General features: G+C 49.8%; 48 protein-coding genes. 31 read left to right on the forward strand and 17 right to left on the reverse strand.

Annotated elements, in window-relative coordinates; translation table 11 throughout:
- Positions 1 to 69 precede the first annotated feature (69 nt).
- The 4 genes from J2Y43_RS27790 to J2Y43_RS27805 all read left to right on the forward strand — a co-directional run bounded on the left by J2Y43_RS27790 (position 70) and on the right by J2Y43_RS27805 (position 3,993).
- A complete protein-coding gene (locus tag J2Y43_RS27790) occupies positions 70 to 651 on the forward strand; it encodes a Crp/Fnr family transcriptional regulator (protein WP_309989113.1) in 582 nt (193 codons plus the stop codon).
- Positions 652 to 741: 90 nt separating this feature from the next.
- On the forward strand, positions 742 to 1,410 hold the full coding sequence (locus tag J2Y43_RS27795) for a hypothetical protein (RefSeq protein ID WP_309989110.1): 669 nt from the start codon (positions 742 to 744) through the stop codon (positions 1,408 to 1,410).
- A 172-nt stretch (positions 1,411 to 1,582) separates the two neighbouring features.
- On the forward strand, positions 1,583 to 2,536 hold the full coding sequence (locus J2Y43_RS27800; RefSeq protein WP_309989107.1) for a hypothetical protein: 954 nt from the start codon (positions 1,583 to 1,585) through the stop codon (positions 2,534 to 2,536).
- A gap of 116 nt (positions 2,537 to 2,652) precedes the next feature.
- Positions 2,653 to 3,993, forward strand: a complete 1,341-nt coding sequence (locus J2Y43_RS27805; RefSeq protein WP_309989105.1) for a C10 family peptidase — start codon at positions 2,653 to 2,655, stop codon at positions 3,991 to 3,993.
- 43 nt (positions 3,994 to 4,036) lie between these two features.
- On the opposite strand, the gene J2Y43_RS27810 is transcribed toward J2Y43_RS27805, so the two are convergent.
- A complete protein-coding gene (locus J2Y43_RS27810; protein ID WP_309989103.1) occupies positions 4,037 to 4,516 on the reverse strand; it encodes a hypothetical protein in 480 nt (159 codons plus the stop codon).
- Positions 4,517 to 4,651: 135 nt separating this feature from the next.
- Between J2Y43_RS27810 and J2Y43_RS27815 the strand changes: the two genes are divergently transcribed.
- The 5 genes from J2Y43_RS27815 to J2Y43_RS27835 all read left to right on the forward strand — a co-directional run bounded on the left by J2Y43_RS27815 (position 4,652) and on the right by J2Y43_RS27835 (position 11,289).
- Positions 4,652 to 5,887 carry a nucleoside recognition domain-containing protein gene (locus J2Y43_RS27815; RefSeq protein ID WP_309989100.1) on the forward strand — a complete coding sequence of 412 codons (1,236 nt, stop codon included), beginning with the start codon at positions 4,652 to 4,654 and terminating at the stop codon, positions 5,885 to 5,887.
- A 116-nt stretch (positions 5,888 to 6,003) separates the two neighbouring features.
- On the forward strand, positions 6,004 to 7,488 hold the full coding sequence (locus J2Y43_RS27820; RefSeq protein ID WP_309989097.1) for a TolC family protein: 1,485 nt from the start codon (positions 6,004 to 6,006) through the stop codon (positions 7,486 to 7,488).
- A gap of 49 nt (positions 7,489 to 7,537) precedes the next feature.
- On the forward strand, positions 7,538 to 8,971 hold the full coding sequence (locus J2Y43_RS27825) for an efflux RND transporter periplasmic adaptor subunit (RefSeq protein WP_309989094.1): 1,434 nt from the start codon (positions 7,538 to 7,540) through the stop codon (positions 8,969 to 8,971).
- A 133-nt stretch (positions 8,972 to 9,104) separates the two neighbouring features.
- Positions 9,105 to 10,112 carry an NAD(P)H-dependent glycerol-3-phosphate dehydrogenase gene (locus J2Y43_RS27830; protein ID WP_309989092.1) on the forward strand — a complete coding sequence of 336 codons (1,008 nt, stop codon included), beginning with the start codon at positions 9,105 to 9,107 and terminating at the stop codon, positions 10,110 to 10,112.
- A gap of 58 nt (positions 10,113 to 10,170) precedes the next feature.
- Complete coding sequence (locus tag J2Y43_RS27835) at positions 10,171 to 11,289, forward strand: sialidase family protein (RefSeq protein ID WP_309989088.1); 1,119 nt, start codon at positions 10,171 to 10,173, stop codon at positions 11,287 to 11,289.
- On the opposite strand, the gene J2Y43_RS27840 is transcribed toward J2Y43_RS27835, so the two are convergent.
- Positions 11,286 to 12,443 carry a DEAD/DEAH box helicase gene (locus J2Y43_RS27840; RefSeq protein WP_309989084.1) on the reverse strand — a complete coding sequence of 386 codons (1,158 nt, stop codon included), beginning with the start codon at positions 12,441 to 12,443 and terminating at the stop codon, positions 11,286 to 11,288. The two genes, J2Y43_RS27835 and J2Y43_RS27840, sit on opposite strands and share 4 nt — an antisense overlap.
- Positions 12,444 to 12,548: 105 nt before the next feature.
- Here J2Y43_RS27840 and J2Y43_RS27845 point away from each other — a divergent pair, with 105 nt between their 5' ends.
- From J2Y43_RS27845 to fabF, 8 genes are all read left to right on the forward strand, one after another.
- Entirely contained in the window at positions 12,549 to 14,141 is a 1,593-nt protein-coding gene (locus J2Y43_RS27845) for a serine hydrolase (protein WP_309989081.1), read from the forward strand.
- A 61-nt stretch (positions 14,142 to 14,202) separates the two neighbouring features.
- Positions 14,203 to 14,400 (forward strand): hypothetical protein, encoded by a 198-nt coding sequence (locus tag J2Y43_RS27850; protein ID WP_309989079.1) that lies wholly within the window; start codon positions 14,203 to 14,205, stop codon positions 14,398 to 14,400.
- On the forward strand, positions 14,397 to 14,657 hold the full coding sequence (locus tag J2Y43_RS27855; RefSeq protein ID WP_309989077.1) for a Txe/YoeB family addiction module toxin: 261 nt from the start codon (positions 14,397 to 14,399) through the stop codon (positions 14,655 to 14,657). The genes J2Y43_RS27850 and J2Y43_RS27855 overlap by 4 nt, the downstream gene beginning before the upstream one ends.
- Before the next feature lie 71 nt (positions 14,658 to 14,728).
- Positions 14,729 to 15,283 (forward strand): DUF2911 domain-containing protein, encoded by a 555-nt coding sequence (locus J2Y43_RS27860; RefSeq protein WP_309989075.1) that lies wholly within the window; start codon positions 14,729 to 14,731, stop codon positions 15,281 to 15,283.
- A gap of 84 nt (positions 15,284 to 15,367) precedes the next feature.
- Positions 15,368 to 16,621 carry a sorbosone dehydrogenase family protein gene (locus J2Y43_RS27865; protein ID WP_309989072.1) on the forward strand — a complete coding sequence of 418 codons (1,254 nt, stop codon included), beginning with the start codon at positions 15,368 to 15,370 and terminating at the stop codon, positions 16,619 to 16,621.
- Between the two features lie 215 nt (positions 16,622 to 16,836).
- Entirely contained in the window at positions 16,837 to 17,598 is a 762-nt protein-coding gene (locus tag J2Y43_RS27870) for an SDR family NAD(P)-dependent oxidoreductase (protein ID WP_309989069.1), read from the forward strand.
- Positions 17,599 to 17,647: 49 nt separating this feature from the next.
- Positions 17,648 to 17,881 carry a DUF2798 domain-containing protein gene (locus tag J2Y43_RS27875; RefSeq protein ID WP_106597063.1) on the forward strand — a complete coding sequence of 78 codons (234 nt, stop codon included), beginning with the start codon at positions 17,648 to 17,650 and terminating at the stop codon, positions 17,879 to 17,881.
- 36 nt (positions 17,882 to 17,917) lie between these two features.
- Positions 17,918 to 19,168 carry a beta-ketoacyl-ACP synthase II gene (gene fabF, locus J2Y43_RS27880; RefSeq protein WP_309989065.1) on the forward strand — a complete coding sequence of 417 codons (1,251 nt, stop codon included), beginning with the start codon at positions 17,918 to 17,920 and terminating at the stop codon, positions 19,166 to 19,168.
- Positions 19,169 to 19,177: 9 nt separating this feature from the next.
- Here fabF and J2Y43_RS27885 read toward each other — a convergent pair whose 3' ends face one another.
- Together J2Y43_RS27885 and J2Y43_RS27890 are read right to left on the reverse strand one after the other, a co-directional pair.
- Positions 19,178 to 19,975, reverse strand: coding sequence for an HAD family hydrolase (locus J2Y43_RS27885; protein WP_309989062.1), 798 nt, complete (start codon positions 19,973 to 19,975; stop codon positions 19,178 to 19,180).
- 68 nt (positions 19,976 to 20,043) lie between these two features.
- On the reverse strand, positions 20,044 to 20,751 hold the full coding sequence (locus J2Y43_RS27890) for an outer membrane beta-barrel protein (RefSeq protein ID WP_309989060.1): 708 nt from the start codon (positions 20,749 to 20,751) through the stop codon (positions 20,044 to 20,046).
- Between the two features lie 174 nt (positions 20,752 to 20,925).
- On the opposite strand from J2Y43_RS27890, the gene J2Y43_RS27895 reads away from it, so the two are divergent.
- The gene (locus tag J2Y43_RS27895; protein ID WP_309989057.1) at positions 20,926 to 21,825 is read left to right on the forward strand and encodes an EamA family transporter; all 900 of its coding nucleotides are present in this window, start codon (positions 20,926 to 20,928) and stop codon (positions 21,823 to 21,825) included.
- Here the strand turns inward: J2Y43_RS27895 and J2Y43_RS27900 are convergent.
- Both J2Y43_RS27900 and J2Y43_RS27905 read right to left on the reverse strand, forming a co-directional pair.
- The gene (locus J2Y43_RS27900) at positions 21,763 to 22,449 is read right to left on the reverse strand and encodes a class I SAM-dependent methyltransferase (protein ID WP_309989054.1); all 687 of its coding nucleotides are present in this window, start codon (positions 22,447 to 22,449) and stop codon (positions 21,763 to 21,765) included. The two genes, J2Y43_RS27895 and J2Y43_RS27900, sit on opposite strands and share 63 nt — an antisense overlap.
- A 1-nt stretch (position 22,450) precedes the next feature.
- The gene (locus tag J2Y43_RS27905; RefSeq protein ID WP_309989051.1) at positions 22,451 to 23,374 is read right to left on the reverse strand and encodes a UbiA family prenyltransferase; all 924 of its coding nucleotides are present in this window, start codon (positions 23,372 to 23,374) and stop codon (positions 22,451 to 22,453) included.
- Positions 23,375 to 23,519: 145 nt separating this feature from the next.
- Between J2Y43_RS27905 and J2Y43_RS27910 the strand changes: the two genes are divergently transcribed.
- The 3 genes from J2Y43_RS27910 to J2Y43_RS27920 all read left to right on the forward strand — a co-directional run bounded on the left by J2Y43_RS27910 (position 23,520) and on the right by J2Y43_RS27920 (position 27,904).
- Positions 23,520 to 25,085: a M20/M25/M40 family metallo-hydrolase gene (locus J2Y43_RS27910; protein WP_309989049.1), complete on the forward strand. Its 1,566-nt coding sequence runs from the start codon at positions 23,520 to 23,522 to the stop codon at positions 25,083 to 25,085.
- Positions 25,086 to 25,160: 75 nt separating this feature from the next.
- Complete coding sequence (locus J2Y43_RS27915; protein WP_309989046.1) at positions 25,161 to 26,552, forward strand: leucyl aminopeptidase; 1,392 nt, start codon at positions 25,161 to 25,163, stop codon at positions 26,550 to 26,552.
- A 137-nt stretch (positions 26,553 to 26,689) separates the two neighbouring features.
- Positions 26,690 to 27,904, forward strand: coding sequence for an ATPase (locus tag J2Y43_RS27920; protein WP_309989044.1), 1,215 nt, complete (start codon positions 26,690 to 26,692; stop codon positions 27,902 to 27,904).
- Positions 27,905 to 27,907: 3 nt separating this feature from the next.
- On the opposite strand, the gene J2Y43_RS27925 is transcribed toward J2Y43_RS27920, so the two are convergent.
- Positions 27,908 to 28,240: a metalloregulator ArsR/SmtB family transcription factor gene (locus J2Y43_RS27925; RefSeq protein ID WP_309989041.1), complete on the reverse strand. Its 333-nt coding sequence runs from the start codon at positions 28,238 to 28,240 to the stop codon at positions 27,908 to 27,910.
- Positions 28,237 to 28,677: an SRPBCC domain-containing protein gene (locus J2Y43_RS27930; protein ID WP_309989038.1), complete on the reverse strand. Its 441-nt coding sequence runs from the start codon at positions 28,675 to 28,677 to the stop codon at positions 28,237 to 28,239. The genes J2Y43_RS27925 and J2Y43_RS27930 overlap by 4 nt, the downstream gene beginning before the upstream one ends.
- 136 nt (positions 28,678 to 28,813) lie before the next feature.
- On the opposite strand from J2Y43_RS27930, the gene J2Y43_RS27935 reads away from it, so the two are divergent.
- The gene (locus tag J2Y43_RS27935) at positions 28,814 to 29,875 is read left to right on the forward strand and encodes a PDDEXK nuclease domain-containing protein (protein ID WP_309989035.1); all 1,062 of its coding nucleotides are present in this window, start codon (positions 28,814 to 28,816) and stop codon (positions 29,873 to 29,875) included.
- 31 nt (positions 29,876 to 29,906) lie between these two features.
- Here J2Y43_RS27935 and J2Y43_RS27940 read toward each other — a convergent pair whose 3' ends face one another.
- From J2Y43_RS27940 to J2Y43_RS27970, 7 genes are all read right to left on the reverse strand, one after another.
- The gene (locus J2Y43_RS27940) at positions 29,907 to 30,341 is read right to left on the reverse strand and encodes a nuclear transport factor 2 family protein (RefSeq protein ID WP_309989033.1); all 435 of its coding nucleotides are present in this window, start codon (positions 30,339 to 30,341) and stop codon (positions 29,907 to 29,909) included.
- Positions 30,342 to 30,460: 119 nt separating this feature from the next.
- On the reverse strand, positions 30,461 to 31,777 hold the full coding sequence (locus J2Y43_RS27945) for an MFS transporter (RefSeq protein WP_309989029.1): 1,317 nt from the start codon (positions 31,775 to 31,777) through the stop codon (positions 30,461 to 30,463).
- Positions 31,758 to 33,293, reverse strand: coding sequence for a tagaturonate reductase (locus J2Y43_RS27950; protein ID WP_309989026.1), 1,536 nt, complete (start codon positions 33,291 to 33,293; stop codon positions 31,758 to 31,760). The genes J2Y43_RS27945 and J2Y43_RS27950 overlap by 20 nt, the downstream gene beginning before the upstream one ends.
- Before the next feature lie 11 nt (positions 33,294 to 33,304).
- A complete protein-coding gene (locus tag J2Y43_RS27955; RefSeq protein ID WP_309989023.1) occupies positions 33,305 to 35,242 on the reverse strand; it encodes a glycoside hydrolase family 88 protein in 1,938 nt (645 codons plus the stop codon).
- 10 nt (positions 35,243 to 35,252) lie between these two features.
- Positions 35,253 to 35,609, reverse strand: coding sequence for a cupin domain-containing protein (locus tag J2Y43_RS27960; RefSeq protein WP_309989020.1), 357 nt, complete (start codon positions 35,607 to 35,609; stop codon positions 35,253 to 35,255).
- Positions 35,609 to 36,439 carry a 5-dehydro-4-deoxy-D-glucuronate isomerase gene (kduI, locus tag J2Y43_RS27965; protein WP_309989017.1) on the reverse strand — a complete coding sequence of 277 codons (831 nt, stop codon included), beginning with the start codon at positions 36,437 to 36,439 and terminating at the stop codon, positions 35,609 to 35,611. Before kduI ends, J2Y43_RS27960 begins: the two co-directional genes overlap by 1 nt.
- Before the next feature lie 43 nt (positions 36,440 to 36,482).
- Positions 36,483 to 37,253 carry an SDR family NAD(P)-dependent oxidoreductase gene (locus J2Y43_RS27970; protein ID WP_309989013.1) on the reverse strand — a complete coding sequence of 257 codons (771 nt, stop codon included), beginning with the start codon at positions 37,251 to 37,253 and terminating at the stop codon, positions 36,483 to 36,485.
- Between the two features lie 266 nt (positions 37,254 to 37,519).
- Here J2Y43_RS27970 and J2Y43_RS27975 point away from each other — a divergent pair, with 266 nt between their 5' ends.
- Positions 37,520 to 38,554: a LacI family DNA-binding transcriptional regulator gene (locus J2Y43_RS27975; protein ID WP_309989010.1), complete on the forward strand. Its 1,035-nt coding sequence runs from the start codon at positions 37,520 to 37,522 to the stop codon at positions 38,552 to 38,554.
- A 19-nt stretch (positions 38,555 to 38,573) separates the two neighbouring features.
- The gene (locus tag J2Y43_RS27980; protein ID WP_309989007.1) at positions 38,574 to 39,065 is read left to right on the forward strand and encodes an NUDIX hydrolase; all 492 of its coding nucleotides are present in this window, start codon (positions 38,574 to 38,576) and stop codon (positions 39,063 to 39,065) included.
- On the opposite strand, the gene J2Y43_RS27985 is transcribed toward J2Y43_RS27980, so the two are convergent.
- Positions 39,052 to 41,193: a TIM-barrel domain-containing protein gene (locus tag J2Y43_RS27985; protein ID WP_409014503.1), complete on the reverse strand. Its 2,142-nt coding sequence runs from the start codon at positions 41,191 to 41,193 to the stop codon at positions 39,052 to 39,054. The two genes, J2Y43_RS27980 and J2Y43_RS27985, sit on opposite strands and share 14 nt — an antisense overlap.
- Positions 41,194 to 41,341: 148 nt before the next feature.
- Between J2Y43_RS27985 and J2Y43_RS27990 the strand changes: the two genes are divergently transcribed.
- The 4 genes from J2Y43_RS27990 to J2Y43_RS28005 all read left to right on the forward strand — a co-directional run bounded on the left by J2Y43_RS27990 (position 41,342) and on the right by J2Y43_RS28005 (position 44,202).
- Positions 41,342 to 41,953 (forward strand): redoxin domain-containing protein, encoded by a 612-nt coding sequence (locus tag J2Y43_RS27990; RefSeq protein WP_309989000.1) that lies wholly within the window; start codon positions 41,342 to 41,344, stop codon positions 41,951 to 41,953.
- Between the two features lie 99 nt (positions 41,954 to 42,052).
- Positions 42,053 to 43,213, forward strand: coding sequence for a methionine aminotransferase (locus J2Y43_RS27995; RefSeq protein WP_309988996.1), 1,161 nt, complete (start codon positions 42,053 to 42,055; stop codon positions 43,211 to 43,213).
- Between the two features lie 75 nt (positions 43,214 to 43,288).
- Positions 43,289 to 43,723: an antitoxin Xre/MbcA/ParS toxin-binding domain-containing protein gene (locus J2Y43_RS28000; protein ID WP_309988993.1), complete on the forward strand. Its 435-nt coding sequence runs from the start codon at positions 43,289 to 43,291 to the stop codon at positions 43,721 to 43,723.
- Positions 43,720 to 44,202 (forward strand): RES family NAD+ phosphorylase, encoded by a 483-nt coding sequence (locus J2Y43_RS28005; RefSeq protein ID WP_309988990.1) that lies wholly within the window; start codon positions 43,720 to 43,722, stop codon positions 44,200 to 44,202. The genes J2Y43_RS28000 and J2Y43_RS28005 overlap by 4 nt, the downstream gene beginning before the upstream one ends.
- On the opposite strand, the gene J2Y43_RS28010 is transcribed toward J2Y43_RS28005, so the two are convergent.
- Complete coding sequence (locus J2Y43_RS28010; RefSeq protein WP_309988987.1) at positions 44,192 to 45,427, reverse strand: FtsX-like permease family protein; 1,236 nt, start codon at positions 45,425 to 45,427, stop codon at positions 44,192 to 44,194. The two genes, J2Y43_RS28005 and J2Y43_RS28010, sit on opposite strands and share 11 nt — an antisense overlap.
- Before the next feature lie 136 nt (positions 45,428 to 45,563).
- On the opposite strand from J2Y43_RS28010, the gene nadE reads away from it, so the two are divergent.
- The 3 genes from nadE to J2Y43_RS28025 are packed head-to-tail and all read left to right on the forward strand — an operon-like array spanning position 45,564 to position 48,138.
- Entirely contained in the window at positions 45,564 to 47,624 is a 2,061-nt protein-coding gene (gene nadE / locus J2Y43_RS28015; protein WP_309988984.1) for an NAD(+) synthase, read from the forward strand.
- 50 nt (positions 47,625 to 47,674) lie between these two features.
- On the forward strand, positions 47,675 to 47,890 hold the full coding sequence (locus tag J2Y43_RS28020) for a hypothetical protein (protein ID WP_309988981.1): 216 nt from the start codon (positions 47,675 to 47,677) through the stop codon (positions 47,888 to 47,890).
- Positions 47,887 to 48,138 (forward strand): hypothetical protein, encoded by a 252-nt coding sequence (locus J2Y43_RS28025; protein WP_309988978.1) that lies wholly within the window; start codon positions 47,887 to 47,889, stop codon positions 48,136 to 48,138. Before J2Y43_RS28020 ends, J2Y43_RS28025 begins: the two co-directional genes overlap by 4 nt.
- Positions 48,139 to 48,189 lie beyond the last annotated feature (51 nt).

A 48,189-nucleotide genomic window follows, 5' to 3' on the forward strand; every position in this document is an offset into this window, starting at 1 on the left:
GCCTTGTTTGTAGTATAGAAATGTGACCGGAATTGATCAACTTGCGACTATATCAACACACTATATCATATGTATTACGAATTCATATCCTCCCTGAATGAGATCCTGCCTGTCGAAGACCAAACAAGGGTACTGTTTCAGCAAAAACTTAAAATTGTGAAAGTTCCGAAAGGGCGGGTGCTGTTATCCGACGGTGAAACATGTGACAAGCTCTGGTACCTGCAATCGGGCCTTGTGCGCGGCTACCATTTCGCAGCCGACGGCCAGGGCAATTTCCGCGACGTTACCGACTGGTTCGCCAGCGAGGGGGATTTCTTCCACGCAGCTGACAGTTTCTTAAGGCAGCTCCCTTCTCGTGAATGTATTGAGACGCTGGAACCCTCCGTACTCATTTACATTACCAGGGCTGACCTCTACGAGCTATATATGAATCATCCCCAGGCCTGTTGCATTGGCCGCATCATCGCCGAGCGCCTGTTGCTGACCCACCAGGACCTGCTCCGCGACATGCGTACGCTTTCCGCGCCCGAAAAGCTGGAATCGTTCCGTACGCGCTCGGGCGAACTCTTCAACCGCGTACCTCAAAAGTACATCGCCTCCTACCTCGGCATCTCTGAAAACTACGTCAGCAAGCTCAAATCAAGGCCCTGAATTTTCTTCCTTTTTGTAGGTTCGTTCCTTCCTTATCCCAGAATGGGTGTGGTTTGTACTCATTTTATTTGTATAAAAAATATAAATAATATGAAGAACACATGCTACTTAGTTATGATGGCCTTTTTGGGGCTCGTTGGTTCAATGCAAAGCGCTCATTGTCAGGAGCAAAAGAAGCCTCCGGAAGGTATTTCTAATAACCATGCTAGTACGGATTACCGGTGGGACGTTAGCCTGGATGTGTTTCGCGCGATAGCGGCCAGTCAGGCTCACGTGACTCTTAGGTATGCATCTAAAAAGGGGCGAGGAGCGTTCCGTGCGACCATTAATACACTAAACTGGTTTGCAGACAAAGACGCTTCAAAAATGAATTCCGATTCGGGTTATTCGGTGACTTTTGACAGTCGCCATGAAATGGAGAGTTTTTCAACCTCATTCGGCATCGGCTATGAATGGAGGAGGAATCTTCGGGTAGGACAGTTCTTTCATGGAGTAGATACGGAAATCGACTGTTTCAACAACTATAAAAACACTACTGGAATTCTTCCTTCGTCCAGCCTGGCAGTGGCTGTTGCGCCGTTTTGTGGTTATAAGTATCAAATCTCCAAGCGCTTGTCGGCTTCGGTAGAAAGCAACCTTTACATCAATCATCGCTGGTCCAAGGGCAAAAGTCTGGATGGAGAAGTCACATCAAAGAGCCATCGTTACGGATTCGCACTGAGTCCTCTGAGCAAGCTAAATTTTACTTTTCACTTTTAAACACAACACTATGAAAACTATGAAACTAAGTCTTTGTATTGCATTTGTATTTTGTCAGATTGGATTGTCAATGATGGCAAATGGGCAATCGGTAACTATCAATTGCGGCCTTCCCAACAACACGTGTTCCTACGCACTTCCGAATAATACGGAACACACCTATTCTATCGCAATGAGTTCGTTTGCAAAATGTAACAATGGTAAAGACTGCAAGTACAAATGGGAAGTAACAAATGGTCTTATTGTAGGAATTCCTGCTGCAAGTCCATCCATACTTGAAGCTAATGCAAAGGATCAAATTAAGGTCGTATGGAACAATACCAATGGAAATGGTACGATCAAAGTTACATCAGGTCAACCCAGCGCTGGTGATCAGGGATGTTCGGAATGTCCCGTCGGCCTGACGCAAACCAAAACCATCCCCATCCGCTACTTAGGCACGCCCGGCAACATCAAAATCAACGGTGTCGCACAAAGCGGAAGTTACCAAGTCAATTGCGGCACGGCACCGATCAATGTCGCGGTAGATCCGGTAACGAATGCAACCAACTACGTTTGGACTTATCCTCCGGGTTGGACGCTTTCGGGAAGCGGGAATATCGTAACGCTCACGCCGAATGCGGGTTCAGGCGGCGTGATCAAAGTCACGACTTCGAGAAATGATGTGCCTGGTTTGACAACCTCTTCGCAATTGACTATCACAAGGCCGGTTCCATCTAAACCCGTCATCAATTCACCGGATATCTTGCTTTGCAATCCCCAGACGATAACCGCAACGGCCAGCAACGCTACAAGCTACAACTGGGTAGCCACCGGCGGCATTACCGCTAACTCGCCCGGCAATACCAATTCTGCACAAATTACGGGTGTCCCGGATGGTACCGTGAAGGTTTCTGCTACTTCATCGGTATGTGGAGTAACCTCAGCTTTCAGCACACCTATCAATGTAAAGAGAAGTGCCCCGCAGCCCGCTTCATTATTGGTAACTGCCAATGGCGGTGGTTCTCCCGACTTCATGTGCAACGGCGCGGGCGTCATGCTCAACGCGTATACGGCAGAGCCGGGAACGCAGTTTGGAATATGGACTTGCAGCGATCCTGCTACCGGACCCTCTCATACCACCTGAATTTTCTTCCTTTTTGTAGGTCCGATCCTTCCTTTTCCCAGAATGGCTGTGGTTTGTTCTTATTTTATTTGTACAAAAAAGTATAAATAAATTTCTAACAAAATCGTCACACTATTATGAGAAAGAATTTAAGCAAAGGACTATCGATTCTTACACTAGTTCTCGCGTTTTTGGCTTGCGATAAAGAAAATAACTTGAATGTGGCAGATCGGTCGCCAAGTTTTCTGCAAAAGAAATTCTTTGTCAGTAAGAGCGAAGCACTGGCATTGGTTGAAACTTTGCAGCGAAACAGGAGGACCACGGAGACAAACGGTAAAGAAGTAAACGACATAGCGACTTTCACCGATCGAGCGGGAACAGCAATTTTTTACGTCATCAATTTCAAAGATAATAAAGGACACCTGCTTCTTTCAGCCGACAAGCGTATGAAACCTGTGCTAGCATTCTCGGATACGGGAATCTTTGATTTAGAAACGGATAATCCGGGAGTTCAGTTATGGAAGGATTTTATCGCCGAACATGCAGCAGGCATTCGGGGTAAAACCGAGGCCAATATCGATATTATCAATGAATGGAGGCAGTTTGAAGTTGGTCAGGGGCCGGGTTTCAAAACAGCAGATCAGCCAGTCTGGACACCAGAGGCAAGTTGTGAGTATTTCGTAACACATCCGATTCCAGCTAATGTGACTATTGCGCATTTGACACATAATGTGGCTCAATGGGGGCAGGGGAAGGGATACAATGCGCATTGCCCGAACGGGATTGTTGTTCCCAATTGCACGAAATCGGGTGCATTCCCATGTAGTAAGGCGCTTGTTGGATGTGGGCCATTAGCGATAGGGGAAGTTTTAAAATACCATCATCGTGCTGTAACTATTGAAGGCACTAATTACACGGCTGCCATGTTTAATGGAATGCCTCCTAAGCAGTCCGATGACTGTGCTCCTTTGGACAATACTGTGAATGGAAATTTAGCGCATCTGCTCAGGGATATAGGCAAAGCCACTGGAGCAATTTATAATACAGTCATACCGGCTTTAGGCATACCGATGTCGGGTTCGGGTTGCCAGACATGGATGGAACCAGGCAAGACTGACGACTTTTTCGCGGCACGTGGCTTTACATCTTATGATCTGGATTTTTTTAATCCGGCCAACCAGGCAACGATTAAGAGTCAGTTACTGGCGCAGCGACCGGTCATCGTTTATGGGGCGAATTGTAGTGTTTGCTTAGCTAATATGCATGTTTGGGTAATTGATGGCATACAGGATTTACATGCTATTTTCCAGGATCAGAATGGATATTGCTATGAGTATACCAGCTGCTATTATCAAATGAACTGGGGATGGGACGGAGGCCCGCAAAATAACACCTGGTTTACTTACGACAATATTGTGGGAGATGGGATACTTTACAACAGCTCTAATATGAAGGCTTACATAGTAATACCAAATTAATATCCGATCGGAAGCCAGGCCGTGTTGCCCGGCTTCCGAAAAATCACTTACTCACCTTATACCGCGCCCTCGCGTAATACTTCAAAGTTGAAATCTTCAACTGCTTGTCCTTCAGAGCAATCAGCTTATACTCCTTAAATTCCCCTTGCTTGTCCAGAAAACCGACGATACAGGATTCCTTCTGAGGGCCTTTACGGATCTCCACTTTGGGCATGATACCGAAATTGGGGATGGTAAGCGTGTCTTCCGCTTCCTGCACCATGTATTCGATCTTCATCAGGAATTTGAAGGTCTCTTTCGTTTCGTAAATATCCACGGCCAGGCGCCAGTCGTTGAGTTCGTCCTTCACCTTTTCGCTGTAACTCGCGATCGGGCTGTTTTCTACTTTGTCGCGGGTGAGCGGGATGGTGTCGTTGATGGCTTTGGTGGGTTCGCCGCTGTTCGAGGCTGCGGTTTCATCGTTGTTTTTAGGTTTGTTGCAGCACAATAGTGCCAAAAGGAGTAAAAAGCTGTAATGCTTCATGGAAAATCGTTGAGGTTTGTTGATAGGTCTACCTGTTTGCAATATACCTTTGTTATTTGCATTAAAAGAAATATTTTACTCAATGCATTATAAACAAATCATTACTAATCCCGCCTTGGCACTCCTGAATCTGATATGGCTTTAAATTATATTTTCGTTTCCTTTTTCGTCATCGCCTTTGTGATAGCATTCGTGCAATTCATTTTCACGGGTGATGTGCAAACCTTTAAAGCCATTACGGAAGGGATGCTCAAAATGGCCGAAACGGCTGTAATGGATATTGCACTGCCGCTCACGGGTGTGATGACATTCTTTCTGGGTATTCTCAATGTGGGTGAAAGAGCCGGGATTATCCACGTGATCGCCCGCTTTATAGGCCCGTTTTTCAATAAACTTTTCCCCGAAGTTCCCAAAGATCACCCGGCGAACGGCCAGATGATCATGAATTTCTCCGCTAACTTTCTTGGGCTCGATAATGCGGCTACACCGTTCGGTTTGAAGGCGATGCAAAGCCTGCAAGAGCTCAACCCGAGCAAGGATACCGCGTCGAATGCGCAGATTATGTTCCTGGTACTGCATACCTCGGGGTTACAGATTATCCCGCTGTCGATCATCGCCCAACGTGCGATCCTCGGTGCAGAAAGCCCCTCGGACGTGTTCATTCCGTGCGTCGTGGGTACGTACGTGACCACGGTCGTGAGTATGATCATCACGGCAACCTGGCAGAAGATCAATCTCTTCAACCGGACGGTAATGCTCGGGCTCGGCAGTGTGACGGCGATGATCGCATTGATATTATGGTACTTATCCGGCTTGCCGAAGGAGCAGATCGAAACGATTTCGATCCTGGCCGGAAACTCGGTGTTGCTGTTTGTGGTAGCGGCGTTTTTAGGTTGGGGGATGTTTAAAAAAGTAAATGTTTTCGAAGCATTCATTGAAGGTGCAAAAGGCGGGTTCACCACTTCGGTAACGATTATCCCGTATCTGGTGGGCTTGCTGGTGGCGATCAGCGCATTCCGCAGCTGCGGGGCGATGGACTATATGATCGACGGTTTGAAATGGGCATTTGCCTCAACAGGCATGAATACCGACTTTACCGACGCCCTACCGGTTGCGCTCATGAAGCCCCTGAGCGGCAGCGGCGCGCGCGCGCTCATGATCGACGCGATGAAGGAATTCGGCCCCGATTCGTTTGTGGGAAGGCTGGTGTGTATTTTCCAGGGATCGGCCGATACGACGCTATATATTGTTGCACTTTACTTCGGGTCCGTTGGGATCAAAAACACAAGATACGCTATTGTGGCAGGTCTCATCGCCGATTTGATAGGCGTAGTCGCCGGAATTTGGCTCGGTTACCTGTTTTTCCACTGATCCCGAAGCATCCGGGATAAATCGCCCTTTACCATGGAAATGCAACCGTCCGTACCAAATGGATGGTTGCATTTTGAGGTAAGCACTAATATTGATCATCTAACTCTAAACCGCTTATGTTTCATTCTTTACGCTATTCCGCACTGGTTTTGGCATTGTTTGGTGGAATGACAGTGTCGCAGGCACAGCAAAATGTAAGTCAGCCGGCCAACACGTATTCGCTGGAAGATTGCATCCGGATTGCCCTGGAAACCAACCCGCAGGTCAAGCAATCGGAAATTACGGTGCAAACTAATGGCAACACCTACGAGCAGTCGAAATGGCAGCGGTGGCCAAGTATCAGTTTCAGTGCCAGCCAGGGTTTCCGTTCGGGACGTAACATCGACCCCTTCACCAACCAGTTCGTTCAGCAGAACGTTAGCTCCAATAACTACCAGCTCGGCGGGCAGGTGACACTTTTCAGCGGTTTTCAGATCAGCAACAACATCAAATTCAATAATGCCAACTACCAGGCGAGCGCCAAAGACCTGGAAGCGACCCGCAATGATATTATGCTCAATGTAGCATTGTCGTATTTGCAGGTAGTGACCAACGAGGAGCTCATCATGGTAGCCCAGCGGCAGGTCGATGCATCCCAATTGCAGGTAGAACGTACCGCCAAACTTGTAGAAGCAGGTACGCTCGCGGAAAGTAATCTGCTCGACCTCAAATCACAACTGGCCAACGATGAACTTTCGCTCGTAAATGCCCAGAATAATCTCGAAAGCGCGAAGTTGAATTTGAAACAATATATGAACATGCCGGGCAGCGAGGTGATCAACGTCGTGAAGATACCGGTGAAAGACCCCACAATGCAGGCGTATGACGCGTCTATTCAGGAGATTTACGAAACCGCATTGAACAACCTGCCGCAAATGAAGGCTGCCAATATGCGGATTGAAGCTTCAAAAATTAACATTGATCTGGCAAGAGGCGCAGGTATGCCCACACTGACGTTGAATGGAGGTATTTATACGGCTTATTCCAGCGCGGCACCCAAGCAGCGGTTTGTCGGGGACGGAACGGGCAATACCACGATTGATGTCCCTTCGACGACCGATTATGTGATGATTGATAACAAGCAAGTGCCTATTATCCAGCGTGTGACAGCACCGAATGGTTCTATCCAGAACTTCCGTTATTTCAACCAGCTCGATTTTAACCGTAACTCGGCGATCAACCTGAACCTCTCGATCCCGATCTTCAATAATTTCCGGACGAAATACAATGTAGCTAACGCCAAATTGCAGCAAAAGACCTACGAATACCAGGCGCAACAGGTGCAGCTGACGATCCGCAAGAATGTGGAACAGGCTTATATCGATATGACGAATGCGGCCAAACGTTACTCCGCGACCGCAAACCAGGTACGTGCATTGCAGGAAACTTTCCGCGTAGCGCAGGTTCGTTTCGATGTAGGGGCAATCAACTCGGTGGAGTACAACATCGCGAAAGCCAATCTCGACAGAGCGAATGGCAACCTCGTCCAAACCAAGTATGACTACGTTTTCAGGACTAAAATCCTGGATTTCTATATGAACCGACCGCTCTCTGATTTCTAGAATTCCCGTACTATCAGCAATCTATCTTCAAAATTGTAATCAAAAAAATATGGCACGTAAATCTTCGAAACAGATCTGGTGGATAACGGGAGGTGTCGTGGTGCTACTCATCGGTGGTTTGTTTGGAGCCAAACAGGCCGGCTACATCGGCAAGCCCAAGACCACTGAGGTAGAATACGCGACCGTCAAAAAATCGGATATCATCGAACGGGTAAGCGCGTCGGGAAAAGTGCAGCCGGAGGTGGAAGTGAAGCTTAGCCCGGACGTTTCTGGTGAGATCATTGCATTGAATGTAGCGGAAGGCGATTCGGTGGTAAAAGGGCAATTGCTCCTGAAAATCCGCCCGGACAACTATGAATCGTTAATGGCCCGGGCGCAAGCCGCGGTCAATTCGAGCAAGGCCAACTATGAACAAACCAAGGCATTGGTAGCGCAGGCAGAGGCAAGACTTGTTCAGGCGAAGGCCAATTATGACCGGAACAAGAAGCTTTTTGCTGACAAAGTGATTTCTTCGGCGGATTTCGAAGGATTTGCGTCCAGCTATGGCGTGGCCCAGCAGGACGTGGAATCGGCGAAGGCGAATGTAGCGGCAGCGCTTTTCAATATCAAAAGTGCGGAAGCCAGCATGCGTGATGCGGCGGAAAACCTGCGCAAGACCAGCATTTTCGCGCCAGTGAGCGGTATCGTGTCGCTCTTGAATGTCGAAGCGGGCGAACGCGTGGTGGGCACTTCGCAAATGGCAGGTACCGAAATGATGCGCATCGCCAACCTCGCGGATATGGAAGTTCGTGTGAATGTCAATGAAAACGATATCGTACGGGTATCGATCGGCGATACTGCCGAGATCGACGTGGATGCTTACAGCTCATCGGGTCGTAAGTTCAAAGGGGTAGTGAAGGAAATCGCGAATACGGCAGCGGGCCTTGCATCGCTTTCGTCGTCGTCAACGGCTGCTGCAAGCACATCCGCTGACGCCGTAACGGAATTCCAGGTGAAAGTGAAAATTTTGAACGATTCATTTAAAGACCTGATGACCGCGCGTTCGAAAAAATCCTATCCTTTCAAACCCGGAATGACAGCATCGGTGGAAATCATTACCGAACGTAAAAATGGTGTGGTTTCGGTGCCTATCGCGGCGGTTACCACGCGGGGAGGCACCCCGCAGGTGATCCCGGGCTCAGGCGACGGGTCGAATAATAATGTGCAGCCAGCCGAGGAAGACGAGAAGAAACCCAAGAAGCAGGAAGTGATTAAGGAAGTGGTATTTATCGATGTGAATGGCAAGGCGGAAATGAAGGAAGTGAAGACGGGCATCAGCGATTTTGAGAACATCGAAATTCTTTCGGGCCTGAAACCGGGCGACAAGATTATCTCCGGACCATACATTGCAGTGTCCAAAAACCTCAATAACGGTGACCTGGTTGAAAAAAAGAAGGAAGATCCGAAAAAAGATGGGAAAAAATCAAATGAAAACCCGAACTGATGCGTTGTAAAAAAGTAATAAGTTCGATTTAGTTTAGGTTAAAAAGGAAAATCCTTGCGGCTTTGCTGCAAGGATTTTTTATTTTCAGCTATTTTGGCCCCATATTTCAGCCAAATTCTGACAATCCAGGCGGATGAGTTTTTTAAATCATACTAAAATTGCCGTGATAGGCGGGGGAAGCTGGGCGACTGCCCTGATTAAAATCCTTTGCGAACAAAATCACGTTCAGATCCGCTGGTGGCTCCGGAACCAGAAGGACATCGACCATATCCGGAAGTTCAATCATAACCCGAGCTATCTCAGCGATGTAGTCCTTTCACCCAAAAAGGTGAAGGTTTTCGAGAAGACAACCGACGCGGTGAAGGGAGCGGACTATATTATTCTGGCGGTTCCCGCCGCATTCATCCAGGAGTCTTTGCAGCACTTATCGGCGAAGCATTTGCAGGGTAAGCGCATCGTTTCGGCCATTAAAGGAATGGTCCCCGGCCAGAATGCCCTCGTTACCGATTGGGCGGCCGAAGCTTTTGGTATTGAAATGAAGGATACCTGCGTCATCGCCGGCCCGTGCCACGCAGAGGAAGTGGCACTGGAAAAGCAATCCTACCTGACCATAGCATCCACAGAATGCCCCGCCGCGGAAGATTTTGCCGAGTTGATGACCTGCCGTTACGTCACTGCCAACGCGCTGGACGATCTTTATGGCGTTGAATATGCCGCGGTGATGAAAAACATCATAGCACTCGCGTGCGGGATCACGCATGGGCTTGGGTATGGAGACAATTTTCAGGCGGTACTTGTGTCCAATGCGATGCAGGAAATTGGGAGCCTGGTTACTGCCCTCGACCCGCGCGAAAGGAACCTGAGCTCGTCCGCATACCTGGGCGATTTGCTGGTGACGGCCTATTCGCAGTTCAGCCGCAACCGGTTGTTCGGCAATATGATCGGGCGTGGGTACAGCGTGAAGGCCGCGCAGCTCGAAATGAAGATGATCGCGGAAGGTTATTATGCCACCAGGAGTATCCAGGAGCTCAACAAGACTTATCACGTTAATTTACCCATTACCAACGCGGTTTACAGCATTCTTTACGAAGAGCAGGCACCTGCGGCGGTTATGAACGAATTGAAGAAGTTGCTTAAATAATAGCCTTTTTTTGGTTCGGAAGGGTATTCTGCCAAACGTTTAACCTATCATTTAATCCATGCTACAATATAAAAAGCAATCTAAGTGGCTGGCGGCTACTTTGCTGCTGGGCTCCATTGTGATGACATCCTGCGGTTCGAAAAAGACGGAAACGGCAGAGGACAAGAAACTGGATTCGCTCGCGAACGACAAAGAGTTCGTTTTCGGCGATCAGCGCCCTTTTCCGCAATGCCACGCTTCCACGCTCGTGCGGCTCGATGACGGGCAGTTTCTCGTAGCATGGTTTGGCGGTACGGAAGAGAAGAACCCCGACGTGGGTATCTGGCTTTCAAAAGGTCGCCCCGGCCATTGGAGCGAGCCGATTGAAGTAGCCAAAATCCGCGAGGATGCGCATTGGAACCCGGTTTTGCAGAAAACTGCCGACGGGAAAGTGATTTTGTATTTCAAAGTAGGGAAGGAGATCGCACAATGGGAAACATGGGTGAAAACCTCTTCCGACAATGGTGGAACGTGGTCGGAAGCTTATGAACTCGTAAAGGGCGATAAAGGCGGCCGTGGGCCGGTGAAGGACAAGCTGATCGAGCTTTCGAATGGCGACTGGCTCGCTGGCGCTTCCAATGAAGTAAACCGTTGGGAGGTTTTTGTAGACCGCAGCACCGATAAGGGCAAAACCTGGACGGCGAGCCCGTATTTCAAGATCGATACGATGGAAATCAAAGGAAAGGGTGCGATCCAGCCTACATTGTGGGAATCGAAGCCGGGAGAGGTACATATGCTCGTGCGTACGACCGGCGGCGTGATCGGGCGCAGCGATTCGAAGGACAATGGCAAAACCTGGTCGACGATCAAAAAGACCTCATTGCCTAACCCAAACAGTGGTATTGACCTTGCCAAATTAGCCGACGGTACATTGGTACTCGCCTACAATCCCGATGACCACAATTGGGGCTCCCGCTCTCCGCTTTCGCTGATCCTTTCTTACGACGACGGCCAGAACTGGACCGACAAGATCGACATCGCAACCGGTAAGAAAGAAGACGAGTATTCCTATCCGGCTGTGATCAGCTGGGGCGATTCAGTGGCGGTTACTTACACCTATAACCGCCGTAAAATCGCATTCTGGACCGGCAGCAAGAAGGACATTGTAGACCTAGCCGCCAAGAAGAGTAGCATTTAATAACCCCGCAACTCGATGTCGTAAGACTCCATCATTTCAACACGCTTGCCCATCTTTTTCTGGATGATTTTGAAATGGTGGACGTCTTCGGGGCAGATCAGCGAAATGGCCTCGCCCGGATTCTCGGCCCGGCCCGTCCGGCCAATGCGGTGGACATAGTCTTTCGGAGACCTCGGTAGCTCGAAATTGATTACGTAAGGCAAAAACTGGATGTCGATCCCGCGCGACGCCAGATCGGTCGCCACGAGCACATTCAACTTTCCGGATTTAAACTTATTCAAAGCCTCGGTGCGCGCACCCTGGCTTTTTTTGCTATGCATGGCCATGGCGTCGATGCCGTTCTTTTTCAGCTTTTCCACGAGGTTATCCGCCGTCCGCGTGGCCGAAACGAACACCAATACCTGCTTCATTTGCTGTGATTTGATGATGTATCTCAGCAGTGGCCCCTTCCGGTCGGGATCTACAAAGTAGCCGGTTTGTTTTATCAGGTCAAGGTTCTGTTCCTCCTCTTCGATCTCGATGCGGAGCGGGTTTTTCAGCTGGTTTTTATTGATTTTATCTACTTCATCGCCCAGCGTAGCCGAGAAGAGAATGCTCTGGCGGTTTTTAGGTAATAGGAAGAAAATGTCCCGCATTTCATCCGCAAAGCCCATATTCAGCATTTTATCGGCCTCATCGAGCACCAGAACGCGTGTTTCCGATAGGCTGAGCGCTTTGTAGGAAATCAGTTCGAGCAGCCTTCCGGGTGTTGCAACGAGTATTTCCACATTTTGCATGGCGATCATTTGCGGGTTGATCGACACGCCGCCAAACACCGCCAGCGTTTTCACTTTCCGCGGAAGCCGCTCACCGAAAGTCTGGAAAACCGTCCCTATTTGCACTGCCAGCTCACGCGTGGGGACCAGTACCAATGCAGTAATGTGCCGGTTTTTCGCGGGTGGCAGTCTTTGAAATGATTCCAGAATCGGCAGCACAAAGCTCGCCGTTTTTCCCGAACCCGTTTTGGCGATGCCGAGGACGTCGTTTCCCTTCAAAATGGCTGGAATTGCGGCCTGCTGAATCGGATACGGTTGAGTATAATTCTGTTCAGCAATGGTTTTTAGTAATGGTTCGGACAATCCAAGCGATTGGAAGGAAGTTGCGTTCTCCGGCATGCGGTCATTTGTTTTGTGATTGATGCAAAGATAGCGCTCCCTGTGCAAATGCTACCTGTCGAACCATCCGCAAGAAACTTTCGATCACCAGCATTTATAACAACCATGTCATACAACCGCAGGGAATTCCTTCAAAAATTAGGTTTTGGCGCCCTTCAATTGGGTGTAATCAGTGCTATTCCGGCGTCGGCCTGGGCGGCGTCGCTCAGCTACGGACAGTTGCCGCGCAGCTCACCGGAAGCGCAGGGAATGTCGGCCAAAGGCATTCTGGACTTTGCCAATGCCGTCGAAACCGACCGCCTGAACCTGCATAGTCTGATGGTCCTGCGCCAGGGAAAGGTAGTCGCCGAAGGCTGGTGGGCACCTTATGCGCCGGATTTGAAACATACATTGTATTCGCTCAGCAAAAGCTTCACTTCCAGTGCTATTGGCTTTGCCGTTGCCGAAGGTAAGTTGAAAGTGGACGATAAAGTAATGTCGTTTTTCCCGGAAGACAAGCCCGCAACCGTGAGCGCCAACCTCGCGGCCATGCGTGTACGCGACCTACTCAGCATGTCGACAGGACATGACAAGGATACTACGGGCAAGCTCCGTGAATCGGGGAGCGACAATTGGGTGAAGTCGTTTTTGGCGCAACCCGTCGAGCATGAGCCGGGTACATTCTTTGTGTACAACAGCGGCGCTACCTACATGTTGTCGGCTATCATTCAGAAACTGACCGGCCAGACATTGCTCGAATACCTCAAACCGCGCCTCTTCCAACCGTTGGTGATCGAAGATGTGGATTGGGAGGTGGATCCGAAAGGCATTAATACCGGTGGTTGGGGGTTACGGGTGAAAACGGAGGATATTGCCAAGTTCGGGCAGCTGTATTTGCAAAAAGGAGAATATAATGGCAAGCGCATTCTGCCTGCCGCGTGGGTGGAGGAGGCGACACGCTCGCATATCATGTCCAAGGGCAGTAACCGCAAGCCCGAGGACGACGACTGGCAACAGGGGTATGGCTACCAGTTCTGGCGTTGCCGGAATGGCGCTTACCGCGGCGACGGCGCTTTCGGACAATACTGCATTGTAATGCCGAAAGAAGACATGGTAGTAGCCATTACCAGCGAAACCAGCGATATGCAGGCCATTCTGAACCATGTTTGGAACCATATCCTTCCTGCTGTAAAGGCCACCGGTGTTCCCGCTGACAAAGGTGTACAGTCAGAAATGCAGAAGAAACTCGGCTCACTCGCATTGCCGCTTACACCTGGAAAACCGGCGTCGGAGCTTGCGGCGAAAATGAACGGAAAGGCATTTAAGCTGGCGGATAATGAGTTGAAAATTAATAAAGTATCCTTCGAGTTCGATAAAGGCTGGTGCCTGTTCCGCGTAACCGACGATAAGGGTGAGCACTTGGTGGTAAATGGTTTGGGTAACTGGAAGATCGGCCTCACCGACTTATCGACCATGCCGCTCAAACTCGTTCTTACGCCGGTTCCTGGCGAAAAGAAGACCAAAATTGCCGCCAACGGCGCCTGGATCGACGACACGACCTTCGAAATGACCTGGCGCTTCATCGAAACCGCCCATTATGAAACCGTGCGGTGCAAGTTTGAAGGGGATAATCTGCAAGTTGAGTTTAAAAGAAGCCTCGCGATCATCGGAAATACCAAAGACCCGCGGCCGGTACTGAGTGGCAAGGCGATTGCGTAGAATAGCTGATTGTCAGTTCAGTTTTTTATTTTTGTGTAAGCTAATTTAAACACATCACACTATGAGATTAACGATCGATTGGAGCAAACTGAAATTGGCAATGGCTGGTAAAACCAAGGCGGGTAAAGTCAGGAAGGACAAGCAGGACACAACCGAATACCTGCTGAGTAGCAAGGAAAACAGGGAAAGGCTGCTTAGGGTAATAGCAGACCTAGAAAACGGAAAAAATATCCATGAGAGAGCGCTGATCGAAGAATGAAGCTCCTCTTCCACGATGAAGGGTGGGAAGACTATCTTCATTGGCAGCAGACAGACAAGAAAATCCTGAAAAGGATTAACGAATTGATAAAGGATTGCAAAAGATCTCCTTTTGATGGAATCGGAAAACCCGAGCCGTTGAAGGGAGATCTTTCCGGTTATTGGTCCCGCAGGATAGACGAGGAGCACCGTTTGGTATATTCGGTCACACCCGATGCGATCAAGATCTTGAAATGCAGATTTCATTATAAAAAGTGAATTTGACTAAATCTTCAAATCAAAACTTTTCCTAACATTAGCATTCAAATCTTTAACAAAAACCACAAAATATGAAAAAGAACATTTTCCTGGCCCTTTTGATGATGGTAATCGCATTCGGTGCGAACGCGCAGAAGTTCAGGGGGCTGGATAAGAGCCCGCGTGACATCGCATATTTCCCGGACCACTTTGCCCATGACCGCAAGGATGGCGAGAAAGCGTTGGTGAAGGTCTCGTACAGCCGCCCGTTTTTGAATGGCCGCGAAATTTTCGGTAAAAAAGAGCCGTACGGCAAAGTGTGGCGCCTGGGCGCGGATGAATCGACCGAAATCAAATTCTACGAAGACGCCACTTTTGGCGGCAAGAAGGTGAAGGCGGGTACCTATTCGTTGTTCGCGATACCCGGCGAGAAGGAGTGGACGATCATCATCAGCTCTGACGTCGATTACTGGGGTGCATTCAAGTACAAGGAAGCCAATGACGTGCTGCGCGTGACCGTGCCGGTAAAAAATGTGGACGTACCGATCGAGAATTTTTCAATTGTATTCGAAAAGGTATCCGACAAGCAGGCCAAGATGTACATGGGCTGGGAAAAGACCGTCGTAGAAGTACCTGTTTCGTTCTGAGCGCAGTTGGGTGGCATTATTATTGTAAAAGCTGGCCGGGAACGCAATGTTCCTGACCAGCTTTTTGCATTAATATTCATCAACATGAGGAAGTATCAAATGATCTGTCTCGCTGCTCTGGCATTTGCATGGGGTTGCAACAGTAAAAAGGAAAAGGAAGAGGCCGCACTAACTGGCCCCGATTCGGTGGTTACAGTGACCGACAGCCTCACATTGCCCGCGCCATTCGCGACGGAATCTGTGGAAAACCGTCCCGAAGAGGCTGGCTGGCCCGATGGCAAAACACCCGTAGCTCCCGAGGGTTTTGTGGTAACCAAATTTGCCGACAAATTCGATAGTCCACGCTGGACCTATATTGCACCCAATGGCGACATTTTCGTGGCCGAATCCGCTACGCGCAAAAGTGCCGACAGGATTACGCTCCTCCGCGATGTGAACAAGGACGGCACACCCGAAATGCGGGAGATTTTCCTTGAAAAACTCAACAAGCCGCTCGGGATGCTGGTGCTGAAAGGGTACTTCTACGTCGCTAACACCGACGGCCTCTACCGTTATCCCTACAAAGACGGTGAAACAAAAATCACTTCCAAAGGCCAGAAAATAGTGGATTTGCCCGCGGGAGGTTATAACAATCACTGGACACGGAACTTGCTGGCGAATGCAGATGGCAGCAAAATTTACATTTCCGTCGGCTCGGCGAGTAATGTGGCCGACCACGGCATCGATGAAGAGAAGCGGAGGGCGAATATCCTAGAAATCAATCCCGACGGCTCGGGCGAGCGTGTATATGCGAGCGGGTTGCGCAATCCCGTGGGAATGGGTTGGGCACCAGTTTCCAATGTGCTTTGGACGGCCGTGAATGAGCGTGATAAGCTGGGCGACGAACTCGTGCCCGATTACATTACCAGCGTGAAGGAAGGTGGATTTTACGGCTGGCCATACGCCTATTTCGGACCAAACGAAGACCCGCGCAGAAAAGGAGAGCGCCCCGACCTGGTTGCAAAGACGATTGTGCCGGATGTTCCCGTCGGTTCGCATACGGCATCGCTGGGGTTGGCATTCTACAACAAAACCAAGTTTCCTGCAAAATACCATAATGGTGCATTCGTAGGTCAGCACGGCTCCTGGAACCGCTCGACGCTTTCGGGCTATAAAGTGGTTTTTGTGCCATTTAAGGACGGGAAGCCGTCGGGGAAGCCTGAGGATTTTCTGACGGGTTTTGTCGAAAGCGAGAAGAAGGTGTACGGCCGACCGGTTGGTGTGACGGTGATGAACGATGGCTCATTGCTGGTGAACGACGACTCCGGTAATGTCATCTGGCGTGTAAGTGTGAAGTAAGAAATTATTGGCGATCGGAAATAGAATTGCGGCCTGGTGGACAACCAGGCCGTTTTTTGTAGATAGCTCAAAAGTTTTTATGATTTTTCTTGCAAAAATATACCGATCAGTATATTTTTGTCATGTGAATTTTGATTTACAAATAGCGCCGGGTAAATGCCGGTTTTAGTTTTCTCAAATAATATACCGAATGGTATATTTTAAACTCGAAAACAATGAAAACTATTGGAAATACAATCCTCATTACCGGCGGAAGTGCCGGTATCGGTCTCGAATTCGCCAAAGCGTTCGACGCAAAAGGCAATCATGTAATCATCACCGGTCGCAATGAAGAACGTCTGCAAAAAGCGGCAGCGCAACTGACCAATGTGACGCCCATCGTTTACGATGTGGTCGACAAGCAGGCTACCGACGAGCTTGTTGCGCGCCTTGAAAACGAATTCCCAGATTTGAATGTGGTGATTAATAATGCAGGAAAGGCCGCCTACTATCATCTGGACGGCGACCAGGACGCCGCAACACTGGCCGAAGAGGAGATTATCACCAATTACCTGGCCATTATCCGTCTGAATCAGAAGTTGCTGCCGCTCCTCAAAAAAGCGAATGAAGCTGCCATCGTGACCGTTTCCAGCATTGCAGGCCTGGTTCCTAACCATTTCCTGCCGACTTACGCCGCAAGTAAGGCTGCATTGCACTCGTATACTCAATCGCTGCGTATCGCACTGGGCAAATCCACGAATGTCAAAGTATTCGAAATCCTGCCTCCGTTGGTAGATACCGAGTTCTCTGCTGAAATCGGTGGTGCTACGAATGGCATCCCTGCGAAACAGGTAGCCGACGAACTCGTGGAAGCATTTGAAAACAATACCTACGAAATTCTCACAGGCCGTACTGCCGATGTTTTCAACCTCTTTTTGAGTAACCCCGCAGCCGCTTTGCAGGCCATGAACCCAGGCGTGGAGCTCCAAACAGCCTGACGGAGACCTTTCAAAAAGTAACCTTCAATAGACAAAAATCACAGCCGGTATGAGACAGAAAATCGCTTTTGCCATGATCATGGGGATCGTTACAACGGGGATAATTTCCTTTACTTTGATCTCTGTAAATATTGGATTTGTTGCCAATTTTTTGGTGATTTGGCTCAAATCTTGGAGCATGTCGTATCTGATCGTCATCCCGGCAATCCTGCTGATTGGCCCGAAGGTGCAGAAACTGGTCGACGACATCTTTAAAGATACACTGACTCAGGAAGTTGACTGAACTTTCCTGACGTCTTGGATCAAATAATCAAACTGTATGAAAAGAGTAGTAGTTACCGGCCTGGGGGTTATTTCTCCGCTGGGGAATTCTGTGGAAGAGTTCTGGCAAAATATTGTAGATGGTAAAAGCGGTGCTGCTACCATTACGAAAATGGATGTTTCCAAATTCAAAACACAGTTCGGTTGTGAAGTGAAGGACTTCCATCCCGAAGATTATATCGAGAAGAAGGAGATCAAGAAATACGACCTGCATACCCAGTACGCCATTGCGGCGTCGGATACGGCGATCAAGGACGCAGGGCTGGACTTTGCGAATATCGACCTGGAAGACCGCTACGATATGGGCGTGATCTGGGCGACCGGAAACGGTGGTATGGGCACATTCGAAGACCAGCTGCTGGAATTTCACGCATCCGGTGGTGTACCACGTTTCAGCCCCTTCTTTATTCCCAAAATGATCGTGGACATTGCGGCCGGCGTTATCTCGATCCGCCACAAATTGCACGGACCTAACTATTGTACCGTTTCGGCCTGTGCATCTTCGAACACGGCGTTGATCAGTGCATTCGATACCATTCGCATGGGGAAGGCCAAACTGATGGTTGCAGGCGGTTCCGAAGCTGCGATTATCTACTCCGCATTGGGTGGTTTCAGCGCGGCACAGGCACTTTCGAAAAGAAATGACGATCCTGCGACTGCTTCGAGACCGTTCGATAAAGACCGCGATGGTTTCGTAATGGGCGAAGGCGCGGCGGCATTGATCCTCGAAGACCTGGAATATGCCAAAGCGAGAGGGGCTAAAATATATGCCGAAATCGTCGGCGGCGGAATGGCCGCGGATGCTTACCACCTCACCGGAACACCTCCGGACGGCATGGGTGCGGCATTAGGCATGCGAAAAGCCCTTGCAGAAGCCGGCATCACGCCCGACAAGATCGACTACGTGAATGCGCACGCGACCTCTACCGGGCTGGGCGATATGAGCGAGCTGCAAGGCATGAAAACCGTGTTCGGCGACCATCCTGTGGCGATCAGCGCAACCAAGTCGATGACCGGCCACTTGCTGGGTGCGGCGGGAGCGCTGGAAAGTATCGTTAGTGTTTTGGCGGTGAAGAATGATATCATTCCGGGAACGATCAATACCGAGAATCTTGACGAGGCGATCCCCGAAGGCATGAATATCGTGCTGGGCAAGTCGCTGAACCAGACTGTGAATTACGCGCTGAACAACACCTTCGGTTTCGGGGGCCACACAGCGACTTCCATATTCAAAAAATACACGGAGTAGGGCATTGCCTTATTCCGTAATTTCCGAAAGGACTTCAACTACCCCGTTTTCATCGTTGCTTTTGGCGATGAAACGGGCTATTTTTTTAATATCCGGGTGCGCATTCGCCATTGCGTAGGAGTAATGTGCCTTTTCGAGCATTTCGAGGTCATTCAGGTAGTCTCCGAAAACCATCGTTTGCTCGGCGGTCACTTTGAATTTTTCCTGCAAAACCTCCATTGCGCGGCCTTTGTTCGCTTTTTTGTGCGAAATGTCGAGCCAGATCGGCCCTGAAACTTTCACTTGCAGGTCTTGCTCATATTTTTTGTAATGCGGGTAGCTGTTCACTTCGGAGCCGGCCAGGTCGCATAATGTGAATTTCAGAAACTGGTCGTCGGTGATTTCGAGCAGGTCATTTACGACCTCGTATCTTTCAAAATAGAGTTTGAGGTGGTTGATAAATTCCTCGTCGTCGTTCTCGACGTAAGCCTTTTTCTTCCCGCAGATGATCGGGTAGGTATTTTTGATCTTTCTTGAAATCAATATCAGCTCGCGGGTAATCTCCGGATCGATCGCCTGAATGTGGATTTCCTCGTCCTTGAAAACCACATAACTGCCATTCTCAGCAGCGAAGATGACTTCGTCCTTTACCGCATCGAGGGTTTTGGCGAGGTTGAAATACTGACGACCGCTGGCTGCAATGAAAATGATCCCGTGATCTTTGAGTTTTCTGAAAACAGGGAAAAACGATTCGTGGATTTCGTGTTTGGAGTTCAAAAGCGTACCGTCCATATCGGTAGCCACCAGCCGGATGTCGGAAAATGTCATACTTGATTAAATATTGCCTTACTAATCAAGCCAAATAAGCCGACTATGGTTCCTCTTTTACTGCTTTTTTAGAATATTCGGTACTGTACACCCACGCGCCAGACGCGCATATGGAGGTCGGTAGCGCCGCCTGCCCAGCCGTTGAGCCAATTCGTAGCCCCGTGTGCGTAACTGACAGCCAGCCCGAGCCTTTTACCGGCTATTTTTGCCTCTACCCTGGGGCGGAAATCGAGCCCGGGAGCGAGACCGTCGTGATCGGTGAATTGGTCTTCTTCAAATACCTCTTTTATAACCAGGCGACTGGAACTGCTCAGGCCGATCCCGAAATCGGCGCCTCCCCGAAGTGAGAGGTTGAGGTTGTCCGCCAATGGAAAATTATATCCGGCACTGGGAAAAATGTTGATGAAATGGTTCCGGGTGATATTGTAGCCGTTTTCAGTCTTGAAAATCATATCGTCTACCTGGTACGTCTCGACGTTGATCCGCGTGCGGAGGTTTTCGTAGCCGGCTTCCAGTCCAAGCAGGAAATGGTTTTTAAACTCATATTGCACCGCGAGGTTTCCGCCGTAGGTAATGGCAGGCACATTGCCCAGATAACTGGCCTCCCGAAGCGCGCAGCCACAGAATGGCCCTCCCGTGCCGGAGGTAGTGGTTTTTTCCGCGCTCGCGCCCGCAAAGCGTGAAATGCCGGAGTTGACGCCAACGGAAAATGTAGTTCGCTGGGCGAGGCCGATCTGGCAGATGAACAGGAAAGGAAGGATGGAGAGAATTTTCATGGACCTGGATTTTCAGAAGTGGAAACTGTCTGGTTGACACGATACGTCAACCAACGGTTGCATAGCCAAAAGGTTAAATTTCAATGGTAAATATCCGGCCGCGGCCGAAATGTACGAACCCGGCTGCATAATTTGCTGTTTCGGGAGTACGGTCCACACCACATCGATAGCCTGATGAAATTTTCAAAGTACTACCTCACCGCATTCGTTTCGTTTCTGATCTGGGGCTTTTTCAGCCTGGCCCTCAAACCATTGAAAGGATATCCGTCGCTCGACATCCTCTTTTACCGCGTGTTCATGTGTGCGGCGGTGATGGCGGTAATCAGTTTGTTTGTGCGGGTGAAAGTGCTGAAAGAGAGCATTGAGGCATTCAAGGCAATGCCTGTGAAGCGGAAGCGTGAGGTTGCATTCCTCACGTTGTTCGGAGGAGTATTGCTCACAGCCAACTGGTTTTTCTTCATTTATGTGATGAACCACATCAGCGTGAAGGCGGCGTCGTTCGCCTACCTCGTCTGCCCGATCATGACCACCGTAATCGCCTTTTTCGTACTGGATGAAAGGCTCAGCAAATGGCAATGGACAGCGGTAATACTCAGTGTTTTGAGTTGTATTTTATTGTCTTTCAATAATATCTCGGATATTCTGTACAGCCTGATCGTCGCGGCTTCTTACGCTTTCTACCTCGTGAGCCAGCGCAAGAATGCAGGTATCGACAAGTTCCTGGTACTCACGATCCAGATCGTTTTTTCCGCGCTGCTATTGCTTCCTTTTTACCCGAAATACAGCGCCGAGCTGCCTACGGAGGCTTCATTTTACATACTCATCACGCTGATAGCGGTCGTTTTTACGATTATTCCACTCTTCATGAACCTGTATGCGTTGCAGGGGGTAACGTCTTCTACGATGGGTATTTTGTTGTATATCAATCCATTGATGAACTTTGCCATCGCATTGTTCTACTTCCATGAGCCGATCAATTCGGTGCAGATCACTGCTTACTCACTGATCCTGCTATCGATTGTCATTTTCAACGAGCGGTTTATTTTCGGTCGTGGCCGTACCGCCGTTGCCTGATTTGCGGTACGCCGCCGAACGGATGAAACGGCCGAAATGAAAGGTTTCAAATGTGAGGTGGTAGTTATGTGTGTTAAAAAGAGTGTGCATATCCGGCAATTGATCCGCTTCCACATGACTGATATTTTTGAAGAAAATATACATGGACCGCAGCAGGGCTTTTTGCCAGATGCGGTTGAGGTTTTGATCAATATGAAAGTCAGCGAACAGCCATAATGCGCCATTTTTGAGCATTTTATCCAGCTTGTCAAAAACCTCGTGGGCACGTTCGCGACTGAAATTGTCGAAAAGAAACGGCGTCATGACCACATCGTATTTCACTGGTGCGGCATAGTTTTCGATCCCGGCGTGCACGAATGCGACATGATTTTCCCTGCAATTTCGCCTTCTGGCGAGGTCCAGCATTTTGGACGAAATTTCGACATAATCGATGGCTAATCCTGAGGGGGATAACCTTGCAATTTCCTCTAATATCCAGCCGGTTCCACCGCCTACGATAAGTATGCGTGCAGGAGAGCCTATAAATGGGAGCAGTGCCTGCTGCGCGCGGACGATCGATTTGCCGAATATCAGTCTGCTTAGCCTGTCATAGTTCGTTGCGATGCGGTCATAGTTGTTCAGCATACTAATGCAGGTTTTGATGTGCAAAAAAGCTGCCTGCGATCCCACATAATGCTTTTACCAGCAAAAGCCCGTCGATCACGATGAGGTAAAACAAAATGCTTTGCCGCTTTTGGAGCGAAAATGCAACTACCAGCAGGCACACGAAAGGCACCATGTTAAACAGGATCGTCGGAATGCCAAAATGCCGGTAGATGGCAAATGCGAGAAAAGAAATGAGCCCGACAAGCAGAAGCGGCACCAGCACTGCGTAAATGGTTTTCCGTAGTCCCATTCGCACGGCAAATGTTTTTAATTCGATATTCGCGTCGTCCTCATAGTCCTTCATATCGAACATAATGGCGTTGACGGTGCAGAACATCCAGTTTTTGGCAAAGAGCCAGAGCATTAATAAGGGCTCGGCGACGGTTACGCCCCGCTCGATCCGTAAGGCCGTCACCGGGAAGAGGTTGACGCATCCAGCCCACACAAACCCGATCACGAATGCTTTCAGCCAGCCGGTATGTCGCAGATTGAATGAAATAATGGATTTGGGAAGCAAACCGTAATAGAGGATCGCGGCAAGCGGCACAACCGATAAAACAAGCCAGTAGTAAAACGGCAAATGCATTATTGCATGGAAGTTTTCAATCAGATACCAGGCTCCCAGCAACACGCAAATACAAAACAGGAATACCTGGCTCACCCGCACGAACCGGTAGTGTTGCCGGTACCATTCGGTCCGGGGATTGGCGGAAACTTTCAGGATAACCGGCCCCGAGTAGGCGATTGTGTAATAGAATACGGTTGTGCAGAAAAGCAGGATGTAATAGGCCGGGGAATTGAGCGGGATGCTAAGCTGGAAGGCAGTTTCCAGGGATAATGCCACCGCCAGAATTCCGACGAAGTAGTTTGCGAAAAATACAAATGCGATAATCCGGTTTAACATATCTGCCTGTGAACCAGTATGCCATCCATGCCTGGTGCTGGAATAATATAATTAAAATATCAATTTAGAATTTTTTAAGAGCGTACGGAAAGCGTCATAGCGATTTCCTACATTGGGTAACGATATTTCTTAAACCACCAATTCCATGAAAAAAATCTATTTGCTCCTGACCCTTTGTCTTTCGAGTCAGGCCGGTTTTGTTTTTGCACAAAGTAAAGACGCGGTCGCGAAAGACCCTGTGGTTGAAAACATCGTAAAGGAGGCTACTGAAAATTCGCAACTTGAAAAACTCGGTCACGAACTGATGGACGTGATCGGCCCCCGGCTCGTAGGCTCGCCGCAAATGCAGCAGGCGCACGATTGGGCAGTGGCTAAATACAAAGGTTGGGGTATTAGTGCAAAAAATGAAAAATGGGGCGAGTGGCGTGGCTGGGAACGCGGTGTGTCGCACATAGACATGGTGGCGCCGCGCGTGAAGTCGCTCGAAGGAATGCAGCTCGCATGGAGCCCCGGCACGAACGGCAAAACGGTGACTGCCGATGTGGTGATCCTGCCCGATGTGGCCGATTCGGTGGCATTTCAAAAGTGGTTACCAACCGCCAAAGGCAAGTTTGTGTTGATCAGCATGAACCAGCCCACCGGCCGTCCCGATTATAACTGGCAGGAGTTTGCGACGAAAGAGTCGTTTGAAAAAATGAAAAAGGACCGGGACGCGCAGACTGACGCATGGGCCAACCGTTTGAAAAAGACCGGGTACACTTCCCGTGCATTGCCGCTTGCATTGGAGAAAGCGGGTGCGGCGGGCGTGGTGATGTCTTACTGGTCAAAGGGTTTTGGGGCTAATAAAATCTTCGGGGCTTATACGAAAGCTATCCCGACGGTGGATATTTCACTCGAAGATTACGGCCTGCTATATCGGCTGGCGGAATCGGGGCACACGCCGAAAATCAGCGTGCGTGCCGATGCGAAAGAAACCGGCATTAGCCAGACGTTCAATACGGTAGGGGAGATCAAAGGCACCGAAAAACCCAATGAATATGTGATACTCTCTGCGCATTTCGACTCTTGGGACGGCGGCAGCGGTGCCACCGATAACGGTACCGGCACGCTCGTGATGATGGAAGCCATGCGCATTCTCAAAAAGGTATATCCTAATCCCAAGCGGACGATCCTGGTTGGGCATTGGGGAAGCGAAGAACAAGGGCTGAACGGCTCCCGCGCATTTGTGGAAGACCATCCCGAGATCGTGCAGAACATTCAGGCGGTTTTCAATCAGGACAATGGAACGGGCAGGGTTGTGAACCTGTCGGGTCAGGGCTTTTTGAATGCTTATGAATACCTCGGCCGCTGGCTTTCGAAAGTTCCCGAACCGATCCGTACGCCTATCCAAACCTCATTTCCCGGTGCTCCCGGAACCGGTGGCTCCGATTTCGCCTCATTCGTAGCGGCGGGCGCTCCGGCATTCTCTCTGAGCTCATTGAACTGGTCGTACGGCACCTACACATGGCATACTAACCGCGACACCTACGACAAGATCGTGTTCGACGATGTGCGCAGCAATGCGATACTGGCCGCAATTCTGGCTTATCAGGCTAGCGAAGATCCTGCCAAAACCTCACGAGACAAGAGCATTTTGCCCCTCGATGCCAAAGGTGTGCCGGGCGCATGGCCTGAGCCGCGCAAGCCTACGCGCCGCGGCGGATTGGATTAATTCCCGTATAACCCATTTTTGAAAGCAAAGGCATATATTGTCTTTGCTTTTTTATTAAACCGAATTTCGAATCCAATGCAAATAGAGATCATACAGGAGCCTATCGAAGACGTACTGATCGTCCGCCCGTTCGAACAGGGTGCCGAACCCGCTAACCAGGAGATGTTCAAGGCAGAAAAGGGAGAAACATGGTGGTACTCTTCGAAAGAACTGTGGTTAGGACTCGGAAAAACCCCGAAACTCCCGGCTATTACCAAAATTTTCCGCTCGCTTTTTTTCAAACGAAAAGACCGCTGGCCCGCCAACATCATGCTCGACGGACGCGGACGTGGGGCCGAATGGCTTGGAAATGCTGTGAATGGCATTGTGTTGGGCGGTTACGACCTCCAACTCTACAAAACGGAGCCGAAAGCGGTAAGTGACTTTTTCAAATCGGGTACATTATCGATTTTGTCCGAAGAAAGTTCGGACGTGGAGCAATCGGTTAATAATGCACTGAAAACGGCTCTGGTGCAAATCCGGATCATGGATTTGATGAATGCGCCATCCAACTATAAAAAACCGGCTACGCTGGCCGATTGGGCAAGAAAGTCGGGTGCAGAGCATGGGTATGCGGTGGAAATATTGGAGAAAGAAGCGCTGGAAAAGCAGGGTATGCACGCATTGCTGGCTGTGAATAGGGGAAGTGACACACCGCCCGTAATGATTGTTTCAGACTATAAACCGGCGCATTACACCCAAACGGTGGCGCTGGTGGGCAAGGGCGTGACTTTCGATACAGGCGGTATTTCGATCAAGCCATCGGCCAATATGCATTTGATGAAAAGCGACATGGGCGGAGCGGCGGCTGTTTTGGGCGCGATAGAGCTGGCGGCGCAATTGAAACTGTCGATCCGCATTATCGGCGTCATTCCCTCCACGGAAAACTCGGTGGACGGTTCGGCCATGAAACCCGGGGATGTGATCGGATCTTATGCCGGGAAGACGATTGAGGTGATCGATACCGATGCAGAAGGCCGTTTGATCCTTGCCGATGGCCTGCATTATGCCGTCAAACATTATGAGCCGGATGTGCTTATCGACCTCGCAACGCTTACCGGAAGCGTGATTCAAACGCTTGGCTACGAGGCGGCGGGCCTTTTTACACCCAACGACCATCTCTCCGAGGAGCTCACCCAGGCAGCCGACGAAACAGGCGAACGCTTATGGCGGCTGCCTGTCTGGGACGAATACAAAGAGGAGATCAGCTCCGACATTGCGGATGTGAAGAATTATCACGGCAAACCGCTGGCGGGAGCCATTGTGGCAGCCAAGTTTCTGGAAGTGTTTACTGCCGGGCATCCCGCATGGGCGCATCTCGACATTGCCGGAATGGCATTTGGCGATACCGAGTTTGCACCAGGCCGCGCCGGAACAGCGTATGGGGTGAAGTTGCTGATCGCTTACCTGTCGAAACTTGCGGGTTAGCGTCAAACCCCCGGTTATAACGCAAATTTAACCGGCGCTTTTCTTGCCAAAATGGTTCTTTTTGCTAGATTTGAGAATATAAGCTTTGCGGCATGGCTTGTCCGCAAATGCCGCTACCGTCCACCAAATCACATTTTATGACCCGAACTCTGACTTTTCTCTGCATTTCCACCTATTTCAAAGGCAATGATTTTTTGCAGGCACTGAAAGACGCTGGTAATAAGGTTTTTTTGATCACCGCGAAAAAACTGGAAGATAAACCTTGGGTCAGGAATGCCGTGGATGAGTTTTTCTATGTGGAGGAGGGTGAGGATGGTACTTACAACATGAACGAAATCATCACCGGTCTTGCGTACGTGATGCGGACGCGCCCGATCGACCGTGTGGTCGCGCTCGATGATTTCGATGTGGAGAAGGCGGCGCATATCCGTGAATATTTCAGGATTCCCGGGATGGGGCAAACCACCGGCCGCTATTTCCGCGACAAGCTCGCGATGCGTACAAAGGCATTGGAATCGGGCATTCTCGTTCCCGGGTTTTCGGCGCTTTTTAATGATGATGAGATCAACCGTTTTATCGAGAAATATCCGGGTCCATGGATGATCAAACCGCGTTCTGAGGCGTCGGCTCTGGGCATTCAGAAACTAAGCACCGCAGAGGAATTGTGGAATACCATTCATGAACTGGGAGATAAGCGTCACGCCTATTTAGTGGAACAATACAAGCCGGGCGACGTTTATCATGTCGATTCGATCTCTTACAACGGTATTGTTATATTTTCCTGGAACAGCAAGTACCTGGCACCTCCTTTCGATGTGGCTCATGGCGGTGGAATATTCCGCTCGGTTACCGTGCCGCTCGATTCCTCCGAGGAACATGCATTGCAGACTCTCGCCGTGGATTTGTTGAAAGCATTCGGGCTGAAACACAGCGCCTCGCACACGGAGGTGATACGGTGCTACGACGATGGAAAATACTATTTCCTCGAAACATCGTCCCGCGTCGGGGGCGCCCACCTTTCCGAAATGGTGGACGCGGCTTCGGGTATTAATCTCTGGAAAGAATGGGCCCGGATGGAAACCGCGGAGGCCAAGGGCGAAAACTACAAACTACCTCCTGTGCGGAAAGAGTATTCAGGCATTATCATCTCGTTGGCACGCCAGGAGTGGCCTGACCTGTCGGTTTTCAATGACCCGGAAGTAGTATGGCGTATGAACGAACCGTACCATGTAGGGCTGGTCGTAAGATCCAAATCCCGAGACAAGGTGTTGGAACTGATGGACAAATATGCTGCCATTGTTCAGAAAAAATACCACGCTTCCGCGCCGGCCCCGAAGAAACCGGCGCATTGACAGTTACTTTTTGGAGACAGGTACATTCGCAGCCAGGTAATTTCCCAGGCTTCTGAATTGCGCTGTCCAGTATTCCTCAAACGTATTGATCCATTGCTGAACTTCACTGAAACCAGCCTGATTCAGCACGCAGTACCGTTCACGGCCTTTCTCCTCGATATTGATAAATCCCGCATTTTGAAGGATTTTGATGTGTTTGGAAACTGCTGGCCGGCTGATGTCGAAATTTTCTGCGATAGCATTGATTGAGCGCTTTTCTTTGGCGACCATCATCAATATCTCCCTTCGTCCCCTGTCCGCGAGGGCCTGGAAGGCGTCCGTTGTCTCCGTGCTCATAGGAAATGTGCTTCGAAAGCCTTTTTGAGTGATTTGTTAACGATTTTCTTCCAGCCCATTTCCATGATGAAGCTTGTGAGCATGTTTTTCGGGCCGGTAAATCCGGTATGTTCCAGCCGCAGCTCAGTACCTCCGTCTTTGGGTTCCAACATCCAGGTCACAACCGTGTCCAGCGTAGTGACACCCGGTTTTGGCCCGCCTTTGAAACTATAAGAGAGCTTTTTCAACGGCTCGATTTCCAGGATTTTGTGGTACATGATCCCATCCCAGTTCTGTGCGGGTCTTGGCTTTTGCTGCGTCTGGCATTCAAATCCTATCTCCGGCTTGAAGTCCTTCATCGGGCTCCATTGTCTCAGGATTTCCGGATTCGTAAGGCATTCCCAGATCATTTCGGGCGGATAGGGATAAAACCATTTGAGCTTGATATCGCGTTTCATGATGCGTAACTTTTTGGTTACGCAAATTTATATGTAACTTTTTTGTTACGCAATATTTGGCGAAAAAGTTTTTGTAGAAGTGCGTTACCAAATAAAAAAGGGAGCGTCTAAATGGGTGGACTTAAACATTAATAATATGAAAGAGCTCGAAGATTCAGGTCTTTTAGGTGCTGTAAGGGAACTCATTGAACAAAGCCGGCGAAACGTGGCGCTAGCTGTGAATGAGGAGATAACGCTACTGCACTATCGTGTTGGAAAACAAATCAACGAAGTAATATTGAAAGAAAGCCGCGCGGACTATGGGAAGAAGGTTTTAAAGGAACTGAGTTCGAAATTGGTATCCGAATATGGGCCTGGGTGGGGAGAAAAACATTTAAGGCATTGTGTTAAATTCGAATTGACATTTCCGGATTACTCGATTGTCTCTACACTGCGGAGACAATTGAGTTGGACGCATTTCAAGACGCTAATGTACATCGAGGCCCCATTGAAACGGGACTTTTACATTGAGATGTGTAAAATTGAACGATGGTCGTCTCGTCAGTTACAGGAGCGCATCCAATCCATGCTCTACGAACGGACCGCTATCAGTAAAAAGCCCGAGGACGTGATCATTAACGACCTGCAACTGCTGAAAAGCGAGCAGAAACTGAACCCCGACTTGGTTTTCAAAGATCCGTATTTCCTCGACTTTCTGGGATTGAAAGACGCCTATTCTGAAAAGGATCTGGAAGCCTCGATTATCGTGGAATTACAGCGGTTCATTATCGAAATGGGCAGCGATTTCGCATTCATGGCGAGGCAGAAGCGCATTACCATCGATCACCGGGATTATTTTATCGATCTGCTTTTCTACCACCGGCGGCTGAAATGCCTGGTGGTGGTTGATTTGAAAATGGGCGAATTCGAAGCTGGTTTTAAAGGGCAAATGGAGCTTTACCTTCGGTTTTTAGAGAAGTATGAGAAGATAGAAGGCGAAAATGATCCAATAGGATTGATTCTCTGCTCCGGCAAAAGCACCGAGCATATTGAACTAATGCAGCTCGGCCAAAGCAATATCCGGGTCGCCGATTACCTGACGGCGTTGCCTTCACAGCAAATTTTACAGGAAAAGCTGCACAAGGCAGTGGAAATCGCGCGGCACAAAATGGAGCAGCGTGACTTCTCCAATACCAAAACGGGCCCGCTAAGTGACTAGCAGGCCCGTTTTGAATAGGTTTGAAGCGATTCTAAACCAGTTTGAATGCCTGGCGGCCGAGGAGCACCCAGCTTCCTTTTACTTTTTGGAATACCATTAGTACCCCTAGTTTCACCTGGGCGGGATCTTTTCCCTTATTGTGCGTATCGCCAAACAGCTTGTGACGGACCAATGCAACATCTCCTGAAATAGAAATAGTTTGGTCACTCAGATCGATTTTAGTGAATTTCGATTCTTCGCTCACGAGGGCACGGATGAACTCCTTTTGATCTTCCAGCAAACCATTGGAATGGCCATAGGAGAGAGCAGGAGAGGTCAGTTTTTTCAGATCGGCCTCATTAGCGCTGATGATGGCGGTTTTGAGCTTTTCAACAGTTGCGGCAACGGCTTTTTCATCGGCGCTTTGAGCAAAAACAAATGCATTGCCTATCAAAAGGAACGCAAGAAGCAAAAATGTTTTTTTCATTTGATTAATAAGGAATTAGGATTTGACGTCGGCAGTCGGCTGTCAGACTTCGGCAGTCGGCTTTTGTTTGCTTTTCAAAAATGATCAGGTATGATAGCCGACGGCCGAAAGCCGAAGTACTATATATCCACCCGTTCCATTTTCGGCGAGAAAACATGCATTACTCCCCACGCGAGCAGGTATGCGAACCCGCAGATGATGAAAATGACGTTGTACCCGCCGCCGATGTTCCCGGCAGCCTTGTAGTTGTCGAGAATGATCCCTACCAAAAGAGGAAAGAGGATGCCTCCTACTGATCCGGCCATGCCACCGATACCGACAACCGAACTTACAGCCTTTTTAGGAAACATATCCGACGCCGTTGTGAAAATATTTGCACTCCACGCCTGATGTGCTGCTGCCGCAAGACTAATCAACACCACCGCCTGCCAAATGTTGGTCGTGTACTGAGCCGCCATAATGGGCATTACCAGGAACGCGAAAATGAGCATCGAAGTCTTCCTCGCGCGGAAAACAGGCCAGCCTTTTTTGATAAAATAGCCTGACAAATACCCGCCGCCGATACTGCCTACCGTGGTTGCCGTGTACACGATCACGAGTTCCGGGCTCGGTTTGGAAAGATTCAGCTTGAATGCTTCCGCGAAATAGGAAGGCAGCCAGTAGAGGAAGAACCACCAGATCGGATCGGTGAGCATTTTACCAAAAACAAATGCCCAGGTCTGCCGGATTTTGAAGAGTTGGAGCCACTTTACCGGCGCTTCGTTGCTTGTATCGGCTTCGTTGTCACTGTGAATGTAGTCGTATTCAGCCTTATTGATGCGGCTTTGTTTCGCGGGAAGTTCGTAAAAGCGCCACCAGAATATCAGCCACACAAAACCCAATGCACCCGTGATCAGAAATGCTTCCTGCCAGCCGTATGCGCCCAAAATCCACGGAACCATAATGGGTGCCACAACCGCACCGATATTAGCGCCGGAATTAAAAATGCCTGTCGCCAATGCCCGCTCTTTCTTAGGAAACCATTCGGCAGTGGCCTTGATCGCCACCGGAAAGTTGCCGGCCTCGCCGAGTCCGAGAATGGCACGCATGAACCCGAAACTAAATGTGCCCGTCGCGACGGCATGCAGCATGGCGGCGATGCTCCACACGACTACGGAAATCACGTAACCGATTTTGGTGCCTATTTTATCGATAATAGCCCCGAAACCAATCAGTGAAAATGCATATGCAGCCTGAAATGCCATAACAATGTGGCTGAAATCAGATTCCGTCCATCCGAAATCGGCTTCAAGCGTCGGTTTGAGCAAACCGAGCACCTGGCGATCGAGGTAGTTGATGGTGGTTGCGCAGAACAGGAGCGCTACTACGCGCCAGCGATAGCTGGTCTTTTTGACCTCCGTTTGGAGTTCCGCGGGTTCAGGATTGCGAGAAAGCATATTCCGTTCTTTCTAAAAGCGTTTTAAGTGTTTCAGTAATACCGTTTTGTGCAATGGATTGGAGATATCTGACGATGGAACTGTGTACAGAATCGATTTTATTCAGATCCCGGCCCCAGATCGACTGTTCTTTCAATATCGCCTGCACCATGTCGGGTAGCGAAGCCATTTGCCATTTCTGATAAAAGAACGGCGCTTTCGGGTCCTGAATCAGGTAGGGAGTGCCGTCGAGGCGGCCGTAGTAATTGTCGCCTTCTTTCTTCACGGCTTTCATGAAGTAGATATAAACCGCGAGTCCGAAAGTCATGTATTCGGGTAGGTAGCCGTTTTTTGTCTCATAATTCAAATAGGTGGGAATGACCCTCGACAGGATTTTGGCGGAGTAATTTTGGTTGATATTGAGCCATTTGTGCAAAATATGCGGGTTGCGGAAACGGTCGGCGACCTGTCGGCTGAATGCCAGGGCTACATCCGGACGGACGTTGTACGGAATCGCCGTCGCGATTTCGCTTTCCATTAAATGCGTAATGAATGTCGAAAAGAACGGGTCGCTCATGGCTTCCACCACGGTTTTGAAGCCGCACAAATGGGCGAGCCCGCCCCCCAGCGTGTGAGGACCATTCAGTAGCCGTAGTTTCAGTTCGCGGTACTGTTCGATGTCCGGCTCGATAATCAGGCCTTCATCAATGCCGTAAAAGCCGATTTTCCGGCGGATACGCTCGTCACCTTCGATGGCCCACAAATGGTAATGCTCGGTCGTGATGAGCAGCTCATCGCGGTAGCCGAGTTCTTCTTCGAGCTCTTTCAGGCGTATCTCGTCGGGTTTTCCAGGTACAATGCGGTCGACGAGTGAGTTGCAGAAGAAATTGGATTGTTCGATCCAGTCGATGAAAGCGCCTTCCAAGCCATTGCGGTGGGCGAGTTCGAGGATAATGGATTCAAGCTTCTTCCCATTGTCGGCGATCAGTTCTGTTGGAATAATTACTACTCCAAAATTGGGATTACCGCCGAATGCTACGTATCGTGCATACAGAAACGCCAGCAGCTTGCCCGGGAACGACACGGGTGGCCATTGGTAAATGTCGTCCTGGACGAGCTGAATGCCGGTTTCCGTGGTGTTAGATATCACAATGCTAACCGCCGGGTTTTTGGCCAGATCCAGCACGAGCGACCATTGCGTTTTGGCGGAAAGCACGCGGCTAATGGCCGAAGAAATGATATTCTCCTCTTTCGCTTCGCCATCCTGAATCCCTCGGGAGCAAATGGTGTAAAGGTTATCCTGTCGTTCAAATGCCTTGGTGTCGCCCTGATCGGTCGATTTTACGACTACAATCCGGCCGTTGAAAACGCCCTGGCGGTTGGCTTTGTCGATAAAATAATCGGCCAGGCCGCGGAGAAATGCACCGGTGCCGAATTGCAGCACTTTTTCCGGCAACTGGAACACGGAATCATCGGCCACGACCACGCCGGGCTGACTTCTGAGCTGGCGAAGGTTTTCGCGGAAGAGATAGCCCATAGCAGTGAGATTTACTTTTTAACAACCTGTTTCAACAACCAACCGGCGAGGTCCTTGCCCGCCTCGAAATTCTCGAAGCTGGTATCGATCCTCCTCCCGTCAACATATTCATTGTAAAGCCACGGATCGCCCACGGCGAACACAGTTCCCTTACCATATTTGGAAATCCCGAAAATGACGTCGCCCTGGTCGGTCAGCAATGCTTTTGCCGGTGACGTGAGGGCGAGCGGCGACAGTTCTTTGATGTAAATTTTTTCTGTGTGAGGAAAAACAGCCCTCGCTTCGGTGGGGATCATCAGCCTGCCTTGCTCGAATTGCGTGCCCTGCACCATATTCCGGTTTTTGGCGGTAAACTGAATGCCGAATTTTGCTGCGAGCCTGTTGAAATGCGGGATTTCGCAATTGGCGGTGTCATTGGCCATGAGTACCAGCACGCCGCCCGCTTTTACCCATTTTTCAATCTCAGAAATAGATTTGTCGTCGATGAAGTGCGGTTCCGGCGTTTCCTTTTTAGTATCCGGGTCCACGATGATGTAAATGTCAATGCCTTTCAGGTTAGCGATGGTCGGCGGTGTGGATACCGAGGCAGTTTGGGCGCCCAATTCCCGGAAGGTATTGCCCCAGAGCCAGAAACCGGAATGCATTCTGTCCTCCCAGGTGTAGTGAAACTGCTCTGGCGTGCCGGTCAGGTCTTTCCGCGTTTCGTGGTTGAAATAGTAATCCAAACCAACTGTTTTACCTTTACCAACCGCATTCTCTGCTATAATCTCCATTTCAACACTCGCAAAAATGAATGGGCCGATACCTTTCAGATCGTTTTTGCGAACGGGTTCACTGAGGTAGTATTCGAAAGTACCGTCACGGTAAGGCGTGCCGCCGAGGCCGCCTACACTCACGGTTTTGTTTAAACTCAATGTGCCGTTCGCTTCTTTTTCCACAAAATTTTGAAGGATCCCCTGGTAGCCCTTTTGGGCATTGGCGGCAAATTTCTCAGGAATGTAGCCCAGGCGCGCACCTTTCGCGAGCGCATATACGAACATGCACGAGGCGGAAGCTTCAAGGTAGTTCCCGGCACGCTTGCCCTGATCGATCACCTGGTGCCATGCGCCGGATTTGGGATCCTGATATTTGGCTAAAACAGGCGCAAGTCTTTGCAAATAGCCAATGAGTTGTGCCCTGCCGGGATGTTGCGCCGGCAGATAATCGAGCACATCCACAAGAGCGATGGCATACCAGCCAATAGCCCGCGCCCAGAAGCTAGGTGAGCGACCGGTCGTTTTATCGGCCCATTTCTGCTCGCGGCTTTCGTCGTAAGCGTGGTAAACGAGTCCCGTTTTTTCATCGACGGCATATTTTTCAATCAATGCGAATTGCTTCACAATGTCGTCGAAATGCTCGGGATGATGGAAAATAGCACTGTACTCGGCGGCAAAAGGCTCGCCCATGAACAGCCCGTCGAGCCACATTTGGTTAGGATAGCGCTTTTTGTGCCAGTAGCCACCTTCTTTGGTGCGTGGCTGTTCTTCGAGTTGCTTCCAAAGCAGGTCGGCGGCTTTTTTGTATTTCTCTTTGTCGGGTTGCGACTGCCGGTACAAGGTCAGCAATGCACGGCCCGGCGGGATGTTGTCGATGTTGAATTCGTCGGCGTGGTAAGTGCGGATGCTGCCGTCGGCGCGTACATACTGATCGATGTCCTTGCGGATGTATTCGAAATACTTGCCTTCGCCGGTCCGGTACCACACTTTTTCGATGGCTTTCAGCATTAATCCCTGCTCGTAGTCCCACTTGGTGGCCGTGTTTTTTCCGACGAGGATCGAATCTTTATGGTTAGCCATGAAAGAATCGGCCATTTGCCGGGATAGCGGCAATTCCTGTGCAAACGACGATACTGTCGTAAAGCAGACGATCCAGAGGGGAATTTTACGGAAACGGGGTAGAGTAAGGGCCATTTGGAACTGGTTAAACCTTTGAAATACGCACAAAGTCCTCGCGCATGGGCGTGAAAATATCGACCAGCATACCAGCCGAAAGACATAATGCGCCATGTATGACGTGCGGCGGGATGTAGTACACATCGCCCTGACGCAAAACCTGCTTCCGCTCTCCGATCGTAATCTCGAACTCGCCGCTTTCGACGTAGCTCATTTGAGTATGAAAATGGCTGTGCAGCGTACCGATTCCGCCTTTTTCAAATGCAACTTTCACCATCATCAGGTTGTCGTCGTAGGCCATGATCTTGCGTTTCAAACCGCCTCCGAGGTCTTCCCAGGCGATTTCGCTGTCACCGACGAACTCTTTTTGTTTGAATGCTTCCATTATCTGAGATCGCCGATTAGTACCGGGTCCATGTCTGTATAATCCTTGTTTTCGCCCGCCATTCCCCAAATGAACGCGTAGTTGGAAGTGCCGCAGCCCGAGTGGATCGACCAGGGCGGCGAGATCACCGCCTGCCGGTTGGCCACCCACAAATGCCGTGTTTCCGAAGGTTCGCCCATTAAATGCAGTACCCGCTGATTTTCAGGCACATCAAAATAGCAATACGCTTCCATGCGCCGGTCGTGCACGTGTGAAGGCATGGTATTCCAAACGCTGCCCGTTTGCAGTACCGTAAGCCCCATAACCAACTGGCAGCTTTGAATGCCCTCCAAATGAATGTATTTGTAAATGGTGCGGTGGTTCGAAGTTTCCATACTGCCTACTGTGGCCGGTGTGGCGTCTTCTTTAGTGAACAACCGGGTGGGGTGAGTTTGGTGCGCGGGGGAAGATAGCAGGTAGTAAGCGGCAGGTTCAGAAGGGTTTTTACTGATTAGCAGCACCTCTTTTGTACCTTTCCCTACATACACACAACCCAGCTTGCTGATCGCGAAACGTTCGCCGTCGGCAAGCACCTCGCCGTCGCCGCCGATATTGATAATGCCTATTTCACGCCTTTCGAGGAAATAAGAGGCTTTTAATGCATCGAAAACCGGGATTGCCAGCGGAGTTTCGAGCGGAATGGCGCCGCCGATGATCACGCGGTCGTAGTGACTGTATACGAAATGGACTTCGCCATCCCGGAAAATATCTTTGACTAGGAAATTGTCGCGCAGGGTGTCGGTATCCATTTGCGCTACTTCTTTCCGGCTGCTTTCAAATCTGATTTGCATATGAGGCGGCAACTTGTTGATTTTCTGTTGATTAATAGGTTTACTAGCGACCCATCCAGCCGCCATCGACGGTTAATGTGGTTCCATGCACATAACTCGCTGCTTCCGAAGCGAGGAACAAGATCGGGCCTTTAAAGTCTTCGGGCAGTCCCCAGCGCGCGGCCGGAATGCGGTCGAGGATGGATTTGCTGCGTACGGGATCGTTGCGTAATGCTTCGGTATTGTCGGTATTGATGTAACCCGGTGCAATAGCGTTCACATTCACGCCCTTACCGGCCCATTCGTTGGCCAGTGCTTTCACCAGCCCGCCAATCGCGCTTTTCGAAGCAGTATAACCCGGCACATTAATGCCTCCCTGGAACGTGAGGAGCGACGCCGTAAAAATGACTTTGCCTGACCCGCGCGCGATCATTTCTTTGCCCAGCTCGCGGGCGAGGATGAAAGGTGCGTCGAGATTGATATTCAATACTTTGTCCCAGTACTCATCGGGGTGCCCGGCAGCTGGTTCGCGAAGGATAATCCCTGCATTGTTTACAAGGATATCGATAACCGGGTGGTCTTTTTTTACCTGGTTAATGAACTGATAAAGCTTTTCACGGTCGCCCAGGTCGGCTTGATAAGGGTAAAATTTCCTTCCGGTCTGCCGGATAGCGAGCGTCGTTTCGCTGCCTTCCTTAAACTCCGAAGACGCGACACCTATAATATCCGCCCCGGCTTCGGCTAGCGCCTCGGCCATGGCTTTTCCTATGCCACGGTTGCAGCCGGTGACTAATGCGGTTTTACCGGTCAGATCGAATAAATTAACGGTATTCATTAATGGGTTTGTGATTTGTCTTTTTCGGGGTATCCGATAATTTTAGCGTCGGTAATAAATAGACCCGAACCAAACGATGTTAGACTGAATAATCAGAAAAATCAAATAACGAATTGTCTTTTTTTGTGCAATCGTTATCGGGAACGTTGTCAGTTGAGCCGGAGGATTGTAAATTTTAAGATAAATTGGCAGTGCGGCATAACAGGATAGAGGTCGGTAGGATGTTTTGAAACGAATAATAAGTTGGAATAAACCAATTTCTTCCATTGGAAACCATCACCATCAAGGATATCGCAAAGGCACTGAACCTGTCGACCTCGACGGTCTCACGTGCATTGAGAAATAGCTACGAGATTAACCCCGAAACCAAAAAGCTGGTGATGGAGTATGCCGAGCGGATGAACTACCGTCCGAACCCCATTGCGCTCAGTTTGAAGGATAGCAAAAGCAAGTCGATAGGCGTCATTATCCCCGAAATTGCGAACCACTTTTTTTCGCAGCTGATCAATGGCATTGAGTCTATTGCTTATAACCTGGGTTATCATGTGGTGATCTTCCAAAGCCATGATTCCTACGAGCGCGAAGTGGCAAATACGAATTATCTGGTTTCCAGAAGAGTGGATGGGCTGTTGGTTTCTTTGGCAAGTCTCACGACCAATCTGGTACATTTTCAGGAATTGATGGAAAAAGGGCTGCCGATTGTATTCCTCGACCGAGTGCCTAATGACATCGAGACGCACAAGGTGGTAGCCGACAATTTTACGGGAAGTTACGAGGCTACCGAGCATTTGATCCTTTCGGGTCGCAGGCGCATTGCGCATTTGACTAGCCCCATTTACCTGTCGATCACCACGGAACGGCTCGCTGGTTATAAAAAAGCACTGGAAGATTACGGCATTGCATTCGATGAGTCGTATGTGAAGTATTGCCTTTACGGGGGCAAAATAGAGGCCGAAAACGAAGCCGCGATAGAGGAACTGCTTACACTGCCCGAGCCGCCGGACGCCATATTCACGGCCAGCGACCGGCTTACAACCGGCTGTATGTCGGTATTTCAAAGAAAAGGGGTCCGGGTGCCGGATGAGGTGGCGATCGTCGGCTTCACCAATATCAGCGTGGCCAACTTGCTCAATCCGCCGTTGACGACCGTCATGCAGCCTGCAATGGAAATGGGCCAGCAAGCCGTAGAGCTGCTGATCAGGCTGATCGAGCATCCGCAAAAAAACGACCTATTCGAAACGCGTTCGCTTAAAACTGTGATGACGATACGGGAGTCATCTGTTGGAAAAACGGTAGTTTAGCGAAAAAAACGCGTTACGGATGATCAGCCTTCGCATTGATGGAGCATTGTTCAATTACAGGGTCGCCGGTGTGGCCGTCGTGAATGGCAAGGTGCTCCTGCATAAAACTCCTTCCGACAATTTCTGGACGCTTCCCGGCGGACGTTGTGAGTTGTTTGAATTTTCAAAAGACACTTTGCAGCGTGAAATGCAGGAAGAAACCGGGCTCGACGCACGGGCCGGCGAAATGCTTTGGGTTTCAGAGAATTTCTTTCTGTACAACGGCGATAAATACCACGAAATAGGTTTCTATTTTGAAATGCAAATAAAAGGCCTGCCCTCCCAGGACGACTTTGTCGGTGTGGAAGGGCAGGATGAATTACTATTTCACTGGCACGATGTGAATGATTTACATTCGATTCGCGTCTATCCGGAATTCCTGGCGGACGCACTGGCGAAGAATCCTCTGGAAAAAGGGCATTATAACTCGGGTTATCTTGATCTCGACGCTGTGAGCGCTATTCCGTCATAAATCGCCAGGTAACATTACCGATTGTATTCGGCTTGCCGTTTTCAGCGGCAGAAATGCTGCCTTTCAACTGCCCACCCTGCCGTTCCACTTTAATGGTACGCCAGGAGAATACTCCTTTTTCGTAGGCAAATGTCTCGCCATCATCATCGTAGAGGTTATAACTGGCATTCTTTTCCCCGTAATGCCGGATTTCAATGTCCGTTTTGGCACCCGATCGCGGCGCGTGGAGCAGGGCCGGCATCATAGGAATAATGCCCCCGTCTTTCACGAAAACAGGGATCTGATCCATTCCCGGGGTGATGGTGATTACTTCGCCGTCACCTGCAAGCTTGCCGGTGTAGAAATCGTACCATTTGCCTTTGGGTAAAATGACTTTTCGCGAAGTCTGGCCGGTGAAGAGCGGCGCCACGAGCAGGTATTCGCCTGCCATATACTGGTCCTTCACCTCTCGGGTCACGGCTTCTTCGTAGGGGTTTTCTTCGAGGTTGGTCGGCGTTTTTTCCTTCTTCATATTTATTCCAAAGCCTTCTTCGAGATTCATCCCTCGGAAGGGCGGCGTGCCGTTGTAGTGGTATTTGGCGAATTCGGAGTACCAGTAGGGCATCATCCGCATCCGAAGCTCGGCCAATGCCTTGATCTGCGGTGCTACCTCGGGGAATGTCCACGGCTGCATGCTGCTCGACCACGCGTTGATCATCGCCATGGGCGAGAAACAGACCGTTTGGAAGCGGCGCAGCCATTCTTCGGCGGTTTTCGAGGCGCGCACCTCCGGCGTCCATAATACGCCCGCATAGCCGCTGTTGATCAGCGCGGTAATGAAATCTTCGTGGCTGTAATTGTCATTATAGATCACATAAGGGAATGACGCCCCGCCCGCGTTGGACGCGCGCACGAGCCCGTACGTACGCATGTTGTTGCGGCGGAACATTTCAAAACTGTGTTTCTGAACGAGCAGCCCGTAAGTCTGGCGGATTTGCTCGGATGAGCGGCCCGAGGGAAACGTGGCCACATCCGGCCAGAGGTAGGAGTCGAAACCATCCACTTCATCGATCTTGTACCCGCTGACGCCTATTTTGACGTGCTCTTTTTCAAACTGATCGAACAGTATTTTGCGTGCTTGTGGCATCGATAAATCCGGGACAATGCCGTTCCAAACTGTGTGGGAGCCGGTGTAGGGAGCTATCGCCTTGTAAATAGAGGCATCGGGCGAGACGTACGGGTTTGTCCACAGGTTGATTTTGACACCCATTTGATCCATATCCTTCACAAAACCTGCCGGATCCGGGAAACGGGAGCGGTCCCATTCGAATGTGCACGGGTAAGATTTGGTTTGCCAGCCGGGTTCAAGGCCGATAAAATCGAGTGGGTAGCCCTTTTCTTGAAATGCCTTTGCCTCCTGTTTCACCTGGTCGGCCGTGTAGAGCCGGTGAACGCGCTGTGTAAAGCCGAGCCCCCAGCGCGGCGGCAGGCTGCCTCCGCCGCTTAGAAGGTTGAAACGTTCGATCGCATTGACGGGTTTGGGGCCGGCGAAAACGTAGATTTCAATGCCTTCGGCCGGGATTAGCATTTCGACGGCGTCGGAATAGGGGTGCGCTTCCCAATTCTTGTCGGTGTTGCGGTCCATCACTTTCGGCGGATTTTTGCTGTCCTTGCGCACGCCCGAGCCCGCGTACACATCGATGTATTTGGCAGAATTTACGAACACACCATAGCCCAGCGATGACACATAAAACGGCACCGGCGCATGCGTACGGCCATTGTCCGACTTGCCGTAATGGTCGGCGTGGAGCTGCATAATGCGGCCGCGCTGGTGGATGGTCTGGAAATTCAGCCCGAAACCGTAAAGCTGCTCATTCCGCTGCAATGGGAGGCGCAGGTAGGATTTGCCATTGTTGACTTGAAATACAATGGCCGATTTGTCGAGCGGAAATTCTTGTTTGGATAGTTTCGCAAGTGCAGGCGAGGCGCTCGTTTCGGCGGCTTTCAGCAGATCATAGGCATCCGGTTTGCCCGCAGTGCCCTTCCATACACCCGGATGGATCTCTTTCCAGGTGATAATTTGCCCGAAAAGCAGGGATGGAATGAAGATTAAAAATAGAGTAGAAAGGGTTAGGTTGAGGTGGCGCATGGCGTTCAGTGGCTCTTGGATCAATGTTATAAGAGGTTATTGATTTTTTATACTAGAAAATAATGGTGGTAAAATAAGTCTATTAAATTTGTAGGATAAATAGGTTAATGCTAAATTTGAGCTTCGAAATCAGAAGACCCCTGGCATTATGTACTACGAAATTGAAGACGAACTGGGCAACGTGTCCACCTTACAACTTAAACAACGGATTGCCGAAGAGCAGATCGAGCCGCCCAAAAAGGATGAACTGGCGCCGCTATTCTATCTTCGGAACGAAGAAGGGTTTCCGGTAACGTCGCTGACAGGTACGCCTGCGGACAGCGAACTACGGTCGGTCCTTGATGTGGTCCGTTTCAAGCCGCTTGTTCTCAGTTTCTATTGCAATTGCTGGGGAAGTTACGCACCTAAGCACCTGGAAGTTCTGAAAGCGCTTGCGCCGCAGGTGGAGGCTTTGGGCGGGCAGCTGCTGATATTGACCAATGAATCGCAAAAGGAAATCGGGCGCATCGCCAGGAAGCTGGACGCCGGGGCACTGATTTACCATGATAAAAATTACAATGTAGCACGTTCCTACGGCGTGTTTTCGGAAACCTCCCCGATATGGGACCGCATTGCCGGAATTTCGGAAGAAGTTTTTACGCCTTCGCTGTTCGTTCTCGGTCGCGACCGCCGGGTAGGGTACGCATTTGTAGATGAAAACTTTGATAATACGCCAGATGCTAAGACTGTTTTGAAAGCGGTTTACGACGGGCGGCAATAGAAGTTACATATTTGGCATTCATACCGTGTCAGCCAGGCAACCATGCATTATCTTTGGTTTCGCCGCTGACACGGTATTTGTTTAATACGATTTTTGGATATGTTATTGAAAAACAGGTTGCAATCGAAGCTTCCCAACGTCGGGACTACCATTTTTACTAAAATGTCGGCGCTGGCCGAAGAATACAAGGCGCTGAACCTGGCGCAGGGTTTCCCGGAATTCGATTGTTCACCTGACTTGCAGCGGCTGGTCGACAAATATGTGCGGTCGGGTAAAAACCAGTACGCGCCTATGCCGGGTGCATTGCCATTGCGCGAAGCGATCGCACTGAAGACTTTTGAGGCCTCCGGTTACGAATACCATCCTGTAACGGACATTACCATCACCAGCGGTGCCACCGAGGCATTATTCGTGGCGATCAGCACAGTAGTGCATCCCGGCGACGAAGTAATCGTGTTCGAACCTGCCTACGACAGTTACGTGCCGGCCATTGAACTTAGCGGCGGCATCCCGGTTTTCGTAACGCTCGATCCGCAGTACGATTCTATCGATTGGGAGCTTGTAAAATCGCGTGTTACCGATAAAACACGTGCGATTATTATCAATACACCGCATAACCCGACCGGTAAGGTATGGGCGGCATCTGATTTACGGGCACTGGCCTCGCTCTCGGAGGAGCACGATCTGGTGGTGATCAGTGATGAGGTTTATGAATATATTGTCTTTGACGGACGCGAGCACATTTCGGTAGCATCCATTCCTTCGCTCGCCGGGCGCAGCTTTGTTTGCGGGTCCTTCGGCAAAACTTTTCATACGACGGGCTGGAAATTAGGCTATTGCCTGGCGCCGGCCGACCTAACTGCCGAGTTCCGGAAGATCCATCAATTCCTCGTGTTCAGCGTGGTAACGCCATTCCAATTTGCCGTAGCCGAGTACCTGACCGAACCTGAGCATTATCTGTCGCTCTCTGCATTTTACCAGCGTAAGCGGGATTTGTTTAACGAGGCAATCAAGGACATTGGTTTTGTACTTAAACCATCCGAAGGCAGCTTTTTTCAGAACGTTTCTTACGCCAATTTATCAGACGAAAATGATCTTGCATTAGCTGAGCGGCTCACCAGAGAGGTAGGGGTTGCTTCTATACCCGTGTCTGCATTCTATGGACGAGAAACGGACTTCAAAACGCTTAGATTTTGCTTTGCTAAGCATGATGAAACCTTGCTGAAAGCCGCAGGCTTGTTGAACGCTGCACGTTGGTAAAAAGATTGTAGAAGACCGGATTGTTATTTATAAATTCGAAAAAAGTCGTAACTTAATCTGACAAATTTCGGACGTATGAAAACGATACAGTATCAAAAATACGATGAAGTCGCTCCGTTGCGGATAGCAGAGGAGCCCGAAGTGTTGTATGTGGCCCGCAAAACCGTCGATATGTTTCCGGTTGAGCGCTTTCAGGCGCTCTCTGCAAAGCTGCTTTTTACCCAGCTGGAATGGGCGGAGATATTGCATGTAAGCGACCGAACGCTGCACCGGTATCTGAAAGAAGATAAGCCTTTCGAGGGGCTCTATGCGGAGCATTTGTATCAGCTTGAAAACATGGCGGACCTTGGCCTGGAAATTTTTGGGGATACGAAAGCATTCGAAAAATGGCTTCGTACGCCGCGGGAAGTTCTTGGGGAAACGCAGGATTTTTCGACGCTGCGCTCATTCTGGGGTGTGAAGCTGATTTGCAATGAACTTGGGCGCATGGAGCATGGTGTGTACATATGATTGCCTACCGCCTTGCTGCGAGGGCGTATATTGATGATTTGTCGGGTTCAGGTGCCAAGCTGTTTGGCGGGCGCTGGAATCCCGTAGGTTGTCCCTGCATTTACGCCAGCCAGAACCTTTCACTCGCATTATTGGAGAAATACGTCCATGCCGAATTCAGAGAATCGATGGAACGTCTTGCATTGCTCCGTATCGACATTCCTGACGATGATAAACTCGTTTTTCACGTTGATGATCGGCAGTTGAAGAAGAATTGGGCAAACGATATTTCCTATTCCCAATGGATCGGCGAGCAGATCCTGACCGATCCCGAAATCATCGCATTCACCACGCCATCGGCGATTGTACCATCAGAAAGAAATGTGATATTGAATCCGTTAGCGAAAAAATTCGGAGTTATTCAGTTTTTGCCGGCTGTGGATTTCTCGGCAGATTTGCGCCTGCTGGCCAAACTTCTGACGAGAAAATCTACTTCTTAAACAACAATGCCTTAATCGGCTGAATGCGCGTGATGATGAGTGTTGGAATGAGCAGAATCGCGGCTGTGATAATGACCGCAACCACGTTGACCAACGCGAAAATCCCCCAGTCGAATACAATGGGGACGGTGTCCATGTAATAATTGACCGGGTCGAGCGGGATCAGTTTGAACTGGTATTGCAGCCAGCATAGCAGCAGTGCGGTCACATTGCCGATGACAATTCCCTTGCGGAGCATATCGAGGCCGACCTGGAAAAAGATCATTCGGATTTGCCGGTTTGGGCTTCCGAGTGTTTTAAGCAACCCGATGAGCGGTGTTCTTTCCATAATGATCACCAGCAGTATCGAGATCATGTTAAAGCAGGCCACAAAGAGGATTAGCACCAGAAAAACAGCGGTATTGCGGTCGAGCAGGACGAGCCAGTCGAAGATTTGCGGAAACAAGCTGGTGACTTTTTGCAGGAACAATCCCGGCGGGAGTTCGCGACGGAGCTTGTGGGTGACCACGTCGAGGTTGCGGAAGTCTTTGAGGTAAATTTCATAAGTTCCGACAGAATCTGCTCCCCAGCCATTCAGCCGCTGCACAAGACCAATATCCCCGATAATCAGGTTATTGTCGAATTCTTCCATCTCGGTTTCATAAATACCGGCAACGACGAGCTTACGAGGTCTCGGCGGGTTTTGAAGCGAATACATGATCACATCATCGCCGGTTTTTAGCCGCATTTGCGTAGCGATTTTCCGGCTGATCAGGATTTCCGAAGAGTAACCGTATTTGATGGAGGAAGAATCGGTGCGCCCGATTAGCTTGCCTTCTCTTAGGTTCGGTTTGAAAGTTGCCCAATCGTAGTCCTTGCCTACGCCTTTCAGAATTACCCCTTTAATTTCATCCGGCGTTTTCAAAATGCCTGATTTATGCGCTACGGCTTGCCAACGCTTGATTTCCGGGATTGTTGGCAGTATATCCGACACCGCATTTTTGGCCGGCAGCGGCGCTTCTTCGTAAGTGTTTCCCTGTGAAAATGCATTTACGTTGATATGTGCGCTGAAAAGAAATATTTTTTGCTGGATGGTTTGCTTGAAGCCGAGCAGCACCGCAAAAGCGATGATCCCAACTGCAACACCAATGGCGATACTGGCCACGCCGATTCGCGAAACTGTGGCAGAAAATGATCCTGCTTCGTTATGGCGTATCCGTTTGGCGATGAATGAGGGGAACTGCAAGAGGAATCTGTTCTTTAAATTAGTTGTTGACAAAAATAGGAAAAAACCTTAGCGGTTCGAAAAAGGCATTTTTTTATTAAGTTTCCCGTCTTGATTTAACACAAGGCTATACCGAATCGAAAACATATCACCGTCCATGCCATTAATCAAAGTTGCTTCCGGAGTTGTAAACCAGACACCCATGGCCTGGGAGGCCAATACCCGAAATATCGTCGATGCGATCCGGGAAGCCCGCAAGCAGGATGTTAGCCTGCTATGCCTGCCCGAATTGTGTATTTCGGGTTACGGCTGCGATGACTATTTTTTCGCACCCGACATGGTGGAACAAGCCCAGCATTGCCTGCTCGAAATAGCAGAGGAAACGGCAGGAATGATCGTGGCGGTGGGTCTGCCGCTGAGGCACAATGGAAGTTTGTACAACGCAGCCTGCCTGATTTCCAATAAGCAGATTGCCGGTTTCTACTGCAAACAAAACCTGGCCAACAATGGCATTCATTATGAAGCTCGGTGGTTCAGGCCGTGGCAGCCCGGCGTGGTAGAAAGCATTGAGGTCAATCAGATGTTTTACCCGATCGGTGATCTGATTTTTGACGTGGCTTCGGGCCCGATCCTGGGTGGTTCACACGGTGTGAAGATCGCATTCGAGATTTGTGAAGATGGTTGGGTGGCCAACCGTCCTGCGCGCCGGCACTACGAGCGGGGCGTGGACATTATCCTGAACCCCAGCGCGAGCCATTTTGCATTCAACAAGTTTATGGTGCGCGAAAGACTGGTTGTTGACGCTTCCAGGTCGTTTTCATGCAGTTATATTTATACCAACCTCCTCGGTAATGAGGCTGGTAGGGCTGTGTACGATGGTGATGCGATGATTGCTTCGAATGGAGACCTGCTTGCTTCCAGCCCGCGGTTCAGCTATGACGACTTTGTGATCACAACGGCGGTGATCGATACGGAATACACCCGGTTGAGCCAGGTACAAAGCAAGATCGCGGTGCCGGCAAAGGAACGGACCTGGCGCATTCCAGCCCGCTTCGACTTCCCGGACATTGAGCCGGTACTGCCGCAGGTTCCGGAAATAGAGCCATTTGAAAAAGGCGGTGCATTGAAGGAAGAGGAGTTCGCACGGGCCGAATGTCTTGCATTGTTTGATTATCTCAGAAAGAGCCGCTCCAACGGCTTCACGATATCGCTTTCGGGAGGCGCCGATTCCTGTGCTTGTACCGCATTGTGCGGGCTGATGATCCGCCTGGCCGACGAAAGTATCGGTATGGACCGCTTCAAGCAGAAACTGTCTTACATTAAGGATATTCAATCTGCCAAAACGGAGGAGGACCTTGCCAGAGTTTTGATCCACAATATTTACCAGGGAACTGAAAACAGCTCTACCGACACGCTGGAATCGGCACAGTCGCTGGCCGAATCCATTGGTTCTACATTTTATAATGTGAATATCAATGGGCTCGTGGAGACTTATAAAGGGCTGATCGAAGATCAGATCGGGCGGAAACTGACCTGGGAACAGGACGATATTGCATTACAGAACATTCAGGCGAGGGTGCGCGCCCCGGGCGTGTGGTTGCTGACTAACTTGTCGAACCACCTGTTGCTAGCTACTTCTAACCGATCGGAAGCCGCCGTAGGCTACGCTACCATGGATGGCGATACTTCCGGAAGCATTAGTCCGCTCGCGGGCATCGACAAGCATTACCTGCGCCAATGGCTCCGCTGGCTGGAAACGGTGGGATGTGAAGTGAAAGGCAAGCACATCCGGATCGAAGGTTTGAAGAAAGTAAATAGCCTGCAACCCACCGCTGAACTGCGGCCACTCGCGCAGACGCAGACGGACGAGGCCGATTTGATGCCTTATGAGTTCTTGAATGACCTGGAAGGCTGGGCTATCAGGGATAAAAAGTCGCCTTTGGAATCGTACAAAAACCTTTATGTGCGCTACAAAGGAACTTATAGCGTGGAGCAGCTTCTCGGCTGGACAGAACGTTTCTTTAAGCTATGGAGCCGCAACCAGTGGAAGCGGGAGCGTTACGCGCCATCCTTCCATCTCGACGACCGGAACCTCGACCCGCGTTCCTGGTGCCGCTTCCCGATTTTGTCGGGCGGCTTTGAAAAGGAGCTCGCAGAATTGCGCGCTTATGTGAATGGAGCGGCGGTACAGAACGGACGGAAGCGGATCGGGTTTTGATAGAAGTGAGGGAGAATTTAGCTATATTTATTAAAATTAACCTAAGTATTATGGCTACGCTAACGGTCGAAGTAGAGGATAATGAACTCAACTTTTTGCGTGATCTTTTGAAGAGGTTTCCCTTTGTTAGGGTAAGTGAGGAGATTGAAGAGGACTCCGACGAAGAGGTCAGGGCAAATATCAGAGAAGGGATTAGACAAACGGACCTGGTAGAAGAAGGCAGTTTGCAAACTCGCCCTGCAAGGGAGTTTTTGAAGGAATTATGAGTTTTGAAGTCGAGACCCTGCCGAATTTTGAAAATGAAGCTAAGAGACTCAGGAGGAAATTCGCTTCGTTGGCTGGGGAGCTACTTGATTTTGAACAACTTGAAAATAATCCGTTCATTGGAACGGCACTTCCCAAAGGCTTTTATAAGATTCGATTATCCATTAAATCAAAAGGTAAAGGTAAACGTGGCGGAGCGCGGGTAATTGAGGTGGCTCCGAAAAGCGGGACACATTTTTGCTCAACATGATGCAAAATGAAAGACCAAAAGTTGGTGAAAACTCGTCGGAGTTACGATCCT

The organism is Dyadobacter sp. BE31 (assembly GCF_031457695.1).
Taxonomy (GTDB): domain Bacteria; phylum Bacteroidota; class Bacteroidia; order Cytophagales; family Spirosomataceae; genus Dyadobacter.

Excerpts from the sequence above, each read along its gene's own strand:
- J2Y43_RS27790 (WP_309989113.1), top strand. The coding sequence starts at position 70 with ATGTATTACGAATTCATATCCTCCCTGAATGAGATCCTGCCTGTCGAA.
- J2Y43_RS27795 (WP_309989110.1), top strand. The coding sequence starts at position 742 with ATGAAGAACACATGCTACTTAGTTATGATGGCCTTTTTGGGGCTCGTT.
- J2Y43_RS27800 (WP_309989107.1), top strand. The coding sequence starts at position 1,583 with ATGAGTTCGTTTGCAAAATGTAACAATGGTAAAGACTGCAAGTACAAA.
- J2Y43_RS27805 (WP_309989105.1), top strand. The coding sequence starts at position 2,653 with ATGAGAAAGAATTTAAGCAAAGGACTATCGATTCTTACACTAGTTCTC.
- J2Y43_RS27810 (WP_309989103.1), bottom strand. The coding sequence starts at position 4,516 with ATGAAGCATTACAGCTTTTTACTCCTTTTGGCACTATTGTGCTGCAAC.
- J2Y43_RS27815 (WP_309989100.1), top strand. The coding sequence starts at position 4,652 with ATGGCTTTAAATTATATTTTCGTTTCCTTTTTCGTCATCGCCTTTGTG.
- J2Y43_RS27820 (WP_309989097.1), top strand. The coding sequence starts at position 6,004 with ATGTTTCATTCTTTACGCTATTCCGCACTGGTTTTGGCATTGTTTGGT.
- J2Y43_RS27825 (WP_309989094.1), top strand. The coding sequence starts at position 7,538 with ATGGCACGTAAATCTTCGAAACAGATCTGGTGGATAACGGGAGGTGTC.
- J2Y43_RS27830 (WP_309989092.1), top strand. The coding sequence starts at position 9,105 with ATGAGTTTTTTAAATCATACTAAAATTGCCGTGATAGGCGGGGGAAGC.
- J2Y43_RS27835 (WP_309989088.1), top strand. The coding sequence starts at position 10,171 with ATGCTACAATATAAAAAGCAATCTAAGTGGCTGGCGGCTACTTTGCTG.
- J2Y43_RS27840 (WP_309989084.1), bottom strand. The coding sequence starts at position 12,443 with ATGCCGGAGAACGCAACTTCCTTCCAATCGCTTGGATTGTCCGAACCA.
- J2Y43_RS27845 (WP_309989081.1), top strand. The coding sequence starts at position 12,549 with ATGTCATACAACCGCAGGGAATTCCTTCAAAAATTAGGTTTTGGCGCC.
- J2Y43_RS27850 (WP_309989079.1), top strand. The coding sequence starts at position 14,203 with ATGAGATTAACGATCGATTGGAGCAAACTGAAATTGGCAATGGCTGGT.
- J2Y43_RS27855 (WP_309989077.1), top strand. The coding sequence starts at position 14,397 with ATGAAGCTCCTCTTCCACGATGAAGGGTGGGAAGACTATCTTCATTGG.
- J2Y43_RS27860 (WP_309989075.1), top strand. The coding sequence starts at position 14,729 with ATGAAAAAGAACATTTTCCTGGCCCTTTTGATGATGGTAATCGCATTC.
- J2Y43_RS27865 (WP_309989072.1), top strand. The coding sequence starts at position 15,368 with ATGAGGAAGTATCAAATGATCTGTCTCGCTGCTCTGGCATTTGCATGG.
- J2Y43_RS27870 (WP_309989069.1), top strand. The coding sequence starts at position 16,837 with ATGAAAACTATTGGAAATACAATCCTCATTACCGGCGGAAGTGCCGGT.
- J2Y43_RS27875 (WP_106597063.1), top strand. The coding sequence starts at position 17,648 with ATGAGACAGAAAATCGCTTTTGCCATGATCATGGGGATCGTTACAACG.
- fabF (WP_309989065.1), top strand. The coding sequence starts at position 17,918 with ATGAAAAGAGTAGTAGTTACCGGCCTGGGGGTTATTTCTCCGCTGGGG.
- J2Y43_RS27885 (WP_309989062.1), bottom strand. The coding sequence starts at position 19,975 with ATGACATTTTCCGACATCCGGCTGGTGGCTACCGATATGGACGGTACG.
- J2Y43_RS27890 (WP_309989060.1), bottom strand. The coding sequence starts at position 20,751 with ATGAAAATTCTCTCCATCCTTCCTTTCCTGTTCATCTGCCAGATCGGC.
- J2Y43_RS27895 (WP_309989057.1), top strand. The coding sequence starts at position 20,926 with ATGAAATTTTCAAAGTACTACCTCACCGCATTCGTTTCGTTTCTGATC.
- J2Y43_RS27900 (WP_309989054.1), bottom strand. The coding sequence starts at position 22,449 with ATGCTGAACAACTATGACCGCATCGCAACGAACTATGACAGGCTAAGC.
- J2Y43_RS27905 (WP_309989051.1), bottom strand. The coding sequence starts at position 23,374 with ATGTTAAACCGGATTATCGCATTTGTATTTTTCGCAAACTACTTCGTC.
- J2Y43_RS27910 (WP_309989049.1), top strand. The coding sequence starts at position 23,520 with ATGAAAAAAATCTATTTGCTCCTGACCCTTTGTCTTTCGAGTCAGGCC.
- J2Y43_RS27915 (WP_309989046.1), top strand. The coding sequence starts at position 25,161 with ATGCAAATAGAGATCATACAGGAGCCTATCGAAGACGTACTGATCGTC.
- J2Y43_RS27920 (WP_309989044.1), top strand. The coding sequence starts at position 26,690 with ATGACCCGAACTCTGACTTTTCTCTGCATTTCCACCTATTTCAAAGGC.
- J2Y43_RS27925 (WP_309989041.1), bottom strand. The coding sequence starts at position 28,240 with ATGAGCACGGAGACAACGGACGCCTTCCAGGCCCTCGCGGACAGGGGA.
- J2Y43_RS27930 (WP_309989038.1), bottom strand. The coding sequence starts at position 28,677 with ATGAAACGCGATATCAAGCTCAAATGGTTTTATCCCTATCCGCCCGAA.
- J2Y43_RS27935 (WP_309989035.1), top strand. The coding sequence starts at position 28,814 with ATGAAAGAGCTCGAAGATTCAGGTCTTTTAGGTGCTGTAAGGGAACTC.
- J2Y43_RS27940 (WP_309989033.1), bottom strand. The coding sequence starts at position 30,341 with ATGAAAAAAACATTTTTGCTTCTTGCGTTCCTTTTGATAGGCAATGCA.
- J2Y43_RS27945 (WP_309989029.1), bottom strand. The coding sequence starts at position 31,777 with ATGCTTTCTCGCAATCCTGAACCCGCGGAACTCCAAACGGAGGTCAAA.
- J2Y43_RS27950 (WP_309989026.1), bottom strand. The coding sequence starts at position 33,293 with ATGGGCTATCTCTTCCGCGAAAACCTTCGCCAGCTCAGAAGTCAGCCC.
- J2Y43_RS27955 (WP_309989023.1), bottom strand. The coding sequence starts at position 35,242 with ATGGCCCTTACTCTACCCCGTTTCCGTAAAATTCCCCTCTGGATCGTC.
- J2Y43_RS27960 (WP_309989020.1), bottom strand. The coding sequence starts at position 35,609 with ATGGAAGCATTCAAACAAAAAGAGTTCGTCGGTGACAGCGAAATCGCC.
- kduI (WP_309989017.1), bottom strand. The coding sequence starts at position 36,439 with ATGCAAATCAGATTTGAAAGCAGCCGGAAAGAAGTAGCGCAAATGGAT.
- J2Y43_RS27970 (WP_309989013.1), bottom strand. The coding sequence starts at position 37,253 with ATGAATACCGTTAATTTATTCGATCTGACCGGTAAAACCGCATTAGTC.
- J2Y43_RS27980 (WP_309989007.1), top strand. The coding sequence starts at position 38,574 with ATGATCAGCCTTCGCATTGATGGAGCATTGTTCAATTACAGGGTCGCC.
- J2Y43_RS27985 (WP_409014503.1), bottom strand. The coding sequence starts at position 41,193 with ATGCGCCACCTCAACCTAACCCTTTCTACTCTATTTTTAATCTTCATT.
- J2Y43_RS27990 (WP_309989000.1), top strand. The coding sequence starts at position 41,342 with ATGTACTACGAAATTGAAGACGAACTGGGCAACGTGTCCACCTTACAA.
- J2Y43_RS27995 (WP_309988996.1), top strand. The coding sequence starts at position 42,053 with ATGTTATTGAAAAACAGGTTGCAATCGAAGCTTCCCAACGTCGGGACT.
- J2Y43_RS28000 (WP_309988993.1), top strand. The coding sequence starts at position 43,289 with ATGAAAACGATACAGTATCAAAAATACGATGAAGTCGCTCCGTTGCGG.
- J2Y43_RS28005 (WP_309988990.1), top strand. The coding sequence starts at position 43,720 with ATGATTGCCTACCGCCTTGCTGCGAGGGCGTATATTGATGATTTGTCG.
- nadE (WP_309988984.1), top strand. The coding sequence starts at position 45,564 with ATGCCATTAATCAAAGTTGCTTCCGGAGTTGTAAACCAGACACCCATG.
- J2Y43_RS28020 (WP_309988981.1), top strand. The coding sequence starts at position 47,675 with ATGGCTACGCTAACGGTCGAAGTAGAGGATAATGAACTCAACTTTTTG.
- J2Y43_RS28025 (WP_309988978.1), top strand. The coding sequence starts at position 47,887 with ATGAGTTTTGAAGTCGAGACCCTGCCGAATTTTGAAAATGAAGCTAAG.